We start from the raw sequence: 57,671 nt of genomic DNA, 5'->3' as shown, positions 1-57,671 counted from the left end.
CGGTCGGACCATCCTTCATCTTCGCCTTATTTACCCCTGATCTTGTACATGCATCCTCGATTTCTTCAGGAATGGCAACGATGACAACGTCCGGCGGCGGGTCGTTTCGGCGCTTCAAGATTTGCAACCGTTTGTCCATCTGATCCAGTAATATTCCGACGTTTTCACTTGGACTATCGTGCTGTGTAATGTGGTCCAAATCTCGTCTTGTGAACTCACTCTGATGACGATCCATCAACACAAATGAGGCTTCAAACGGTGAATTGGGGCCCATTGAGGGAAAAGGTGGTTGATGTCTCTTGACTTCCTCACTGTTCCTGGGAATTACCGTCTCCATCTCTTGGAGTAAGCCTTTCACCGCACTGATTGATCGGTTTGTACCAATGAGGCCAATTTTGATCTCATTATGACCCGATGACCCCGGTGTCCACGGTCCGAATTCCATCAGACCTGCTCTGGGATCCTTTGCTTCACCACTTTTGAATTTCAACGATGGCTCCTCAATGTATTCGGTTTCGAAATCCATTATTGGAAATCACCCAGTTGCTTCTGCTGCTGGCTAGTATCACGTTCTTCAACCTCCTGTCGGTCTTCAGGAGGGCGCTTGCCAACTGATAGTCTGCCAATTCTCTTTAGCCCAATCTCTTGCTCATCTGCGTCTGCAGATGCTGTCTTATCCATGCCTAGGATTTTTCTCCAGTGGCGATACTCGCTGAATGCTTGGCTATTTGTATAGTCGTTCTGATTAAATTTATCTGTCAACCGGTCACGGCTGGAGCCTCGTATCAACGTTCGCTTCCCACCACTCTCTGTGAAGTGATTCCGAACTAAAATAGAGAGGTAGAATTTCTCTGCGAAATCATGAACCTTGAGTTTCGCAGATCTATGTCTCACAAAAGTGTCTTCTTCATCGAAAACTTTTGTTATCAACTGGTCTTCAACATGTTGTGTCTCAACAGCCAGTGACGGATGCTTGAATAGTAAATAATAATCACCTCTGTATTTTACGCATTGACAGTAGTCATCTGACTCATAGTATTCCTCGCTAGCGTTCTTATTAAAGGTCGAAGAGAACTCTCTTGTTACAGTAGTTCGACATATTTCTTTCATTAAGAGTGTTTTCGCCCCCAATTTATTCTCAGGTTCCTGTGCCCAGGAATTGAACGGTTCCGCCGACACTGTATCCATCTCTGTGGTGCGCTCCACAGGCCTAGGGAACTCATCCGGTGGACGGAGCGAATAGACCCTATTATTTTCGAACCAGAAAGGGGCGGTTCTCGGTATTGTATTCTGGACGCTTGAATCGAACACACTAGAATCAAGAAATCCCACATACAGATTTGTTGGAAGCGGGTCTAACCTTCCAAAATTCGCGTTAAGTTGTGAGGCTTCGTTGAGTGGTTCTCGCTCCGAAATAAATCGATTAATCTGGTACTTGTCGGTGTTTTGAAGCCGGTCTGTGTCCATCTTGAGGACTTCATAACTGGCCTTATGTATCTTGGTAGAGGATACGAAATCAAGGAACTTCTCAAAGCGTGCTTCCTCGAAGTTTTGTTTTTCCTCTGGTTGAAAATTGGCGTCTTCTCTGATTCTCTCGTAAAATTCACGTACTGCGCTATCCCGTTGAATACCCGGATCGAAGATCTTCCTCCATGCGCTGATATTGCTTAGATCTCTGGCAAAAACATGAAATTCAAAAGGGCCGTCTGATAGATATCTGAAAAAGTATCTTCCTACTTCGGTAAGGAAGCCATCGTTAGTTCGGCTTACCTTGGAATACTTTGCTTCAACGTAGACATCTTCATCACCGTGTTCATGAGTCTTCCTGAAGACCAAATCAGCAGTGTCATTATCATCAACAGAATCCTCAACTAAATCATATCCCCGAGCTTCCCAGTAGAGTTTGATCTGATCTTTATAATCCTCTGAATGCTGAAAATTAACTTCCCTCCCTCCTTCGTGATTCTGAAACATCTGGTTGATTATATTATTCTACCAGTATATCATACAGGCAACCCAGCAACAATTGCCTGTAGACCACCGAAAAATGCTTTTACTTCTATACTTGAGAATTAGTTAACATGGTAACTTCTGAGTCTGTTGATTTAGACGACATCGTTCCCGTACTATATGAGGAACGAAGCTATTCCACACCTTTGCGGACCAAAGCCTTTCACAAACTCATCTACTTTATTCATAAAGAACTCTCTGCGGAGCCAGAGATTGAATCAAATATTGGGCTGTTTTGGTACAAGTACGGGACCTGTGCCCAAACTTCCCAGAGTCCTCTTTTAGAAGTCGTTGAGACAGGCGGTGGTCATGAGACCAAGCTAAATGAATCGGGAGTTAGCACCGATCTCTCTACTTCTGCTGAATGGACTGTTAGAGATGCAGTAAAAAGGGCTCTGGAAAGATACTACGAGAGAGGGTTAGAAGGAATCACTGATTTGCAGTACGAGGATGCACCGTATCAACTCCAACGAAACTACCGTCAGTTGGACAAACGGATTGGGTCAATCAAATCTTCCGGAGACGTAAACACAACGGAGTTTGACCGCGTTGGGTTTCGCAGGCTATTGAATGACTTCGTTCAGGTGTATCCAACTGAGGCATTTCCTGAACACGAAAATGAACTGTACCACTGTTATAGCATTCTAAGCGAGCGAATAGACAATCCTGAAGCAACGATAGGTCATCTTGAGCGAGTTCTTGATACCTTCTGGTCTCTGTTCTGTGTGGATTTAGCGGAGTCAACTGCTACGAATGCCTCATCGATGAGTGTACTATCTGACTTGGGAATTGATGAGCCACATGAGGCGAAAGAGGAACTTCGGGAACAGATTCATGAGTATGATGAAGACTATTTGACTGTGAAGGGGACCTCAGAGGTTGCTGATGAAGCCGCTGAAGCGGTTATGCTTTCCCGGCTGAGGGCGGACTGAAACATGGCAAGCTACTGTGTCGACTCAAATGTTCTGCTCGGCTATTCGTTCCTCCAGAACCGATGGAATGACCACACAGATCGGCTGATATCGACTGACAACTCTCTTTTCCTCTCCGATCAGGTAATATACGAGTACTGCTGTAAAAAAGGAAAACCGCGTGCCGAAACAGAACTTAAATGGTCCAAGGATTACGGGAAGTTCGATGACGAGAAAGCACGCCTCAGGAAAGACGCAAGGATGTGCGAATTGGAAGTTGATTCACGTCAGGAGTCTGAGTTGGGGCCAGAAACTGTTTCAGAGATATTTATTGAAGAACACGATGTTGAGACCCAAGTCCAAGGGAAGATTCGAAAATACTTCGAAAAAACATTGACCAAGGACTGTACCCACTTGGATGTTAGAGACGCAATGCGGGATCTCGTTGAGCGGATTACAACCCAAGCTGATTCCAGAAAAGAAGCTCTCTCAGAACGAATCGATTATATTTCTGTGGAAGGTGAGCGAGATGAAGATCTTCGAGTTCGCCTTGCCGAAATGATTTCACATGGCTCTCAGACTGAGCATCCAGATGCAGAAGTGGTAGCAGATAGCTATGCCCTGCAAAATCTTGGTATTGCAGGCCGGCTCGTGACGGGTGACAAGGGTGATATCTATTCCAACAGAAAAGAAATTAATGCAATGACCGGACTATCAGTCCTCTATCTAAAAGACGAGTTTGCCGGTCACTCGTTCTTATAATGGTTGCTAATATAGCGGGATACATCTAGAACGAATTTCCGACCGTTGTTTGTTGTTCTATCGCCCATCTGAAACAGCTACTCGGTAATCTGGCGAAGTCAGTACTGCGAGTTATATCAGTAGCAGGTGTAATTCTGTTAGGCCTGCTGACAGCGCCCCCCTGATAACGAACCTAATAACGACATAGAGGTAGCCAGACTCAGACGCTAACGTACTGTTCCCGGGGGGTGAATAGTCATCTTCTGGAGGCTGACTCTGTCACGATATCGGAGACTGTACGCCGAGTAGCTGTGATGATGATACCCACGATAGAACTTCCTGCAAAATTCGGCCGGATGTGATTGCATCCACAGTCAGAGGTTCGATGAACAGGCGAATTCCAGCCACAACCAAGATGAGTATGGCAAGACTAATCGCCGGCGAGAGAGCGGGCCCAATGACAGGCACGTCGGTTGTTTCTGGGTAGTAGTCGGCGTCCCGGTGTCGGAACCAGATTACTCCTGCAACCACCACTGAAGTTGTTGCGATAAGAAATTGTCCCGAAGAACGCGAGTAGCCGAGAATCGAGATTATCGCTAATCCTCCCCAGACGATGATCAGGAGCCAAAACGCTAGTTGAAGCTTCTTGACAGCCCACTTTCGACGCTTTTCGGCGTAATTGACGTAGCTTCCTCGACGGTCATCGAAGCGACTGAAGTCGAATAGATGACCCGAGAATTCTTGAATCGTCTCAGAGTATACTTTGAAATCATCATTACTCTCGCTTATCAAATCATCCAGTTCATCGATTCGTGTTTGGATTGTGGGGAAGTAGAACAGAAGAACACCAGAAATGACGAATATCGAGAAGGGGAGAACCATGTCTACGTTCGACCACCGGACCACAAGAAATAGATTTGCAAATACTGCCCCAAGGAGTGCCAGTACCACTTTCTGGATCTCTGAGGTCAGGCTCCGTGTCGTCTCTGAAACAGTACTCGTAACGTCGGCGGTGAATACATGGGCGTCTTGGATGGCATCATTGAGGTCATCGAAATTCTTCTCGATAGCCTCCTCTTCTAAGAACGTGTAGAATTCTCGGATCTGTGCTGTTTTTCGAGGGAGGTCCTCAAACGAATCACACTCCTCGACGATGCTACGGTGCCAAAAGTCCCGATAGGTATCTCGTGTTCCCTTCTCCACGAACGACTCATAGAACTCGTAGAGCGCCGTTAGTTCGTCTACTGTATACTGCTGAACGGCATTAGTAAATGCCTCTCCGTCGATTTTGTTACTGATGGTTTTGCGTCGTGTTTTAATTTCGAGTTCCAAGACATCCTCAGTTAATCTCACCCTCTTTGCGACTCCGGCGAAGACGCTGTACACAAATACCGACGCGAAGTGCTCTCTCGCCTTGGGCGTGCTAAAGAGCGATGGAGACACTACCGACAGTTCAGGTCCTGCTTGGAGCACATCGCGGTCTCGGTCCATAAGCGTCCGATACTGGCTCACATCGAAATCGTGGTCTGCCGGCTCTAAATTGAGCAAGGATTTAACCGAGTGGAACTGAAGCACTGATTGGTACTCCGGTTCGATTTCTTGATAGAATACAAAGACGGGGAGGTTTCGTTCTTGAAAGAACAGGTCAGCGACTGTTGCGTAATCTGAGATATGCTGGTCCAACCAACTTTGAAACTGCTTCTCCTCTGTCCAGAAGAATACTGAAAAAGAAGAGGAACCCTCTAACTCAGCTTTGAGGAGGTCACCAATTTCTGACTTGTCTACGATACAATCTATGTGTAAGGATATCGAGGCTGTCCCAGACCATTCAAGTAGAAACTCAGCTAATCTCTCAACTTCGTCATCATGGAGAACGTCACTGACAATTTTACGCCAGTCTTGGATAGCTACGTCTTCGGTATCGTACGCCCTTCGAAGGGTGTCGAAACCAGGGTCATGTACTCGAAGGCTCCCACCAGATTGGAGAATCGGCTGTTCCCCGGCTCTATCCGTATGAAATGTCACTTCAAAATCATCGAAATAATTTCCCTCTTCGTGGGCTAACTGAAGTATTCCACTAAGATCGTTCTTTGACAAATCCGAGACAGGACTATCGATATCTATTATCCGGGGCTCTTCTGTAATCTCCCGGCCTTTCCACAGTGAGGAGAGCTGAGAGAGGTGGCCTTCTATTTCGGACATTACTGAATGTCATCAAACGAATTGTACTCGGAAAGATTGTCTAAGATCTCTTTCCGATATTCACCACCGTTATGTCCTGTGACCGCGACATTAGGTTCATTTCCGGGGATGACGACATAGTAGGACCCATCGTTGACGAGGAATATATTACGCTCTAAGACATCTCGAAGGCGCACACGAATATCGATACCCGAGATTGTGATAGTGACCTGGCCGTCCAGTTTCTCGTCGTCGAGGTCACGCTTGATTTCATCGAAATCATCGACACTCTGAGCTTCAGACAGGGGGTTCTCATCGTCACCTTCCTCGATGTCTTCGACTATCCATTCGTTCAGGACTTCATTATTCGTCTTAGTGTCTTTGAGTCCGAGGAATTTCCACCAGTGCTGCGCGTAGTAGTTCTTCTGATAGACACCAGTCTCTTCCGGACGTGCTTCATCAAGCGAATAGTTGACTCTTGGATAGATGACCCCCTTCTTGAGTTCGTCTTCGATGATCTCGCTGATCTGGGAAAGCCCCACCTCATCATCCGGTTCGTAGACATCCTCATAAGGTGCTTTGATTATCGCAACCAGTTCATGTCCTTTATGCGAGAATTGGACCGCAATGAGAATTCCTGGCTCCGAGTTAGCTGTTTTCAAATACTGTTCTGCCAGATCGTTCAGGCCCGATTCAAAATTGTCGCCGTCCTTGAGTTTTGTCAACAGCGATTTAGCTTGATGTTCATCATCGCCGGCAACGTCGCTATAATCAAACTCATGAAGCCGAGCAGTTGGCTTATTTGCTGAGAAGTTCTTTTCTGCGAGGGATCCGAGCATATTCTGTGTAGCCTCTGTAGCATCCTCAAAGTCCTCGTCATCCATGTCGGACTGACTGATATTCGAGAGGATATTGTAATCATCGTCATTCATACATTGAACGACACCAATTCGGGCAGCGTCTACCATGTTGCATGTAACCACTCAATTAGAGATACAAATGTATTCATATTACAAACGTAATCTGACAACATTTGAGATGGCAATATAGCAAAGTGTTTTTGCACTGGGTGGTACGCATACGTGACGACTACTTTCGTCGCGTAACCCGCTAGTTTAAACACATTGAGGCCGCTTGGAATGGCTTTCCGTGGTGCATGTCTGGGTGAGATATCCTGACGATGACATGGCGGATTTGGATTAGGCCTATTCAGGAAATCTAGGACCTTCTGGTCAGAGATGAGTCTGATGGAGGCGAGAATCGCAATTGGATGAGATTTCTCTTCTTGATCAAAATCACAATCCTACCCCACTGATGTGTTAACCAAATACAATCAGTTATATTATAAAACGCCGACGTACTGCGTTTCCACTTCCACCCCGGTCACGATAGATTTATAATCCTATACTAAGTTTCCCTATATGTTTGCACCTTATAATATGAAATATATAAATATTTTGCTTTCCTCGAAGCAACTATCTTAGGCGTCTTGGAGCCTCTCTAGTCAATTTGTTCCGCCAGTGGAAGAGATAAGCCGATTATGACTGAATTCAGACAGTGCCCGAAACGCTTTTTAATGGGCATAGCTATGTTGGAGCAAGGAGACAAGCAAAGCTATTGAACATTGACCGCAGGTGAACCGATGACCCGGAACCCGTGGCAGCGGGTGCCGGGTCACCCCGGCAATCCGAGCCAACGATTCGACAATGCTAATTGCAATTGCCACTCAATGTCGTATCTAGTTAAAGATTGGCCTGTCGGGTGAGTTAGCCGCAGTCTTCAAACCAGAGTAAATGGACTACAGCGAACTCATCGAGACAGTCCGAACAGAACACGATCATCAACCAAGCGTCGAAGATCAAGTCAGGGTTATCGCAATTGTCGCTCACAACGGCTTTGCGGAGTCCCAGTCACTCTCCCAAGCCGATATTGAGGCACACGCAGAAGACGATGATGTCGAATTCGATTGCGCTGATGCCCGTCCAGCACTTGACAATCTTGTTGATATCGGCATCTTGCAGCGCTCCAACCCCGGTGGCGACCGGACGTACGTCATTAGCGAGCGACTCGATGACATCGTCAATGGGGAGTTCGAGGAGACACTCCGGACTGACCGCGAAGCGCTCATTGAACACATCAAAGACGATGACCCACCGGAGGAACCCGAAGACGTGGCCGTCGCTGACGGCGGGGTCACTGTCAGACAAGTCGTAGCTGAGGCGCTTGAGGTCGTGTCAGAAGGGGTTGAAGCCCGGCTACGTGCTGGTGACGCTACAGACCAGCGGGAGCCACTGAACACCGCTGTCGATGCGATTGCTGACGATGAGGATATCGTAAAACGCGATACGTATGGGAAGATCCTGCTCCGCAAAAGTGGGTATCAGTACCGGTTCAGCGAATCGGCTCGTGCGGTCATCACTTCGGAGGGTGACAAGTACGACCAGACTCACTCAGAAATGCCCTCAGGGAACAACCAAGATTCTAGGAGGCAGCACTGATGAGCTACGAAACAGGGGCCGTGAAGTGGATGGCAGGCATGTTACTGAGCGCTCAGGGGTTTGTAGCGTTGTATATTTTCGGTAACGGAATCTGGAATACCGTGTCTCACTTCCAGGCTCTGCTAACAGCGTTATCGAGCGAAACGCTTGCAGGACTTATTCAGGGGCTAATAGCAATCTATGTCCCCACACCGGACTCTGTTGTCTCGTCGCTTATATTGTATCCAGTAGTTGGCGGGGCTGTGGGGGCCTTGCTCTGGTACAGAGGCTCAAAATTCTGAATATCTGAACTGATTTGGTTTATTCCGGCGGTAATGAATAAGTCAGTGTCTCATCGGCTTGTGGTTTCGTACGAGGTGTTGAGGCATGAGCTGCACTGTGGAAGAGCGCAAGCGAGTGCGACGTGCTGATCGGGCGATTCAAGCGGAGGTTCCGACCGGGTCCGTCGACGTGCTTGCACCAACTGCAAAGGGCTCCGACGTAGTCGTTGCCTAGTAAGATTTTCAGAATAGCCACGAGGATGGAGGCAGAGGCAGCAGGTGAGCCATAGAGCCGCTAATCAATTTCCTGCATTTTCCAGTTGGTTATAAACCGATCTTCCTCTATGTCAATGTCGTATATTTTAAACAACTCAACCGAATGCCATCGGTGTGAGACTGTAAACTTCGCGGGCAGGGCCTGAATCTAAATCAAGATGTCCAATAGAATCGAGCACTGCACGTCCTCCATCAGTTAATTCATCGGCAAAGTACTGATCTGAGTCGCACACAGTCTTGTACCAGTCTGAGACAAGAGTAGATGCTAACCCGTTTCCTCTATACTTCTCACGGATGTACAGTTGAGATTGTATGGCCCCTCTATCATGTTCTTCCCAAGAAAGGTATCCTATCATCTCCCCGTCTTGGATATAGCAAAATGCGTGTTGATATTCATGCTTGTACGTGCTGATGATTTCGCTCGAACGGTTTCCAATATGTGATAAAGTAAGGACAGCGTCTTGAGTTCTGACTGAACCATTCGGTGGATGGTGAATAGCAAAGATATCTTGCTGACCAACCTCAATAATTGAATTTACGTCTAAGTCTCCTCCAAGGAGCCAATCAGCCGAAAAAAGCTTGTTCAGTGATGCTTTTTTGCCTTCTCGATATCGACCATATATTTTGAAACACTCCTTACAGGAAACAAATCGAAATTCATGTTCATCAAAATATTCGCTAAGTTCCATATTTTCATCTTCTACTAATACCTTGTTTGAGGAGATTCGACTACAACCACAATCATCTGGATTTACAGCAGGCTCTCGGCCACTCGTTTCAAGAACATCCATAAAATACGAAAGACCCGTTTCATGTTCAATCTCAGAGATATATTCTGATTTCAGTTCTGAGACATGTTTTCCGTCCGGTGCCGGAATAAATACCGAATATAATTCTCCATCTTGGTGCTGAGCGAACGGTGTCGAGGACAACTCATATTCAGCGAATTGAGTCCAAGAGCCACCGGTCAGGTACAAGAAAATCACTCTGTTCTCGCTCACGACTACGCTACCAATACGATTTGACCCAAACTGTTCTCGATGTTCCACAGGAACTTCGGCGATTTGGGCTTCATCATCTTTCAATATATCCTCAGCTGTCGACATAGTGATATAAGCAAAGAGCGAGGTTATAATATTCCTGTTTCCGGAATATCTTATTCTACTATATTCAACATATTAGATAGCTTTAGATATATTTCATAAATATTCAAAAAGTAAAATACTGCACTCAGCTTAGCAATCAATTGGCAGTATTTTGTATAACTCTCTCTCGACCACGTCATCAACGTCGCCACTGGCTGCCGACACGGCTGTGAATTCTGCTACGTGCCAACCACACCGGCTATCGATAGCCGTGACGGGATGCTTGCCGAGCAAGCCGACGTTGATGATCCACAAACCGACTGGGGGAGCTACCTGCTGTACCGGGACGACCTCCCGGAGCGACTGGGCAACATCCTGGAGGAACGTGATCCCAGCGAGCGCAAACAGACTGAGCGCGGTCGCGGCGTCGTGATGCTGTCCAGTGGCACTGACTGTTATCAGGACCGCCGGACGGCGCAGATTACCCGTGGCGCTGTCGCCGAACTCATCACCCACGACATTCCCGTCCGTATCCTCACACGCAGCCCCGGTGTGACTCTGGATCTCGATCTCTTCCAGGCTGCCGGTGACAGGATTACTGTCGGCTCGTCGATTCTATCCTTCAACGCCACGCTCGTCAGGGCGATGGAACCGAACGCCCCGCCACCGATGACTCGCTGGCAGGCGCTAGATACACTCCAGCAGGCCGGTGTGTCGGTGTTCGTCTCGATGTCACCCACACGACGATGGACGAAGAGGACTTTCACGAGCTACTGAGCTACTTCAGAGCACTCGGTGAGGTCGTTGTCTTCCACGAGCCGATCAATCCCCGTGGCGCGAACTTCCAGCAGTGTCTCGATGCCGCCAAAGAAGCCGGCTACGATGACGTTGTTACGGAACTCCAGCAGATGCAGGATAGCCACCAGTACTGGGTTGAATACGCGCTTGCACAGTTGAATACCGTCCAACAGGTCGCGACACGTTTCGATGGACTCGAAGTGCATTCCTGGCCTGATGATGAGCTGGTGCGGTCGACGAGCGGTCAGCTTCGGTCGAAGCTAAAAGCGATGCAACAGGCTGTGTCACCGGAGGCGTTCTCCGGGCAAGATTCAGACGGTTCACCGGAGCAGGTTGGATTAGGACGGACTCAATAGACCACCTCATAGTAGATATCCGAAACTATGATAATCAGCCTATAACTCCCCTGAACATTATACACCGATTTAGTTATAGGAATTAACCTGCAGAACCGCCAATGTTAAATCCAATTATTCAGATTGTGTTATCGTATGTCTGAGTTGAAAATTGGGGCCGAACCTCGTATCTTCTCGCATCGGAACAACGCCGACCTTCCGAAGTCAACTCTGGATGACCTCACGGAGCGTGGGATTGGTGTCGGTGACTGGGGAATGGGCTTGTCATGGGACTACGCCCAAGTAAAGGAAGATAATCAGGCTGCTGCAAAAACCTTCACAGAAAATCTTCTGACAATTAACGAGCACGGGGGATATGGAGTGATTCATACTAAAGAATACGAAAAAACGGTTATCGGGCGCATTAGTCCACCGTGTGTCAGATTCATGACTCTCGAAGGCACTAGCGGAACCGAGAGGATGTTCAAAGCCTTCGAGTTTGAAGAATTCGCATCAGTAAATCTACGCAAAGATTACCCAGAGTTGCATGATAGGCTTGCTAATATTGCTCACCTTGGGACAACCTCAGAGGTTGGAGATGGGTTTGAGGAATTAGTGACAGACGCGTTCGTTGATTTAGAGTCTAGTGGCGTTATCCGCTAGCCTGATATAATCCGTAGTAATATGAAATTAACTTAGAGCTAACAATGAGTTATTTATAATTTAGCTTCCCGAATCATATTAAATCCAGTATATTCTTGAGGAAAACGGCATGCGCTTCTACATGAACTGATTGCCTCAAGTTCGGATCAATCCTTGCTTGTCAAGAATATCGATCACGCAAAGAATCAGCGTAGTACAGTGTAAACTGTCACCGGACTTTATGCATGGTCTATACTCCGTCGTTGACGTCAAGTTCAGATTAAATTCAAGAAATCAATCTACCCCTCTTAGGATGAACTGCTATGTTCATCCGTGTCGATTTCTATTATTTTGTAACCCCCGAACGGGGATTTGACCTGTCATAGCGTTTGTGCGTTTAGAAGGAAACAGCCTGATTACAATCTGGTTCCGATATTTTCTTCGAGATGATAGTCCGCTTTCTCTGTGAACTCGTCAATGGTCATCTCGATTGAACCTGTCCCAATGCTGGACGAGAGCGCTTTCTTGAATATCTGCGCTCCAGACGGAAACTGCCCATCATCTGGAGCCATTTGTTCGAGTTCAACAGCTACTCGGACATAGTAGTCCACTAAAAAGCTCTGTGGCTCATAGTACTCCAGTTCGCTTTCAGCAATTGCAACTGCTCGATCGGTAGAGAACGCCATCCAACGCTCAAGCAGATCTGTTTCGTGCTGATGTGCGTGAAATATCTTCGCTGTCGCTGCTGCCCAGAATTTGAACACAATTTCGTCGCGCTGCTGTTCTTGGGAATCTGCGTCTACTTCAGAGAGAATACCATATTTTGCCTGTCCGGTAGACGAGTCAGTCACTTCTCCGAGTAGCACTTGTTCTAATCCGTCAATCTCGTCTGTATCATTGTTCGGGTCGCCATATGTCGCAGAGCGTACCGCTTGCCCGAAGACATTTTTCCAGAATTCGATCGGAGACGGACCAGTTCCCTCCTGTTTTCCAATCTCGATCAGTCCCATCGTTGCATCGGTGATGTCATCCTGATCAGTATCACCCACCGCAGATGGATTACGATACCACGACAGGAACAACTGCCCGAGATTGTTGGCAGCGACCTTACTTCCAGTGGGGGCGAACTGTGGGTTGAAATTGCCTTCCGTAGCGTACCGTTCGTAGCCCTCCATCAGTTCAGGAACCTGGTCTGTGAATACTGCTGGCGAAACCGGTAGCCGATGCCGTGCACAGATATCGATTGCACCTGCAATAGCGCCCCATTCCTGCTTGGTGGCTGCCGACCGCTTGGCCGCTTGAATCCACTGACTGATGAACTCAACTGCAGGCTCCGTGATGTCTTCTTCGGCCCCACGCTCGCGAGCAGCAGTGGCGACCATGACAAACTCCCGTACCACCTGCTCAACACTGTGGCGAAGTTCGCTGTGCTCCTCTGGGAGTGAACTGAGTTCTGTCCGGCGCTGGTCGTCGGCAAGCACACGTCGGATCAATACGCGTGAAAGGAGTGATGACCGAAGTGCAACTTCGCCTTCGTGTTCGTCTCGTATAACAAGCTCTTCAACCTCAGAAAGCACTCGTATATCGTTTCGCGGCAAATCGGCGATGTCTGCATAGGTTTCGAAGTTGATGTTGCCAGTGATAGCTAGCACCTCCAGCGGGCCAAGAAAGTCTCCCGTTCCATCATCACGCTGAATGTGCGTTTCAATCAGATTCTCATCGATTGTCTTGGTAACGTCAACACTGTCCGTAGACCAGTCAGTATCAAACGATAACCGCGCTGCAGCGAGTGTTAGCACTGGCAACTGGCCACCACGTTCAACAATCGTAGAAACAAGATCCGAACCAGCCTCTTGCTCTGGGACTGAGAGGGTACGTTTAGCCAACTGCTCTGCAACACTTTGCCTAGAGGCCGCTTGGAAGTCGATCATACAAACACGCTCAGAGTCAAGGAGCGACGGCCATTCTTTCCGGATATCTGGAATAAGCCCTTTAGCGAGTTCTGCTCGGTATTCAAGTACCAGAGTTTTGTTTTGGTTGTTAAGGCTGGACCGTACCCCTCTGAGTACGATGTCCTTCGCGGCTCCTTCGCCTTCCCCGGTGAGATAGCTTAAGTACGTGATTTCATTTTCCCCGGCAGCACTGATGTTGCCCAGTGCGGGAATTGATACTGTATATTCCTGTTCAGAAAGTGTAGAGAGTGCCTGATATGCAGCAGTTGTTTTCCCGGTTCCTTGTGCTCCGACAAGGATTACGATATCGTGGGTTGGGACCGCATCCGTTATCCGCTGAACATATGACTTATGCTCGGGAAGCAAGGTAGTATCCTCAGGTGAATTTATTGAACGGGTTTCGCCGAACAAGAAGTCCTGTTTCTTTTGCAGGTGATATTTGAGATTCTCTAGATCAGTCATCGTTTATTTAATTCTACTATAGTAATTAACTTTTTACGATTAGATGACTACTAAACCTAATGACTTGATAACAAGTGTCTGTCTGTTCTCTCAGTACTTTCTAACTATCTAACAGTGAACTCAGATGCCCTATCTCCCAGACTCCTTCCACAACTGCGTAGTCCCAAAGATCAGGTACTGAACTCCAAAATACCAGCCAGAGATGCCACCTGAGCGGCTTCGGAGTTTCGTCCCAATGTTCGGTGGCGCAACAAGCTACGTCAAGACACTCAATGCAAGCCTCGAGTCAACAGCCGACACCCAATGAACTCATCGACCGGCACCGGTGCCACTTCGAGCGAGCCTTGAATCGGGGCTCGGTCCAGTGCCGGATCAACTATCTCGAAGATGTCCGCTTTTTTCAGCAAGCCGATCAATTGGCGGCTCGAGCCAAAAGGCACCACCTACGTCGCTGACCAAACGACCGAAACGCTCCTCGAAATCATGTGTCGCCGAGACGTTGGACTCCGGAACTACTGCCTCACTCGTCCCCGCTCCGATGACAATCGAAGAAATCGGCCACCAGCAACTCAAGATCCATAGAAATCTGGTCTGGGACCCAGCCAACACGGACACGGCCACACAACGACATCTGAATAGACCGATAGATCACACAGTAACCGTATGACTGTCTTTTCATGCGGAGTCTCTGTACATATGGTGCAGCATCACCGTCTCGAAAGTGTCATCGACCAGCCAGTAATGCAGTTTTTTGAATCGACACCCCTCGCCGATGCCGAATTAACCAACACGGAGATGTCCGGCCTTAGTGTGTTGGTTAACCAGCAGTGAAACTCTTGCCTCCAACGGACGTATGCCCAGTCATGACCCACAACACACCAGATGGGACCCACGAGCGACGGTTGTGGTGTGACTACTGCCAGCTCAGCGTGGTGCCGTCAACAGATGGTGACGAACCCACCTGTCCGGCTTGTGATGGAAAGTTCTGACCGGTCGAACCCCGAGTAGCTCACTGTCTAACTGCCAATCCTGACGTGTTTCGATGAGCTCGAAGGGATTCTTAGCCAGATGACAAGCTAATGCGCTCAACGAGCGGCCAACTACGGTCCAAGCTCAACGTGATGTAGTAAGCTGTGTCACCAGAGTCAAACTCAGAGGGAGATCCAGATGGCTCCCCCAGCAATTACCTCGTCGGTTGGCGAGACCTCCCGGCGACAAGCATAGCAATCACATCGTTAGTGCGTTCAATTGCCGACTCCAACTCATCTACTCGTTTAGCTAACGTGATCTAACAACCGATCAAAGCTGCACACGCTGACAATCATGCCAGAGTCGAACCTTCGCACAGAGTTCCAGAAGTGGTTGTCTGTGGGACTGGCTAAATGGCAGTTCCATGGTGTTGTTTTCACCCTCTAACTTAACGCTGGCTGCTTCGGTGCTGGCTGGAGAGACTACATAACACAATTCGCACAGCTTTGAATCGATTTGTTTGGACCACTCTTCTGTAGTTGCAGAATCGATGCACTCGAGTACATAACAGATATCCATTGCAAACTCCGTCAGTGATGTCGCGATACTCGTGCCAGCTGGTGATCTAAGTTTATTCTCCCCTGTTCCGCTGTAGCTTCGAATAATCAATTCACCGTTCTCAGATGATGTCACACCAACGCTGAGTTCGAACGTATCCCCATCGTCTCGGGTAAACCGATGTGAGAAGTATGTGGTACGCGCTTCCGATTCGACTATGTCCCGGCGGTCTTCGAGGGTTCCTCGATGTGACTTGATCTCATGTTGGATCTTTCCCTCAAGCCACGCTCGATGTACTGCCTGAACACCAGGACAGTCCACTGAAAGGCTAAGTCGCAATGCTTTCTCTCGACTCCACTCCGGTAGCGGGTCGGCTTCTTCCTCCTCTTCAGGCGTAGCAGGGAAATCAGTCAGCGTTACCTGTCCATCGACATGGTTTGGCAGCGCTTCTATCAGTTCACTTTCTGTCACACCAAGGTAGTCTGGGATTGGCGTGTCGGGCGATTCTGGCTCACCGTGGGGAACACCGAACGGCCACACAGGCAATGGTTCGGGTAACTCGACATCTTCGTAGTCTGGGTGTGTACCGACATAGTTCTCCTCAAACAACCAGATAACACTGCATCCGCCATCAAGATAGCTGGCGGTCGTCTCGACGAAGTCTTTCTGTTCGTTTTGATACTGGACCTCAACTGCGATGCCACTACCAAGTGGTCGCTTCGGGTGCTCGAACTCCACAAAGACATCCGCACGTCGGGGTACTTCGTCGGTTACAAATTCCACGTGAACGGTCGCATCTGGGTACTCCTTTTGAACTTTGTCGACTGCGATTGATTTCATCCGAAGATGGAGCGGCGACTCTCCTGAGCAGTCTGAGTCCGGTGGGTGATAGAAATGCCGGGCAATACTGGGTCCGTCCCGGACGCGGAGGGCGTCTTGACAAACAGGGCACTGGACCCCCTCATCATCACCAACACCGACTGGAATCCGGGGTCGGTTGTCAACAGGGTCAACCGCGATGAAGGGCATTGTTCACTGCAACGACATCCCACAGTAAATGCGTTTCATGTATGCCTCATGACGCTACAGTCACTAAGTCGACAGGAGGTCATGTAACCCTGAACCTCATGTTCGACGTGACCTGTGCTTGTCTACTCTTTCAAGTATCGCGTGTAGTCTTCGGCGTCCAGAATTTCCGTCACAAGTCGGGAGACCGGTTCTGAGTCTTCTAATGCGAACTGAAGGCTTTGATAGTACCCGTTCTCATCACCAGGCTGGTACTCATATACGAATCGAGCTAACTTCTTTTGCGACCGGCCTGGAGAGACATCTAATTCCTCCCAGCGTGGGTTCTCAGCCGGCTGAATTGCAGTTTCAATTTGGGCGAGAATATCGCTTCGAAATTGCTGGTACCGTTCGCCGCTGTCGTTGTCCATTGTTGAGCGGTCTGGCTCCTCCAGTTCAAGTATGAACCGAAGCTGCCCCTTCGTGAAGTCGTCCTCTGTAGGTTTGTGCTCCCAGTGAATATCGAGTTCCTCTGAACCGGATTTGGCCGACACCCAGCGAGGGGTGCGAACTTGACCGTATCCCTTTCCGATGGCGCCGTACTGCCACTCTATTTCTTGATCGTTGCCTGGCTTGTACGCTCCCTCTAGTGCCTGTCGCCAATTCTGCTGTAAAGTACTCTTTACGAACGTTTCGATGGCATTCTCGGCTTCGGTGATTTCGTCGCGGTACTCGAAGTAGAGGTCTTTGCGCTGTCGTGTATCTTCGTCTATTTCTGTCATGGATAGCTGAGAATCGATGAGCGTCGAGAAGTCTGAGAGCTGTGCGATTGTTCGTGCCGGGGCGTATTCGGTCATATTTGCCAGCGTATCCTGAACGACCGATTGGACTTCCCCCCAAGCGAGGTCCGAAAATGACGCTGAAGCCGGAGGTGTAGCTTCTCTCGGTTTAATATAAATGAAATCCCCGTCCTCATAGGCTGAAACCCCATCAGGAACGATGTGTTCGTCGTTGGCATACCGGATGGTCTGGGGCTGGTCTCCTCTTCCTTCTGAGGCATGCACTTTCAGTTCGATACAAAGGAACCACTCGGAGCCACTTGTGATGATGAGATCAGGCCGATTGTCGTCTGAAGATTGACGCTCCGCTGTGACCTCAATACCTTGGTCTGGCCGGAGGCCTGCCTCTGGAGGTGAAAACGACATCACCTCGTTGTTACTGAGAAGACTGAAGAACCGCCTCAGAAATTCCCCTCCAAATTGATGTGTTTGGTCTGGGGTCAAAAAGTACTGGAGATATGACTGCCAAGCGTCTTCGTACTGCCCCACCCCCAATAGTTCAAATGCAGTTTTCGGGTGTTCAGCATCTGTGGACAGCCTCTGTATCTCACTGGCAAATTCTTCCAATCGGGAGTCTAAGTCCTCCACAAAGCGAGTAGTTGACGACCAAGGACTTGTAGCTACGTGCTACTCCGACATTTGTAGGAAATTCATTCCAAGCGCATGGAACTGTAGCGATGCTAGCCTGACGGCAGTATTAGGACCAATTTTGTGACCCCCTGCCGGGTGAGAGGTTTTCCGATCATGAGCACTGACCAGCAGTCCGTCGACGAACAGTCTTCAGATACCGAAGCCGACGACCAACCAGACGTTCGTGCCCAGCACCGACAGGCGCAGACCAGTGGTGAGGTCTTCCAAGGCCAACCACACGGCGGCAAATAGGTGCCCTGTCTCAACTGACGGCAGCCCCACCCAGTGGCTGCGAATATCCAAACGCTCTCACAGTGGCCGGTATATAAAAAGACCTCCCCCTAGCAGTTGAGCTTAAATTAAGTTACAGCCGATAAGAGGGGTATAGGACCGGGAAATGCAATCGAGGTGACATTCCCAGCCACAACTTATAATTCCACCTAATGATTCTATATCGTAATTAGATGGCAACAGACGACCAATCGCTCGTCGACACCACTTTCGAGTTAGAAGACTCCCCCGACATACTCGATAAGATCGGCACATCGACTGACGAAGATCTTTCAGACCATCTGCTTAATATCGAAGCAAACCGACTTTCAATCGCACAAAGCCAACAAGAGCTACAATCTCTCGAAGAGATTTCGGATCAAGTCCAGCTGCTGGAACATCAACTGGACGCCGCACATCGAGCTTTGTTCCAGATGGACGGAAAAGCACTATTTGCAGATGAGGTTGGGTTGGGAAAAACGATTGAAGTTGGGATGGTGCTGAAAGAGATGGTGTTTCGTGAGGCTCATGATACGTTCTTAATCCTCACACCAGCACAGCTCGCGACGCAATGGCAGAAAGAGATGCGTGAAAAGTTCGGACTTGAGTTTGTTTGTAACTATGATGATGGGTTCGAAGGTTTTAATGAGTATGATAAAATCGTGGCCAGCATTGACACTGCAAAGCGGGATTCCTATGCCAACGAGATTCAGAAGCGTTCATGGGACGCACTAATTGTCGACGAAGCACACTATCTGCGTAACCAAGACACCAACCGCTACGACTTCGTAGACGACATCGAATATCAATATGCCTTTTTCGCTACTGCAACACCCGTTCAGAACGACATTACAGACCTATATAATGTGACAAATCTAATTCAGCCCGGGCTGTTTGGCACCGAGAGTGAATTTGAACGGCGATATCTTCCGAACGACGATTCCGACGGGGTGCAAAATGCTGCCGAACTGAACCGCCAACTTCGGTCAGTGATGATTCGTCACAAGCGTGGGGACACCGCGATTGATTTCACCGATCGCCAAGTGCGGACAAAGACATTCAAACCCAGTCGGCAGGAGCAATCCCTGTACAGTGCTGTCACAGACTATGTAAAAAATCACTACTCAAAACAGGCCGGACAGCACCTCGTAATGCTGATGCTGCAGAAAGAGGTTGTGAGCTCACCGTGGGCGGTTCTCAGTACTGTTGAAAAATGGTTGGACGGTGATGGACGAGATGTGCGAGGTCAAGAGCGCGATGAGCTCCTCTCAATTGCAAAGCAGGCACGGCAAATCGACCGAACCACGAAGCAGGAGAAGCTCTTGGAAATTATCCGTAGTGTAAACCAGCGGATGGATACTGGTCGGACAATCGTATTTACCCAATTTCGCGCCACACAAGACGCTATCGTGGACGCGCTACATGCAGGCGCTGGCGGCAACGATGTCCCAGTACACCGTGTGAGCGGATCATTGTCAAGCGAAGAGAAAGACAACCAGATTCAGCGATTCAGGGAACGTGGGGGTGTCCTCGTCACCACCGACTCAATTAGCGAAGGTCGGAACATTCAGTTCTGCAACGTGATCATCAATTACGATCTCCCTTGGAACCCGATGAGCGTTGAGCAACGGATTGGACGCATCGATAGAATCGGTCAGGACCGAGACGTCTACGTATACAACCTCGCGTTGGAGGGGACGGTAGAAGACTACGTTCTGGAAAAGCTTTACGGGAAAATCGACGTTTTCCACCAAACTGTCGGGGGGCTAAAGGAAATTCTCTCTGAGCGAGAGCAGTCCAGTGGGCAGTTCGAACAGGAGGTCCTCCAACAACTCATTGAAGCCGGCTCAGAGCAAGAACTTGAGAATAACTTTGAAGACATGGCTGTTGACCTCAAAGAGGACAAAGAGGCCGCAAAGAAAGCTCAAGAGTTTAACGAAGAAGTGTTCGACGGCTTTGAGACAGGAGATAACAAGGCATGACCTCTAGATATCTCTACACAAATTATCTGCGGTCACAGATTCTGAACGCTGTGATGCGGAGGGACGTATGAACTCAGAAGTAGATACTTCAATCCTGAATAGCGTCAATATCAAGCGTTTCACAAAGACAGTACTGGAAAACTACGGTGCAGAGGTTGACGAATCTAACAGTGCAAAGTGGCAGGTCACATTCCCACGTGAACTCGCTAACCGATTGGACCGTGAAAACGGCACCCTTGTATTCGACCCCGCAGATCGCGAATTAGGCGCTGGTGACCTGCTCGTCCAACCAGGAACGCGTGTGTTTTCAGCGCTCCTGGATTTAGTGGAGCAACCGGGCACAGTTGGACAATTGCGTTTAACTGAAGACGAATTACAGGTCAAATCTCCATTAGTACTGCAAGAATCGTCGTTGAGTGTGAGCGTCACTGATTTCAGCAAACGAACATCCGACTTTGCGCTGGCGTTCCATTTCCAAGTGCAGTTCGAGACACCTTCATCGTTCCACACTGAGGAGATGTTTTCCGTGACGGTTGACCCAGAGAACGGGGCTCGGCTCCCAGACCTTACTGCCCGGCTCACGGCACATCTCCCGCAACTCCTCCAACAGAACAACGAACACACCGCACGCGATATCTCCCAGAGGAAGGTTCAACAGGCCTTTGAGGAAGCACAGCAGGCGGTAATTGACCGCTCGAGGCCTATCGTCTCCGATATTCGCGAAGAGGCTGATGAGACTGCGGGCGAACGGATAGCTGAAATTAGTGACTGGTACGAACAACGCCGGAGCGAGCTTGATAGCCAGATCAGTGAGCAAGAGAAAGAAATTCAAAAATGGAAGAAAAAGCGCCGAAAAGCGCGAAAGGATGAGACGCGTCGCAGGTACATCAAGAACCGAAAGGAAGCTGAACAAGAGTTAGAACAGCTCAAGGGGGAGGTACAGGAGAAAAAACGCGAATTAGATTCAGAGGAGAGTCAAGAAATTGATGAAGTAATCGAACGGAATGAGGTCGACATTGATGTGTCATTGCTCGGCGTCACCGAAGTCACGTATGCCCGTGGCACACTGGCACTGAAAATAAAATCGTCACACACTGAGCAGAACATTGAAGTGTCGTATCTCCCCGCTACCGATGACTTCCAAGGGTTGGATTGTGAAGTCTGCTCACAAGATCTCACCAATGGAGTCCTACCACAGTTGTGTGTGAATGGGCATCTCGTGGGTGATCCATGCGCGACAACCTGCCGTAGTTGCGGGTTATCGTACTGCGACGCCTGTGAAAGAGATTCTACATTCTCTGAGTGCGAAATTTGCTGGGAGCCCGTGTGCAGCGACTGTCGGCAGACATGCTCATCCTGTAACTCACCGATCTGTGCTGACCACAGTGAGGTATGTCAAGCCTGTGGCGGTACAGAGTGCCGGTTGTGTGGTGAAGCATGCGATACCTGTGGCGAATTCCACTGTGACACGCATCTAACGCACTGCACAGACTGCGATACCTATCATTGCGACACTCATACTGAGTCCTGTGACCATTGTGGATCCACTCGTTGTCAAGCGCACGTCAGACAGTGCAACGAATGTGGAGATAGCGTTTGTTCCGACCACGGTGATGCCTGTGTCACGTGCGGTGACACTCTCTGCGATACCCACATCGAGTACTGCACACCGTGTTCTGATGAGTTAGAGCAAACCGGCCGTGGTTTCTGCAGTACGCACGTAGTCCACTGCTCAGTCGGCAACGAAGCCTTATGCAGTGAACATCGCAACATGAAAATCGTCGGCTCCGGGCAGGTGTGTGAGTCCCATCGCAAGGTTTGCAGTTCCTGTGACATAGCTTACGCCAGCAACGAATTAGATGACGGATGGTGCTCTGCCTGTCGTTCAATAGGTGAGACAGACACTGAAAAGATTCCAAAAAATGTCGTCGAAGAGTTTCGCTCAGTGAAGGCTGGAAGGAACGAGAGGTACATGGTGATTCTTGGAAAGCAACTGCTTGGCCGCAACAAACTGATCGTATTTGATATCCAATCTGACGAAGAAGCTCATCGACACAGCGCAGGGATGCTAAAACAGCTTATTTGGGATTATTAATGACCGACCAGCACACTCTCAAGGACCAACTCCAAACTTCGGACTCACTTGCGGAATTCTTAGAGACGACTGACGCATCTGTCAACGCCCAAGCACAGGCGCTCATCGAAGACCGTTGGGACAGAGAGGTCCCTCATGGCCGCGCCGTCGCGATTGTGCGTGAAGAGCTTGAACGAGTTACTGCCTACGATAGCATTTCAAGGAATTCGTCTGCTCGTTCCCCCCGGTACATGGATCTCACCGATCTGGAACTTGTTTCTGGATACGAGTTCGAACACATTCTCGCCGAGATTCTTAGTCGAGTCGATGGTGAAGCCCAGGTCACCGAAGCTTCCGGTGACCAAGGCGTCGACGTCGTCTGGTTTCGTGAATCGGAGACAGTCGGCATTCAAGCAAAAGCTTACGATAAACAGAACCCGGTTGGTAACAGCGCAGTTCAAGAAATATACACCGGTGCCACAGTGCGGAACCCAGAATACGAATTCGATACTGCCGCTGTAGTCACCACCTCACAATACACCAACAGCGCTAGAGAAGCCGCCGACAACTCAGACGTCACTCTCTACGGACGAAAGCAGCTACAAAAATGGCTCGACGATGCCGAGCTAGATGCCGACGGTATGGGTAAGATTCTTGCTGAAATACGGTAGTTTAGTCTCTAGATAGCATTCCCACTCTACTATTCGATGATTTAACCTATCTTTGGGCGTCAGCCTCGACAGCAGTGATTGCTTATCGAAGTTCACAGAGGCTTTCGACATAGTCATTCAGTGCCTGAGAACTGGGTGGGCTCTCTGAGGATTAGATACTTTGGTCCGATCGCTGGACTAAACGGTGCTTAGACAATCCAGACTTTTCCAGCCAATTCATTGGCCTCACTCACCGACTCAAGCTCGATAGCGACGTTAACTCGATCACCAGATTCGTAGGTCCAAATCTGGTCCACGATGATGACTTATGAGAGCGTTTTCGGCTAGTCTGATCGTCGCCATCCCTTCTGTTTAGTACTCCCCGACGCAGAAGACGCCCACATTGAGACCCCGACCACGCTTAGAGACGCAAGGGACACGACTGCACTGCGCTGGCAGTTGACCACTTGCAGCGTGGGGCAGACAGCCGGGCGAAACAGACGGACGGCTGGTGGATAACAGCGTTGGGCTGGCAGGGCGGCTGAGAACGCGAGAGACGAGCGTGTGTCAGCGTGGGACTGACGGGCCGGGCAGGAACGGATGGCTGGCTGGTGTGCGCTCTGCCCCCGGGCAGCCGCCACTGGGCGGCACTCTCGCTCTTTCCGAAGCCGGAACGGAGAAGGGACGAAACGGGTCCAGATTGGAAGGATCGCGTGTATGGCGGGGGAAGGGTTCTGGCATTGCTATGTCTGGAGTCGAGTGGTGTGGCACTCGTGACGGTCTAGGGGGAGGCAACAGTACAGACAGTAGTAATCACGGCACTGCTAGCGGCGGAACTCGTAGCACTAACTTCGGAGGTACTACTGACTGCTATGAGACTGCTGGGGCATGCTGGACTGGAACCACTGCAAACAGTATCGCGACGACGAGTGCGGTGTCGGACCAGCACACCTTGAAAGCCCCACGCCGCTGGCGGTCGCTCAGCGACATATCCTCACTCCGTTCGGATAGGGGCCGCTGAACCGACTCCAACAAGCGCCAGCGGCGTGCCCCTTTCAGTCCCACCCGACTACTGCAGCACAGCAGTAGTCGACGCACGCGTCAGAGTCGCGCGCGGTCTGGATGAGGAACCCTCGCGGCCGGCGCTCCCTCGCCGGAACGAGGACGGTCGCTGCGCTCCCTGTGTTCCGGGCTGCTCACTCCGTTGCGCTGCCGGGCTTTCACCCATCCGGCACTCGCTTGGCCGCGCGGGATGCTGGCTCACCGCAACCGCACACGATGGGACCGCCTGCCGGGGTGTCAAACCCACACCGCTCTTTATATACCAATTTCCCTCAAAGACGAAAACTCAATACACCGCTTAGAAACCATTCAGACACCCGAATATTGCACTTGAAACAATCCATTTTGTCCGTTAGCTTTAGGTTAAATGCACCCGTGTCATTAAGTACGGAAAGGCACGACGCACGCGGCGCTCACGAAGCAGTTTCACGCCGCAGAAATCGGGTGTTACAGCACCCGACAAGTGTCTTTCCGTGGTGCCAGAAAGACAATGTACGCTACCAATTCCAGCGGTAAGAAAGCATCGGCAAGCAACCAGACGGTTACCCTTTCGGCCCACGTTGAGGGCGGTCCCGAGCAACTTCTAGAGCAGGTCGCAGAGACCGAGAACGGCGACGAACTCGATTTCCGGATGAACAAAGGGAGCGATAGCCGTGGCAACTACTACGCCCGTCAGGAGGAGGCATACGACTGGACCCGCTCGACCGAGGTGGGGCCGGACCGATACTTTGGCGAAACTCTGGAACAGCAAGAGGAGCGCCACGCACGCGAGGCCGAGCAAGCCCGACATTCCGAGGTCGCACGCGCTCACGTCGACGGTCCCGACCGCGAAGCCTCGGCTCGCCAGCTCACCGAAGCCGAGACGGAACGTGCCGACGGGTTCCGCTCGCCGGCTGACCCCCGGCAGTGGATGGACCGCGACACGCTGGCCCGAGTCAACCAGCAGGCCGCAACGCTCGCAGACAAGACCAGTCTGTCGCAGGCCGCGGCGGGCCGCCGACTCGCGGCCCTAGTCTCGGGCCAGATGGGCGACTGCAACGACCTGTATGAGGCGTCCTTTACCGTGCTTGCGGAAGCCCGCGACGAACTGGAATCACCCACGCCAATCGCGGATGTCTCGCCCTACGGCTACGAGTGTACCGTTGAAGGCGAAGTCACCCACATCATCGAGGAGCCAGACGCCCGCAATCAGTACCAAGTGCTGTACCTCGAAGACGACGAGGGTACGAGCGCGAAGGTCACGGTCTGGGGCAAGTCCATGCACGGCGGCGAAATGGTCCGCACCCTCCACGAAGGCGACCGGGTGCGAATCTCCGGGGGCAAGCCAGACGAGTATAACGGCATGGCGACGGTGGCAGTCACGAGCGACACGCTCATGTGCATCATCGAGCGCGGCGACGGTCCCGCGCCCACCGGACACGCTGGCTGTGCTTTTGGCACCTCCGGCGAAAGCCGAACGGCGGCGTCGTGGGAAGCAGAGTCGGACACCCACCAGTGGGCCAACGAGCGGGACACTGACCGCGCGGTCGCCGTGACTCTCGGGAAGGCTCGCTGTCCCGAGTGTTCGGACCTCTTCGACACTGAGCATGGGGTTGCCACCCATCGCGGTATCGCCCACTCCGCAGACTGACGCCCGATAGCGCGGGCGTCACCCCATCGAGCGGGGGCTTCCTCGGGCGGTGCGACGGTGCTCGCGCACGCGGCCTCGCCGCCGCCACCGGCGAGCCGGGCGGCGGCGAGACGGCCGCGCGCACGGACTGGAGCGCCACCGCAACGGCGCGTCGACGTGGGTCAGTCTGGCGGTGGCTACGGGACCGCTGATGTTCTGGTGTGTGCGTAAGCGTGGGCCAGCCGGCCCGGGAGCTACTGGACTAGATGGCAGGTGGAGCGTACCAGCGCGCGACGCCACCGCCAGACTCGCGATGCTCGTCTGTCGTGTCCTCGTTCGCTAGCGCTCACTCAGACGACGGGGCGCTGCGCTCGGCGCTATCGCGCGTCTCGCTTCGGTCCATCGTGCCTGCAGTAGCGGGCGCGATCCCGGCCTACCACCGGGATGGGGGCGGGAACCACTCTTTCGCCAGTCTGTCGCTTGTCTATGCGTTGGCCTGCGAAAAATCGGCTTGCACGGCACTTTATGACTTCTCGTTTACATGTAGAGGGCATAATGTCAGCTAACAAGCCGGCTGAAAATCCAATCGAGCAGCTGACCGCAGATGAAGAAGTCGAACGAATCCCTCACCCAGAGTCGAACCAGTACGCTGCTGCGTTTCGCCTTGACGTCCAAGAGACAGCCTACAAGCTCGTTACCCACGATGGCAGTGCCATCCAGGCATCGTGGGCTTCCGCGGAATGCAGTGCCTGCAACGAAAATGAAGATTACTCTCCGGAAATGGGTACGCCAAGTAGGACGGCGCAGAAAAGGCGGAAACGCGCTAACTGCGAGCACGCACAGTTCGCAGCGGACGCCTTCTCTCTTGACTCAGAGGGGGCTTGCGGCGACTGTGGCGCGTGGGCGATCTCTCAGAACGCCCTCCCACATCCAACGGTTTCTGGAGCCATCGCATTAGTCGAGGAGTACTGTGCAGAGTGTGGTCTCCTTCGAGCGACGTGACCAACTGCCGGTTTCTTCGCTGTTCTAACCAACAGAACCGGTGAAATCCCGGACGGTGTTGGTTAGTCGGTGTCTGGGCCCGGTATCCCAGACGGTACTCAGCTTCAATTTTGTGTGGCCGCAGCCAGGTGGCGGCCAACTCAGGGCCGCCGGGAGGTGGTATTTCAAATGGGAGAGGTTCAATGTCCGCGGTGTGAGGAGACGTTCAACACTCGGTACAATCCCGTGAGGTTTCGCGCGGGGTCCTTCTACGACTCAGAGCGAGATGAGGAGTACGATCAAGTCTGCGAGGGCTGTCATCGAGATCTGGTAGACAAGTAAGCCGAGTCGCCTACTCCGCAATTTTTTCGTCGACTGGGTCAGGGATTGTCCCGAGCTCCATCTTCAGTAGTCGTTCTGACTCATCAGTGTGGGTGTCTTCCTCGATCAGGAAGGCTTCGACGGTTTCCCGATCACTGTGATACTGGATTGCTGTCTCGTACCCATACCGGGTGTTCACACCCGGTGCAGTGCCGTGTTTAACACGAACCAAGAACTCGCGATCTTCCCATGTTTTAATGTTCACTGACCGCGGTGCATCGAGTTCTCGCCGGGCAATGTCGATCACTTCATCGACGACTGGCCCAATCGCTTCGATACTCGGAATTTGACGCTGGTTGGATGGCTGTTGCTCTGGGGAAAGGTGTGGCTGTGACATGAGAACAGTGCGATTCAGACTTGTCCGTCATCGCTCAAAAAGCTCCGGGTAGGTAGGGGGACCCAGCTGGCATCTGGGGAGAGCAGTCCCACGGACTCACGGCTATGTCGCAGGCGTGGGTCTGCCGGCCGGGGCGCAACTGAGGCTGGTAACTGGTGGGTCGTGGCAGCGCGCGACGCCACTGACAGACTCGCGATGCTCGTCTGTCGTGTCCTCGTTCGCGTGCGCTCACTCGGACGACGGGGCGCTGCGCTCGGCGCGTCGCGCGCCTCACGCCGGTCCAATCGTGCCTGCAGTAGCGGGCGCGATCCCTGCCGAGAACTGTCCGGGTCCCGGCTGAATACCGCTCTAAATTACGATAGCTGAATTCGACGAAAGCAACGTGAGTTTGAGCTGTTAGGATTCAGATACAAAGCTCCGGACAAGGTGGTGTGGACCTCAGTCAGTGAGTGGCGAGTTGTGCGCCATGAAGGCTCGGAGCGAGTGCAACTCGAGCGTGGGTCTGCCAGCTCTGGCTCAGTTCGGATGGGACCGTGACCGGCGTGGCGCTGGACATCGGTGAGTCGGTCACTCGCGTGACTCAGTGAGATCGGACGGCCTCATGTGAGGGCTGCCCACTGTGTCCAAGTCACGATGGGGGTCCCGGGTTGTGGGATACATATCCTTCTCCTAATAGGTTCTCTTGAAGGGGTGAGTCTGCCAATCTTCGCTCTGGTAGGATTCCGCGATCAACCACCTACTTCTATGTTCTATATCTTATGAATTTTTGCTTATGCTTCTCGCGCTCCCGCCGGGATATGCACGGCAAGGTAAAGAGTGTAGTCTGTGTCGGATTTTGCACGATTCATACCCACGCTGTCTTGCGATTTTGCGATAATTCACTGTAGAGTTTGAGTGATTCACCGTGATTCAGATCAGCAAATAACCGCCGCCGTCTTGCGATTTCGTATATAGATAGGTCGGAATAAAGTAACTTCAATTTCTCTGATATAATTGGAATACCGCAGTCTCGACAGTACCCAGTTACCAACTTGAAGAGTAGCACCACGACGTCACAGAAATAGAAATGTATAGAAATTCTTAGGTTTAGAAGGCGGGCTAATTGATATGGGTTACATGAACTCAGATGGTCTATGTCGCTCCTCTCTTGACTCAGTCTCGTCCCGATCTTCACTCTCGTCAGTATCACCCTCCATATCTGATTCATCGGGTGATTCACTCTCTTCTTTCTCAGCAGGCTCCGTCACGTCACTGTTGGGATCTGTGGTCGGATTGGGTGAGTCGTCCCCGTCGTTATCGGGCAACTGCTGGCCCTGATCTGAACCACTAGATAGATCCTCTGAATCTGATAATTCTGTGTGATCTTCGTCCGGAGACGTGACAGCAGTGTTTGTTGTTGTCTGGTCGAGTGGGTCGCTCGAATCGTCGTCGCCCAACCCATCTGTCGCGTCGACAGTTGGTTCGATGTCAGGGTCACGATCTGGCTCACTGTTGTTGGAGTCGTCGTCTTCAGTCTCATTGTCCGACTCACGAACCAATTCCCCGAGTTGCGACTGAGCGAGCGCGAGCCAGCTATCATGATCTTCCAGTTCGGTGTCGTCCTCGGAAGGTTCTGGTTCCGAACTGCCCGGTGACTCCGCACCCTGTTCCGGGAGACTATCGCGAATATCCGCCAGTTCGTAGGACTGGCCGTGGACCCACGTCGTCCGAGAGACGGCAACGCACTCGCCGGGCTGGAAGTCTCGTAGCAGACCAGAGGTGATCGGCGTCTTGTCCTTCTCTTTGTAGGTGTCCCGAGCCTGCGTCCGTGGGTTCTCTCCGCGCCCTTGGTGGCTCATCGAGACCATCTCCGAGCGGTCGTACTGCCGACTCTCGCCGAGTTCGTCGAGGATGAAGTCCGTCGACTCAGTGTCACCCGGACCGAAGTAGACTCCTTGCGGGCAGTTGCCGACAATCCCAGAGATGGTACTGTACGTATCCTTGAGCTGGCCGATGGTTTGGACGCCGACCAGTGCGCGGGCCTTGTGTTTCCGTCCCCGGGCCGTCAGGTTCGTTACCTGCGTGAGCGCCGGCAGCGCGTCAATCTCGTCGAGGATGTGGACCGTCGGATTCGAGGCGTTCATCGAGTAGCGGATCGACCAGTCTACGAGCAGTTGGTACATCGGCCCGAGCGTTTCCAGTTCCGTTGGGTTCGAGTCGATGATGAGGACTCGGCCTTCCGGGTTCTCGATGTACTCTTGCAGCGAGAACTCCCCGTACTCCCCGAAGTCGCCAGTGAAGACAGGGTCGACGTTCTCCTTGATCGTTTGGTAGACGTTCTGAGCACCTTTTCCCTTGTCAGGGTCGATGTGGCCCGAGTCCAACCGGTCAAACTCATCGAGGGCTTTTTTCAGGGCAATGTGGCCCTCGTTGAGCAAGGAGACGATATCGGCGTGGCAGAGCGCATGGCGGCGATTGTTCTTTTTCGCACTGAGATGGAGATACATCAGCATCTCTGCGAAGGTCTGTTTGGCGGGCCGGTGGAACGGGTCGTGGCCGTCGGCCTCACCGAAGATCGCGCCGGCGACCTCACGGAAGTCTGACTCCGAATCGGCGTCCTTGAAGAGATTCCAGACCACATCGCTATCTTCGTGGCGGATGCGCTGAACCTCGAAGCCCAGATCCTCGTAGAATGCTTGGAAGTCCTCACCAGTATCGTGGGCGATGACCGCCGTGTTACTGTAGTATGGGAACTGGTAGGCCAGCAGCTTCATCATCGACGTCTTCCCGCTCCCAGTCTCGCCAACGACGGCCGTTGAGACATCTTGATCGAGCGTGAACGGCATCTCAGCCTCGTTGTGTTCGTGAGACACCTCTTCCAGCGGGACGACGGACTCTCCGTCGTCGTGGTCCCACCGGTTCATCGCGAGCATTTCCGGCGAGGTCCGACGGAGCAGTTCCCCAGAGAACACGATGCCGATTGAGATAGCATACAGGATCACCGTCGTCGAGTACGAGAGCATCGGCAGCGACAATCCGGGCACGGTGAAGTCAGCGAACAGTGTCCCGACCGAAATCGCAGCCAGAACATGTGCGAACGGGAACAGCAGTGCGACGCTGGGGGTCTCGATAAGCACGTCATAGAAGAATGCCGCGCTAATCAGTCCGAACCCGAGGTAGATGTAGCGCCACGCCCAGAACCGCTTCGGGAGGATCTTGTCGCTATCGACGATCATCGGCGGGAACAGCAGCATGAACCCGGCCCAGACGAACCCAACGACGTTGTCGTACTTGAGACTATTCGGAACCTCTCCGGAGCGTTGTCCTGGTGGCGCAGAGGAACTCGAACTCACTGCCACCACCCACGCTCACGTTCGGGGGCGGCTTCGGGTTCGCGTTCAGGTTCCGGTTGCTCTTCTGGTCTCTCCCCAGCACGCTCTGAGAGTGGCTCAGTTTCTCTCTCAGTGCGCTCGTTCTCAGCCGTGGGCTGTCCGGCTTCCTTCTGCTGACTCTTCTCAGTCGCCCGCTTGAGCGCTTTTTCCGCTTCGGGATTCAGCGACAGTTCTTCCTCGTGGTATTGTTCCCGTGCTTCTTGATCCACAACCCGGCCAATGTCCTCCGGGGCGTCGCGAGCGGCAGCCGTTGGGTCGCGTGTTCGAGCGGGTTCTTCAAACGCGGTTTCCGCCCGTTCACTCATTTCCCGGATATCTTCTAAATTCATTTCCAGTTCTGCCTGCTTCCCAGTGGCTGCGACATGTGCGTGAGGAAAGTCTGTGTTCTGGTGGACAGCGTACACATAGTCGGTTGTCGGCTGGCGAGCAAACTCTTGATTCATTACCTCCCGAGTGTTGGCCTGAACCTCTTCTGGGGAATATTGCCCAGTGGGATCTGGTGAAACGATCAGGTGCCGCTGGAATCCGAACTCTCGACTCTTGTCGACAAATTGGTCCACCTCTGGGTCCGACAGTTCTCGTCCAGCTGGGTTCCGAAGATCGACTGTCGCACCCGCATCCTGTTCGCGATCACGCCGAATGTAGTCAACAAGGTTCCCTGCTCCGCTCTGCTGATAGTCCGTTTCTACAATCATGCGTCATCACCCGCTGAGTGGGCGGAACTCTGTCCATCTTCGACGCTACTACCCTCCCTCGCTGGAATCGCCTCAGACTCGGTGTCAAGCTCCTGTCCAGTGAACCTTTCAGCAAACTTCATCGCAAGTTGTTGCTCGGCAGTAGAGTAGTCGTCTTTAATCAGCTTCCAGATGGAGATAAGATACGCTGTCCGCACTCTCTGGATGTGCCGTATTTCTTCGAGTGTTTCGGACTCAAATTCGTCCAGAGTATCCTCCAGTTCCTTCTTCAGAGAGTCCAGAATGACTTCTATCTCGGTATCAGTTCCATACCGGTCGTACTGACGCTCCCCAGTCTCACGGTCAATATGCTCCTGAAAGATCTCACGACCATACTCCGAGACTGACTTGCCTTCCTCATCGGCAAGTTCTTTGAGCCATTCTTCCTTTTGTTCGGTCGTATAGACCTGAATGACAGTTCTATCAGTCATTCTTGACCCTCCTTGTTACGGACGTTTGCAACCTCTTCCTGTAGTTTATCCGCCGCTTCCTCCATCGCAATAGCACGCTCCTCTGAGGGGTAATCCGTCGACACCAAATCCCAGAGTGCCACTTCATAAGCCAACTCTTCAGTTGTCTCAATATCTGCGGCCTTGCTCACTTCCTCTGTCACACTCTCGGCGATCTGTTCCAACTCTGGCTGAACACCTAATTCAGTGGCACGCTGATCCTGCAGCTCACGGGCAATGCGCTGCTCCGTAGCTTTCAGGATATACTCCGATAGCCCTTCATCTACCTTCCGAGCCTGCCGTACTATCTGATCTCTCTCTTCTTCACTCAGCCGTAGCGAGATGACATCACTCATATGAATCACTCCGTACTGTCAAACTCCGAGTTCTCTTGCGACTCGATACCACCATCGGCGATAACTGCATCCGGCTCTGCCTGGTCAAGTGCTACAGACACCACGTCCACCAACTCGTCTTCGCTAAGATCATTGAGGACGTGTTCAGCCTTCTCAGGCGACAGTCCGTGATTCGTTAGCTCTTGCTCGACTGCTTTGGAATGGACGAACTCTTCGAAGTCAGCAACGTGGGGATCAACCTCGTGAGCAACAACGTCCAGCGCATCTTCCGCATCCGCGTCGAGGTCGATAATCTGCTTCTCTTCCCACGACGTCTTGATCGTCAACGGATAGTCGCCGTGTTCGTCGACACGGACTAGCGCTTGTGAATACCCCTGTCCGTCGCCCAGTGACTCTTTCCCGGCTTCCGCGTGCTGGATGTAGGACTGCTGTTCACTCGTTAGTCCAGCACTTTTCGCGGTCTCATCACCTAGCTCTGGCTCGCGGTGATGTACCTTGATCGGACACATCCCCGCAATTTCCTCAGCAGCGCCCTTGTCCTCGAACTCTGAGAGGGTCTGGGACAGCATCACCAGCCGCAGTCCGGCGTGGCGCTGATGGCGGGCAATCTGATTCAGCGACTCCAAGTTCGCGTCGTCGTTGAACAGATAGTGGGCCTCGTCGATGATGATTTCCACCTTCTGTTCCATGTTCTTCGCCTGCTGGTACAGCGTCGACAGCAGCAACTGCATGATGAACGACTGCTTGCCGAGGCCGCTACCCGAGCCTTCGACCTGCTGGAGATCCAGATAGACAGCCTTGCTACTGTCATCAATCAGCCGCAAGTCAGACTCTTTCGAGAGATTGCCGAACGTACTCCCCGGACGGAACGGATGCAGCGCAATCGAGAGTTCGTTTGCGTACTGCTGAATTTTCTCCTGAGAGGACTCCGTCGTTGCTCCGGGGAACATTCCCGGGTCCTCTTGAAGGCGGTCAACGACCTCCAAGAAGTCACTCAGGTCCGGCGAGTTCTCCGGCGTGTGCGTCGATGGGTCCGCTGGGTCGATATCGGACTCCGAGAATATCTTGTCGATCAGGAACGTGATCAGGCCGCTGTGCATCTCCAGATCGACATCCCGCGATTGCAGGAAGTTTTCGATGACCCCGTACACTTCGTCTTTCTTAGCTGAGACGGGCTGCATATCCGGAGACTGTTCGAGCACATGGTCCGGCGTCGGATGCATCTCACACGGGTTCAACGGCGTCTCGCCGCTGATTGTGATCGTCTTTGCATCCAGCATCTTCGCACTGCCGTGCATATCCCCGACCGGGTCGACGTAGATCTGCTTGACGTCCGACCGCTTTTTCAGCATCCGCATCGCCCGAGCCTGCGTACCGTGGGTTTTGCCGCCGCCGGGCATTCCGGTCACCAGCTCTGAGTGGCCGGTTTCCAGTTCCCACGGGTCGATCAGCAGCGAGGAGTCGTTGTGCCCGTGCAGTCCGTACTCAATGCCGTCGTCCATCCGCAGGTAGTTCGACGAGAACGGGAACAGCGACCCGAGCGCTTCCCCGGTCATCGACGAGAGCCGGTTCTGCCCGAGTTCGTTCGCCCCGATCGGCGAGACTGTCACCAGTCCTGCTTCCTGCCGGCGAGTCGTTCGTTTGACCCCGCAGTTCGACGGCGAGTCTCGCAGCAGCGTTTCGAGCCGGTTCGTTTGCTTTCGGAGTTCCTCTTCGGTCTCGGCAGTCAACCGGATGAACGCGCCGACACGGAACAGCGACGTGTGGTTCCGCCGGACCATCTGCCGGATGTACTTTGCCTGATTGACCTCCTGTTCGATATCTTCAGCCTCAAGTTCGCCCTTGTCGTTTTGCAGCATCTTCAGCGACGAGATCCACTCTTTCATCACCGACACTGCTGCATCCGAGTCATATGGATCAACGTAGATTGAGACATCCACCGCAAGGTCCGTATCCAGCAGCAGTTGCTCCAGCATCCCACTCGTCGGATGCTCCGGATACGTCTCGATCCAGAAGCAACGAGTGTAGGTCTCTTGGTCGATCAGGGCGTGCTCGGCTTCCCATTCGATATCTGTCGGCGCGACCAGCGACCGGTGGTTCTCTCCGGGCCGGTGTAGCTGGGACACGAAGTCCGTTTCATCGACCTCGTAGTCGGTCCCGCCAACGTCGTCAGTGTCCATGCCCTCCGCAGCGTCGTGGGCTGCAGCACCCTCGCCGTGCTTGATGAGTTCCCGTGCCGAATACGTCACCGGGGAGACGGAGGCCGCCTCTTCGTACTCACGTTCCGACCGGGTTTCACAGGCCCAGTAGTCCTCAGTCAGATGTGCCAGCTCGTGCGGGCTGACCGACCGACTGCGGCACCGGAACATGTTGTTGACTGATCTGTCGACAGTCTGGAGCCGGTCATGCAGTTTCTTGGCCTTGAATTCCTCTCGCTCGGCATCGGTGAGCGTGTCGCTGTCGAACCGGCCGAATAGTCGGCCAATGACCGGAATCCCAGCCAGATAATCCGTGACAGAGTCACCTTCCACTTGGAGGTCGTGGATATCGTCGTCGGTCACCCAGACGATGATGTAGTACTTGCGCTGGATCTCGGTTTCAGTCTCGACACTGCCGCTATCGTCGGTGTAGCGGTTGACGAACTCTGTCAACACCCCGCGGAAGATCGAGTGGCTCTTCGCGTCAGGGTCTTCGAGTCGGTCGATGTGTGCCTGGATGTGGGATTCGTTGTCGACCTCTGCCGTCGTGACGTGGAGTTTCGCTCGCCCAGTCAGCGACTCTGACAGGCGTGTGAGTGACTTGACGGCTTTGCGCCACTTCTCATCATCCTGCAGGGCCATATTCGCGGGCTCGACCTCAACTGCCCCGAGGTATGCTCCGTCGACGCGTTCAATCCCGTGGGGCATGATCCGCTCAAGTCGCGTAACCTGACGAGTGTCCTGATTGCCCTGCCCGTGAGTGTACTGGCGCTTTTTGACGAGCCAAAACAGTTTGACTCGTAACCACTCAGTCAGTCGGTAGTGGTCCGGACGGACTTTATGCAGGATGTACAGGAAGACCTCAACGACCGCGGCGAGAGCCAGTGCTGGGAAGAACAGCGCTGCTGGCACGAATGGCATCCCCATTGCGACGAGGAAGCCAAACGGCGGGATGAGGAACAGAATGAGTTCCCCCAGCGTGTAGTCCCCCCAGAAGTTGGTTGTATCTCCGAGAGATTCGTGAATGATGTTCGTGTTGTATTCGTCTTGTGCGTCAGTCATTAGTCGTCGTCCTCCCGGTGGGGCAGGCCGTCGCGGTACACATCCGGCCCTAATACATCGTCATCAGTCGCAAACACGTCCTGCAGCGAGTCATACGACTCAGATCCATCGGACCCACTGTCGGTGTCGGTCCCGGTTGCAGCACTGTCCTCGTCGGAGAATGGCGGGTTCGAGCCAGACTCGTAGACTCTGGTGTCGCCGGAGTTGACCTGTGTCTGGCGCTCGATCTTGGTCTGAGGCTCCAGTTCTGTTTGCCGCTCAACCTCTGTCTGGCGTTCCTCTATCGGGTCAGCGTCGCTATCGGAGTCTCCAGATGGAGCACTCCCATTGCTGGCATTGGTGAACCGGCTGTCAAGGGCACTTCCGGCAGACGCGCCATTGGACCCGCTGCCCCCACTGACGGGGGCAGTGGAGCCACCTGAACCGCCTGAACCACCGGACCCGCTGCTACCACTGCCCCCAGAGGGCGGGGCGGAACCGCCTGCGCCGCCACTGCTTCCGCCACCACCGGAGCCGTTGGTCCCGCTTCCACCGCTACCACCGCTCCCGGAGCCACTGCTACTGGAGCCGCTCTTCATGCCGGCTGGGTTGGCCGCCATCTGACGGTGGACCATTTGGGCACCCGTAGCAGCACTTCCAACGCGTCCTTTTGCGGCGCTTGAGGCGGCTCGAATCGTGCCACCCGTGGCCATCGCTGCGCCGGGTCCACCGACCGCTCCAGCGCCGGCTGTCGCCGCTGCGCCAGTGGCCGCCGCACCCACCTTGAGTGGCTTTTTGCCACCGGCAAGGGCCTGCTCGCTGAGTTGAATCGCAACGCGGCTACTGCGCTGGATGAGGACCTTCTGAGACTTTGCCGCCAGATATAGCGTCACGAGGCTGATAAACAGCGACAGGTCGGAGGCCAGTCCCCAGTTTGTCGCCTCGAAGCTCATCCGAATCAGGATTGCAGGCGGGATGCCCGCAGCGAGGACACCGGGGTACGCGCCGGCGATCTGCTTCGCCAGTCCCGAGAAGCGGTTCAACGGCCAGACTTCCACCGCCCAGAACGTCGCGACCAGCGGCATCGAGAGGGTCATCAGGAAGACCAGCAGCCACCGGGTGATGAAGATGAACGCCGCCTTCAGGTAGACGTACAGCCCTACCACGATGAGGACTATGAAGATCCCCAAGTTGAGTTCCGCAATTTGCTGGGCTGAGCTAATTAGGGCAACAGCCTCTGCCTCGGTATGTCCGGAAGCATAGATTTGACGACCGACTGCATCGAAGAACTGGGTTCCAAGAGAGGCTACTGGAAGCCAGAAGAACAGCGAAAGAAAGGCAACGCCGAGCCGACGCAGGAGCTTTTTCCGAATGACCGGGTTCATCGACCCGTATCTGAGCCCGATCATCGCCAAAACAGAGAACTGGAGACCAAGTGCTAACCCAGCAATGGCGTCGAAGTATATGTTCGAGATTAGTGAGTCCCAAGGGGCGTTAGTTGCAGATTCAAACGCAATGTCAACAGGGGCTGACGAGCTTGGTCCTTCTGGGGCGGGTGTTCCCACCATCGGATCAATGAGCCACTCAAAGAACCCCTCAAAATATTCGGTTATGTCCGTTCTGAGTTCATTGAGGAAGCCGCTGATACCCGATGTGATTGCCGACGAGAGTTCGCCAAGAACCCTCTCGACAATTTCCTCAACGATTTCCTCACCAATGCCTGACTGCATTGCTACGTCTCCGTCTCGGTTGAGGTTTCGGTGATTTCTTCAGGAGTACCAGCTAGGGATTTTTTGCACCCCTTTGAGTTATCATAGCTAATCGTTTGAGTGAGCACAACTGGAGCACTCCAGAGGAATTCAACAGTTAGTTTTTCATCTCGCTCAGTTGTTTTTTCAACCTTCACACAATTAGCCACTCGATCATTAAGCAGATATGTGAATTCGACAATACCGGTTTCGCCCGGCTCTATTGGTTCAAACGGATCGCTGTCTTTGTTTTCTCCGTTGAGGATTGTTCGAACCGCCGCACCAGTTCGCTGTCCCACATTCTGGACAACCACTCCTAAACTGTCGTCACGAATTTCTTCGTGGTCAGTTCCAGGAACAACTTCCTCGAGTTCAAATGTCGTGCCCAGTTGGAGTGGAATTTCAGTTTCGACGCCATCTCCACGGAGGTAGAGTTTGTGCTGGCCCCGTGGCAGTGGCTCATTCGAGTCCTCACCCTCTGTTAGTGAGAGGCGTGTCCGGGTTTCGCCGGAGCTGAAGTAGTCGCTGGAGAACTCTCGGCCAGACTCTGTGATGATGCTAACCGATGACGGCTCGATCTCATCGGTCACAGCCACTTCCAGAGCCAATTGGCGGCCGTTCTCGACAATCTCAATCGATGTTTCTTCGATGTAGTCGGACTGCTCTTCTGGCGGGCTGGCGCTTCCGCCGTCTCCGCCACTGTCATCAAACAGCCCGCCACTGCATCCTGCAAGCGTGGCAAGACCCCCGCTGAGGAGTCCAAGCACGGTTCTGCGGTCGATACTGCTATTTCGTGGTATATCTTGCTTTGTCATGGATTATACCAACCGATGAATTTGCCTCTCATCCAGACGTCGTAGCCATACAGTACCAGCACAGCCGGCAACAACGTCAGGAGCGTCACTACAGCGAGGTCGATGAACTCCGAAAGGTCTGGAAGATCCACCTCATACGCAACGCGTTCTTGCGTGTCCCGAACCGGGACAGCACGCCCTTGCTCCCACCAGATCTGAGTCGGACGATACGTGACTATCGCCGAGGAGACTTCACCCTGGTCGACGGTGACCGTAATCTCGTCATCGGCAGAGAGCGACCGTTCGACCCTGGACTGTCCCGTTGCGACAGTGACGTTCCCTGCCGCAATCGGGAAGCCAGCCTTCGGGTTGACCCTGACCAGCAGGTCCGTCGAGTTGTCGGTCGAATTGACGACCTCAGAGGTGATGTTAACCTCCCGGATTGGCGTCGGGTTCGTCGAGTCCGCTGGCTGTTCGATGCTGTTCCCACGGACGAGCCCACGGATCTCGAAGTTCTCTGTCCGGAGTTGTTCCGCACTCCGAATCGTGAACCGATCCGCAGTCGTGAACGACTCCGACCGGTTGACCCGAATCTCCGGTGGGAGCGTGGTCCTGTTGGTCGCGTTCGCCGTCGTATTTCCCGTCGCGTTCATCGGATACGTCGCTTCGAGCGACGGGATGAGCCGCCAGCCGTCGGAACTCTCGTTTTGGACGCGGTTGACCGTGACTTCTGGACCTTCCGTAGCCCGGACAGCGTGGGTTTCAAGCGGTCGTACGGGCGTCGTCGTGTTCGCTGACCAGTTTTCCCAGCCGGGCGGTGAACGAGTGTAGAACCGCCACTTGCTCCGGACCTCGTATCCGGCGTCGAACTGGACGCTCTGCCAGCTGCCGGGAATTACAGTCCCGATTCGATAGTCGTCGGTCGTGGCCCCTCTGCCGTTCGGAACGACGCCGGGCTCGACGACCATCTCCCGCTCGGAGAGATTCTCTACTTGGACCGTCCGTGAGTCCGTGACCGTCAGTTCGTACTCATCAATCTCGTCATCGTCAATCTCCGAGAGATTCATCGAGATCGTCGTCACCAACTGGAGTTCAGCCGTCCCGTTGATCTGGGTGTAGTTGAGCGTGGGCTGGGCGGCAGTGCTGTTGTCCATTGCAGTGCCGTTGGCATACAGCGTCGTACTCGTCGACGTGTTCACCACTCGGAAGTCGTCCTCGAAGAACTCCGAAATGTACACCCGGTAGTCGTGGATGGCACGAACGGTTCCGTTCGGACGGACCAGACGCGTTGTGCCAGACTCGCGATGGACAACCGTCGATGGTTCGACGCTAAAGAACGTAACATAGGCGTCACGAATCCAGAGTCCAGAGCGAGTATCCGTGACGTTCACTGGTTGCGAGGAGTTCTCGATACCAGTCCGGAACGAGTCGTGTTCGGGCCGGTTCCACAGCGTCGTGTTCGATGGCTCGCGAGAGAGCATATCTCCCGTGCATGAGGGCAGAACAGCCAGCGTGCCGTTCTCGGCCTCGGCCCGGTCAGCCCGTGTGAGGTCTGGATGATCGGGGTCGCCAGACCACAGCGCACGGAAGAACGTGTGATTGTGGTTGTACGACCGGTTCGGAGGCACGACGCCTGCCGTCGCGTTGTCCCCGACAGAGGCGTTTGCTGGTGGATTCGAGGCATTCTCGTAGCACGAAACTTTCGCGCTGAGGTTCTGCCTTGCTCCCATTTTGACGGACCTATTCACTTCTGTCTGGTTCGTTGCTGGCCCTCGGTCAATGGACTCGTTACCCTCGGTTTCGTTGGCTGCCGTTCCGTTGGCCGCTGGGCCTCGGGCACTGGACTCGTTGGTTTCAGTGTTGTTCGCTTCCGTTCCCTCTCCGCTGGAGCCATTCGGTGCGGTGGCGTTTTGTTGAAGTACCCCAACGCCACCGTGGCTCGAACCGGTGAGGGTGTGTCCCGTCGCCCGCTCAGTCTGGATCTGGGCCGGGCCGGTAGTCCCAGACGTAGGCCCCGCAGCTGCGGCTGTCGAAAGCAGCGAGCAAAGGGCCGCAATTACCAGCAATGAGCGGAGTGAGGGCATTGTGTGGCCTTAGAATGGCGTCACGCAGTCCGAGAAGCCGAAGCCAACGTTGTTCCCGAACTTCGTGATGAGTTCTGGAGCCACGATTGCCAGCACAACAACGCCCAAGCCGACGAGCGAGAGGATGAGATCCCGCCGGGCCTCGTTTTGCTGGTTTGGGTTGCCCGAAGCCCGCATGTATGAGAGCCCGCTGCGGCCGACGAAGACCATCGTCGCCGGCAGGCCAAGGCCAGCCAGAGCCCCAAAGACGACGTTGACACCGTCTTCGACAGCAGTGCCACAGTATATATTCCCGACGTCGGTCTGGCCCATCGCAGAGCCAGCAAACAGCGTGAGGATCAACAGCAACTGCGTTGCCGGTCGCACACCAGGAGTGAGCCACGCTGCAGCGAACTGGCGCTTTGCGCGAGCGTAGAGAGTTGATTGTGAGTTCGATTCGTTCGATGCGTTAGTTCGTGTTGACATGGATGTCTCTATCTGGGTGGTTTGGTTGTCCACTGATTCCCCACCGATGACCCGCTATCGTATATTATATTGAATTACATACATTTGAGGTGAATACCATACTGAATTCACCACCGTGTCCTGACAGTGGAATGAACAAATAACTTGTGCCTCAAATGGACATTACTACTGTATAATACTTCGTATTATACTGGGTTACCTACTCGTATGCTATTGGTTGATTTTTAATGCATACTCAGACTAGTCTGTAAGCCGTGATCGAGGCTAATTATTAGAAATCTTATACAGTAGCCCAATCTAGAACATAGACTATATAGTTGGTAATAAGCTCGAAACTACTGTCCAGTATCTGAAAGTAAATATCATCGACAGACGGAAGCAAAACTCTACGGCATTGACAGCCACGGTGGAGACATCCCGGTCAAGACGGACCAGTCAGCATGTCTGACGCAGACGATTACACATTGATAAAAGGGCAGATTGTTTTCCAATACTAATAATTTCAGACGTCTAAACAGCTCTAAAGAGGTATTTAGTAGTTCGTAATACTCGAGTTCTGTGCTGATGAGACGACGATATCGATGACATCGTCAAGACGGCTAATTGATTCAAGAACTTCGATAGTCGTCCCAGTATCAGTACTCATCTCCCAGTAGTACTTCTCGCCGCCTTGACCGTCGCCTGTGCGCTTCTTTCCGTCAATTATTCCAATCATGTCCAACTCAAGAAGGTGGTCCCGCATCCGGTCGAAAGCTAGCTTATTGACACCAATTTCCGAACAGAGATTTGAATACTCAGAGTACACGCGGCGCGTTCGGGCTGGTTCGTCGCCGTCAACGGCGACGGAAACCATGGCCGTGAGCGTCGCCTGATCCTGAATCGTAAGTCCATTGATGCTCTGAGTGATGTATCGTTTCTCAACGCGCTCTTCGGCCTCCCGGACATGATCGTCGACGATGAGATCATCCGAGTGATCAAGCGCAACCTCACCGGCTTCGTAGAGATAATCAATTGCCTGGCGAGCAGAACCCTTGTCCTGCGCAGCGAAGGCAGCACATAACGAGATAGCCGAGTCATCGACGGCCCCATCAACGAATGCACGGTCAGCACGTCGCGAAAGAATCTGCTGGAGTTCCTCCGAGTCATACGCGTCGAACTGGATTACTGAGTCATATAGTGAGGATTTGACTTTCGGGTCCAGATTCGAGAGAAATGTAGAATCGTTTGTGATCCCGATAATCCCGAGCTTAGTGTTTTTTACGTCGCCCTGTTTTCGGGCGCGAGGAATCGAGTAGAGAATGTCGTGCTTATCGCCGATTGAGTCAACTTCGTCGAGGACAACCACGACGATCTCTGCGAGGCTCTCAAACACATCGAACATCATCTCAAAGACCTTGTGCTGGCCGTGGCCATGCGGGTTCTCACCCATGTACTGTTCGACGATATCGCAGGCAACTTTATAGGAGGATTTGTGGTTAGCACACGAGACGTAGACCGTATCTACGTCGAGATTCTGTTGGTCAGCTCGCTGTTCAAACATTTCAAGAACGTGCTGTGCGGTCGCAGTTTTTCCTTGACCAGTCTTTCCCTGGAGAAACATGTTCTTTGGTGCTTCACCGCGGAAGGCCCGGCGAAGTCCTCGGATTATTTCATCTCGCTCGGAAGCTCGTTCAGGAACGGATTCCGGCGTCCAGTGTTCATGAAGAACCTCTTCATCATCGAAGATTTCTCCGGTGGCCCAGACATCGTCAAGATCGGACCCATCACTCATGTGCCTACGATTCGTGTGTAATTCGATAAATCTTACGTCGTGCATGTCGCGGACCACTCCCATGTCGTCAATGTCGCCGCACACACCCCCGTGTCGTCAACTCTGTTCAAGAGTATAATCGATGCGTAGAGGCCCACACACCCCCATGTCGTCAACTCTGATAGTCGGCAAAGCACGTCACGACCACTAATATCCAAACAGGTGAGAGTAGGGCAACGACATGAACAGACACACACCCCCGTGTCGTCAACTCTGGGATGTTGAGTGAGGGGAGGGGGTAAAGCTGAACTGAATATATGTATCGCCCAAGATGAGTGAATAGAGACCGTTGAGAGATAGTTCCCAAGAATAAGAGATAGAGTAGGAAACCCTACAGCCGCACAACCCATAGCTCTGTTAAAGGCGAAGCTTTATTACAGTTGTTTGTCAACCAAAACCGTAGGACAAGAATGTGGGGCAGACAGCTCGAATAATACAATGTCCTCGCAGTAGTAATTGAGACTGTGCCCTCTGTGCCCTACTTATCGGATAGGGACACTCTAATGGCTATATGAACTCTCTCATATCACCTTACCCAAGAGAGTCTTTCCTGACCGAGTTGACGACGGGGGGGTGTGGGTGTGTGATTTCGGACCGCTCGCTTGATGCATGTGTTAGGGGCCGGATCGAAAACCAGTATCGTTGAAAACGATGGATGTACTATAGTTGCTAAGTTGATTGAAGACGGTTGTACGGGATTTTATAAATGCTCATCAGTATCTATATGTAAATGGTTAGTACTTCTGACGATGCGTACTCACTCGCCGATGCGAAAGAAGAAATCGATATTCTCCGACGTGTTGAAGATGATGTCGTTGACGTCATCAAGAATGCAGAGAACGAGGACGTTCTCGAATACCTCATCGAGGAGGAGAAATTGGACACCCGTCATGACGGGCAGCGCGGACTTGGAGCGGTCCGACGTGCAGTTCTACAATCTCCAATCGCCTCTGACCGTCTCAAACGTGTGGTCAGTTTCCGCGGTGACGAAACGCCGGAAGAAATCCTTGTTCCGAAAGATGTGATGCGGAACGCGAAGGTGGCTCTTGAAGCAGGGAAGCCGGTCGTCCTCTATGGTCCAACGGGAACGGGCAAGACGACGTTTGCCAAGCAACTCGCGCGTGAGACTGGTATCGGATACGCGCTCCATACAGCTACTCCGTCGTGGACGCCGTCGGATATCATCGGGGGTATCAGCCCGGACTACACGGGCGATTCGCTGAGCTATCGGACTAAACTCGGCTGCGTCTCGGAAGCCGTCCAGCGGGCTCAGGAATTCAACGTCGAGTACGGTGTCATTCTGGACGAGATCACCAGAGCAGATATCTCCAAAATCTTTGGCCCGCTTTACACTGCTATCGAGAACCCCCACCAGACGATTTTTGAGACTGACGAAGGCGAAACCATCGAGCTTGACGAACGGGTGAACATCATCTGTACGATGAACATGTCCGATCGGACGGTCAACGAGTTGGACAACGCCATCACCCGCCGGTTTGCGATGATCGAACTCGACGAGTACGAGGAAGACAAGCGCCGGCAGTTATTCAAGAGCTGGATTACCACGCACATCAGCGAACAGACTGAGTTAGAGGATAGTGAGATTCTCCGACTGTTCGAGCGTGACTACGAAGGTATCAATCACGGTCACGAATCGACTTCACAGGGTTCGATCATGCGATTTGGACCGATGCACTACCGCGATGTCGCCGTGTTCCTCGGCGTTGCATGTCGAGAGGGCGGGGAGTACGAACACGACCAGACCGACGCTGTCGGGCAAGCGTTCCGTACGTATATTGTCCCGCGGCTCCTGAACGCGGCAGCATTCCCACAAATCGAGCGAATTGCGGAGCACTACCGCGCGCTGAATGGCGAGTTTGAAGAGTTCGACCTCGCCCCTGCTGCTGAGCTAGCCGAGCGGGAACTCGAGCAGGAACGAAGACAGATGGGCTCCTACGAGTCATGAGCACCGTCGACGAAGTGTACCAGTACGGGGAGGACACCTTCAACGTCCCCGAACGCGGGGAGATACGGATAGAGGGTTGTCCGTCGTCCATCGGGGACCAGCTTCGTCGCGCTTCGTTCACGCAGCAGAGTCCCGGCATCTTCACGAAGAGTCAGGCGGCACTCGATGGCGACCAGGAGTACGAGGTTGTCACGGTCACTGTAGACGGCGAGGAGAACGAGGTACACGTCGAAGCGACGGATATCATCGGCGTTGTAAGTCTCACACCGTCGTCGAAGGTGCAGGTTGATCCGAAGATCGACTGGGAGCATATCTTTGATATGCTGCTGGCAGTCTACGATCAGAACCGCTCCATTGAGTATCACGGGATCCCACTGCAGGATTTCCTCTCTGACGATATCCACCTCGATGACGTTTTCGTCGTACTGGCAATCAACTACCTCGACGGGCTAGAGACGATTCACCGGCAGGGGTATATCCGCGACTTGGTTATTCGACGGCTCAACAGTCTAAACGGGCGGGGAGAGATCGATGTCGAACAGACGCTGATGAACCACGCGCAGGGGACTCTGGAGCCACACTGGATCCGCAACGAGACTGAGTACGACAACGCCGCGAACTCATTGCTACATTTCGCTGGAAAGACGCTGCTTCGACTCTTTCGGCAAAACTCTCACGAGAACGATCACCCTGCGTACGACCGCATTTTCTCGGAGGTTCACCGAGAGGTGGAGCGTCTGGAGAATATGGGTGTCAGCAGCGGATTGGACCGGATGGACGCGTATCGACGCCTCTCGCTTAACGACCTTCCGAAACAACGAGGGTACTACCGGAAGGCGTTCGACGTCGCCAAGGCTGTGATGTCGTCTTCACTTGGTCAGCAACTCCGAGATGGCCCGCGAGAACTAGTCGTAGACTATGTTCTGAATATGGAGTCGCTGTTTGAGCAGTACTCTCAGGTTGTCATCGAGCGGGAGCTCTCATATGTCAAATCTTACGACCATCTTGGCAGTCTTGACGACGTGACGCCTGTTCGATCACCGTCTGTGAATCCGTTCGAGGGTGAGGGACAAATATACCATGAGCCGGACCACGTGCTACAGGAGGGTGAGAAGACACTAGCTGTGCTTGACTCGAAGTACTATGCAGAAGGGCACGACCCAGTGAAGGAATCCCCGTCTAGGTCACGGCTGTTCAGCTACGCCTACCTCCTTCACTCTGACCGGCTCGCGTTCCTGTGTCCGCTTCTCGAATCAAAACGCCGCCGTGTCGTGCAGACTGGAGCGGAACTGCAAATACTCTCACCCGACGAGTTCTCGCTCGATGCCTACGACGACGTTGTTCACGAGTATATCCACGAAGTTCTCGTGGGAGATGCTCCTGAACTGGAGGCGTTCCGAGCCGTGGCGGAGCATGAACTATGCCTCGACGGCGTCGACGAATCGGACCTCCACCTAGCGAAGCAAATGAGCGGTCCGTTCACGTTCAAGGATGTCAAGGACTTCTCGCTCCGCGTGCTTAAGTCAGCCGCCGATGAACACTCATACGACGTACGGAATCGATACGATCTGGAGCAGGAAGGCGACTGGACGCGTGAGCAAATCGAACTAAAGTGTAATGACCGGTACGAGCACGCCACAACGTGTGTGCCCGTCTTCTGTCGGGAAGACGGTGAAGAGTGGGTCGATCTCTACTTCTTGAATGGTTCTGGGGAAGTAGAGAAAGAGGGGCCGCTGAAATTGTTGTAGATGACGAAATTGTCGAATTAGCAGACTTGATCAAGAGGATGACCTACAGCCTCGATGAGTTACGTGACATAGCAATCTTATCGGTCACTCTCATGTCAACAGAAATTTACTATTTCACCCGGGATATCAGCGTATTCGTTTGTTCGATGGTGCAACTGATGCTCCCACTCAGCCTAGTGACTTTTGCTGTCCTACTGTTTCTTGGGGACGTTGAATTTGACTCTGTCAAAATGGAGCTACTAACCAGTCACCGCTTTCCTTCCGCTCCAGTTGCGGCCCAAAGACCTCTTGTAGCGAGTGAAGCTCGTCGCCGTCGCGGAGGTCATACGTCTTTCCATTCCGGTGGAATGACCCGTCGACAATGAATTGGATGGTCGGACTCTGATATTCTAGGTCGTTCGCTCGGCTATCCATCTCTTGGGCGAGATTCACGGCCAGGTCACCATCTTGGAACGCGGCGGCGAGTCCGACGACGCTCACTTTATTGGGGACATCGTCGTTTTTGAGTCGCTGGAGGAATTCCTCGACCGGTATCTGGTGGTCGAACGCATCGTACTCGCCCTTGATGATGAGATTATAACGGCCGGGGATTTGGCCTGGACCTGCCATTCTTGAATCGTACTCTCTCAGCAGCGCATTAAGTAATTATGCTGTCAGACAGTTCAGTATTCTATTGCCGACCGAATCTCCTCATTTATGCAGTAGCCAGCGAACCAAAGTACTATTCTGCAAGATGAACAAGATTAATATGAGCGCGAAGGTGCTGCGTGGAGCCTGTGTGACCATTCCCGCAAGCCCGGTGGCGCAAGCTAATGGGCGTCGAAGACGGCTGTGGGCACAAGAAAGGCACCTATTTCTAATAACGTGAAAAGAATCGGATATGATCCATAGCCTCACGGCAAACGCCTGACGCTCACTTTTTCGAGGCCTACAGAATCCAGATCAACACCGACGAAATCACGCTCGTTTGTGAGAATACGCGAGGTGATAGAATCGACATCAATCTCGTTGAGCAGCCGTTTCACGCGGAACTCTTCAGGATCGTTGGGAATCGCATCCTGTGAATGATTTGGTGGGTCATAGGCGTCAATAAACTCCGCGAGTCGGTATGCAGTGGCGAGAATCGGCGCATCCTTCGGTTGCATATCACACCGTGCTGCGAGCGCTCTCGTCGTCGCGTGGTGCCGAACTGCGTCGACATCAACTCGGAACCTATTGGGATGAGGAACGACTGCAGCGGGCGTATCGCTCAGCGTGATTAGATGCTCCCAAGCGAGGTCTTGACCAGGACTCCCGCGATTTCGCTCCATTACCTGATAGAACTCAGTAGCAACATACCGTGGAATGAAAACAATACGTTCGCCTGCGATAATTTCGTCGTGGATTTCGGTGGCCCATGGCTGTGCCTCATTGGCCATGTAGACAAGTAATTGCGTATCTATGATATCCAAATCGACCGGCATTCAGAAGATCCCTAACGCGATACAGTAGATTCGTAACGGTCGTCGTCGTCCGACATCGAATCTGATCCCTCAAATTGCGTCACTGCGACGTCTTGGGGCTCTGGAGCGGACTCCGGAAATCGGATAAATTTCTTTGGATCTTGGTTTGCCTGAGCATCGTATACTTCAAACGCCGTCTCCCAATCTATATCGAGTGCCGCGCCCTGCTTGCGTGCCTTTCGTGCACGCTCCGCTGTTTCGTCAGGGGCAGAGAGGTCGCGGTCAAACTGCTCGGCTAATTCCTTGCTCATGCTCAGACCTATTACAGTGATATATAGCCTATCGCTCGACAAAAAGCTTCGGGTGGCATCCCCGTCCGCTAAATCCTAAAATACTGTCGGGGAAGAGAACTTATATTATCATCTGACAATCTTCAACCATGCCAGATGCGTGGATTAGTCTATCCCTACCTTCCGTAATTTGGATTGTCTCCGCAATCATAGCCCTCGCATCGCTCAATACAGGGGCGTTTGGAATTATTGGAATCATTGCCTGGCTTGCATTCTTGGGAGGAATTGTCGCGTTCTTTGCGTATATTTTTGGCTGATAATCCCACATAGAGGCGCAACAGGCACAGCCACCAAAACCCATTCCAATTCTGACACGAAAACGCTGGTTTAGGTGACTGCAAAGCGTGTCGTGGAAACAGGAAGCCCTACCCTCAACGACCGAACGGCGTCAGCCGTGAGCGAGTAGGGTAGTTCACATAGAACCTTCAGCCGTCTATCCGCTTCAGTAGCTCGTGATATCCCGATCCCCAAGCACTCGCGTATACGTGTCGTCTCCGGTCACGTCCGCGAGCCGACCGGCGAGTTCACGCAGGTCGTCATCGATATCCCACTTTTCGACGTAGTTCTGGACCGCTTGCCCTTTCTCGTATCGATAGCGGAGGAACTGGAGCTTGTCGAGGTTTGAGAGATGGTCGCCGCCGTCGCCGTTGACGCGTTCCTGGATGTACGCCTGGCGCTTCTCGTTGTCCCAAGTACCGAGTTCGAAGCCGTCATCTTGGTTGTACAGGCACGTCTCCTTGAGATCCTCTGGTGTGGCGTTGGTTCCGCGGCAGAGCTTGTTGACGTCGTCGAACGAGGGGGTCGGCGTGTCGAGCAGGTCGATAAACACGTCCTCAACGCCGATGTCGCTGGCCTCCTGGATGATGCCGTAAATCTCTTTGACGACCTCTTTAGCGGACATAATCTCGCCGTCGCGTTGCACCTTCCCGTGGTGCTTAGAGTATTCATGAAAACACGCGCCCATCTCCATCACGCCGATGTCACCGCGAGAGAGATCGCGGTTTTCTTCAAGACCTCGACGAGTCTCCCGAGCAGTCCGATAGATTTCCCGTCGTAGGGAATTCCAAGAGGTAGGAGTTCGTTCATCGGCAGGCCGTGCAACTACGATAATGTCGAAGGTGACTGCCTCACCATCAGTGAATTTATTGATATCAGCAGTAATTGGATAAGTAGCAGTCACCTCAAATCCAACGTTACAGAGCGCTTCAAGAAGTTCTCCCCAAGATTCGGAATCACTATGATGGTAAGTGAATACAAGTGCCCCATCATTCTTCAACGTCTTTTTGATTTTCTTGAACGATTCCGCCAGCTCTGACTGGAATTCTTCAACTCCTTTATTTATCGCTGGATTTGATTCAATACTTTGGTTGTGAGGAGTACTTTCTTGATTGAAGCATTCATAGTTGTCTTTAAGAATAAGCTGAAGCCAAACATAGAAGTAATCCGCCAGCTCTGCATAGTGAACGTTATTGTAATAGGGGGGATCAGTTAGGACTAAGTCATATTCATTTTCTTTCAGTTCTAAATCCCTCAGGTCTCCTTGGTACAGTGAGTGATTACCACCCACTTTCTTCTGGAACCCTTCTATCTTCTGGGTTTCTCCATTTTCGACATACCGCTCAGAGGGGCTATTTGCATACTCTACACCGCTAACTACCAAGTCAAACATCTTACTAAATGAGCCTGTGCCGTATTCTGCCCCCCAGACATTACCTTCAATAGGTTTATTCACATTATCAAAGGAATTAGTCTTGAACATATCATGTATTTTATTATGGCTATGATTATATCCAATCATCATATTGTTATATCGAAGGGAGTCGCTGAGAGCCAACAAGAGATACTCTTTAATACGCTGATTTTCTATCTGGTCAATTTCTTCGAGTATTATTGACAGCCCATATAATTGCCTCTTATTAAACATATCCTTCCACTTGGTGATCCCGTATCCGGGGAGGTTCCCATTACCAGACATACTCCCCTCAAATTGAGTTGCATCTGTAGACCATCCCGGGCGGATCTCAGCAGATGGAATATATTCCTTTATATCATCATTCTCGTCAAGCGACTTCCTGGCTTCTTCGTATAGGTCATGGTCGAACTGCTCAGCTTGTTTATACCCTTTGTAAACCGATTTATTTTCCCCAGTTGCATCACAATGTGAACAATAGTACTCAACAGCATATAGACTGAGTCCGAAGTCTCCTTGCTCAGGAATAGCATCCGTAATCCCGTACTTTTGTCCACACTCTCTACATGAATAACCAGACCGGTCTACAGTACCTTCAGAGGGATTAAAACTGGTTCCACAACTGGGGCAAGGCCCGTCTGACTGCCAATCATCAACTGAAACTACTTTTTCACAAGACGGACAGAATACATTATATTTGTCATCACTTTCATATCTTCCCTTTGCAACTCGGTAGTCATTAAACAGCTGAACTGTATTATCGCAAGAGACGCAATCTAGTTCCTTGACCCAAAAATAATACATAGCTTCTGCTTTATGATCACCGTTAGGACACGGGGTCTTGTACACTTGCTTCACTCTGTCAGCAGCCCCTTGCTTTACTTGAGTGAATGCTTCCTGTAATTCATCTACTGAAGTATCTCCGCCCTCTAACTCTTTTTTTGTAACGAACCAAGCCACAGGATTCAGGTCATTTCCGGTCAGCTCTGCACCGAAGCGCGATGCCTCGACAAGCGATGTGCCGCCGCCCATGAACGGGTCGAGGACCTTCTTGTCCTCGACCCGGACATCCTTAGGATAGAGCTCCCAGAGACTCTCCGGGTCGGTCATGTCCACGCGTTCGAGCAGCGACGCAACATCGAGGTCGGATTCACCGTCGGCGTCGTCATCATAGGATGCCAGCGTGCTCCCCTCGTGGCCGGGCTCGAACACGGAGACCTTCTCCGGGTCGTCCAGCAGCGTGTAGAGCGAGATGGCACGGAAGACGCAACCCAGCCGTCGAGCCCACCACTTGTGCATCGTGTAGATGGGGCGGTAGTACATTTTCGCCCGGCCCTCTTTGGCGGCGATCTCGTTCACGCGCTCGATGGGGAACCCGCGTTCGATGGGAAGCTCCGTCCGCTTCTGCCGGCCCTGTGAAGATCCAGATTGCTCAGACATTATTCAGTATATAGAAGCGATTATGCAGGAACCTCATAAGTGTGCGTTCTCTCGCCCGAGGGGAACCACAGTATGTAGAGACGCGTCGGTAATCTTCATACACCAATCACTACACTCAGAGAATATGAGTGACGAAACAGACACCGAAAGGTCACGTGATGAGAGTACAGACGAGAGTTTGGAGAGTGCCTCAGAGAATAGGGAGGGATCTGGGCCACCGGGTCTCCCCTATCCGGTCGCCTATCGGAATACGGTGTGGACGCTCCCCTCGAACCAGATGGTGATTCGTCGTTATACCGGGTTGGAGTGGTTCGAGAAAACGCTTGAAGAAGGCGAACTATACTTCGGTCCAGCAGAGAGCTACGCGGACGATGACCCCGACGAGGGTCAGGTAACTGAAGCAGTTCGCTCCAGAGAGCGAGCGCAATCGGCAGGCGAGCAGCCCACATTACAGGACGGGAGCGAGATGAATCTCTCAGCCGGTATGGAGAGGTTCCGTCAGAACACTCAATCGCAGTATTTCCTCTCGTGTTGGCGGCTCGGAACCGATGAAACTCCCAACCACTGGGAGAAGTTCGGGACGGGGAAATTGGGCGTTGCTATGGAGACTACAGTCGGTCAGCTCTGGCGACATCTCCACTCTGATGCAGAAGTGCACATGGGAATGGTCCGGTATATCGACAGAGAGCGGGACACGATTCCAAACTCCCCGCCGGAGACGTACTTCTTCAAAGGTTTGGACTATTCGTGGGAAAATGAATTTCGCTTAGCCCTTGTTGGAGGTGGAAACCCAATCGTAGACATCCGAGACGACCCGGATGAGGAATTCCCTGTACCCGATTACGATGAGAAGGAGTTCGCGTCGTTCGAATCGGATGCAGTCATCAACAGGGTTCTGGTAGAGCCAGGTGCATCAGACGCCGAGATGCGGCAGGTGGAGGAAATCCTCACGGACCACTCAATTGAAGCCGATGTTGAGCGCTCTCGGTTAGAGAAGGATGCCGAGTGGTGCCCAAGCAAAATTGTCTATGGAAATCAGAACCTCCGTACATCCGAAGAGGAGCTTGATCAACGGCTAAAGAGTGAAATCGAGTCTACGGACTGGTCAACGTACAGTACGGTGGATTGGGTGCAAATAGTTCCTCTCTGGGCGAAAGATGGAGATGAGATTGTCGGATCGCATTTCGAAGTCCATCGGTATCAATCCGATGAGGATATTCCGGATCCCGAGGAGTACGGACACACTCGCCTGCGTCAGTTTCGGAGGGTATCTCGGTTTGAAGATGGAGAACACGTCCTGACGTGGGATTTTGACTCAGAAGAAAAATAGATCCCGTAACGACTACTGACTGCGCTGAAACAGTAGTGAGAGTTCAGAATAACGAAGAACTGGCTCGTGATTACTTCTGGAAGCTAATCTCGATCTTCAGACTCGACGCCTCCTCCGGCATACGCTCGAAGAGATCCTGTACCTTCGTGTAGTCCTGCTCGGACCGCAACGTCAAGCTGACCTGTGTCCGCTCGACGTCGGCGGTTCCCTGAAGAGCACCGGGAACACCCTCCCTCTCCGGCAGCATGAACGTGACGTCACCGTACTCCACGCTTCCTGTTTGGTGGTTGTTCCGCCACTTGCTCCGCATCGCAGCGACGTCGTCGCCGTTATACTCGAAGCGCCACGTAGGAATCTCCGTATCCGCTTTCCGGAACGGATAGCCGGGCACCCAGTCGGTGGCCTTGTCCGACCCGGTTGTGTTGACCACGTACTCCGGTTCCTCGTCCTTCCCGATGTTCTCCAGCAGGAACGTCCGCACCATATACTCGGTGACACTGTCGTCGAAGCGGTCGGTTACCTTGTTGACCGTGAACTGGTCACCCGGTTCTAAGTCCTCGATGTACGCCAGAATCTGGTCACCGATTCGGTCGGATACCGTTGGGACAATCTTGACTGTCGTCGGCTCCCGGTCGCCGAGCGAGCCGAGATACCGACCGCCAGCCTCTAGCACGTAGTCGTCGACGAGGAACTCGTTGACTGCCTCACGAGCAACCGATTCGGTCTCGTCCGGCGGCAGGAATACTGCTTCATCTGACCGAATCTCTCCGATGATCGTGTCGAGATTTGCGTACCCGTCGTCGTTGATCTGCCCCTCGATACGGTCCACGAGGGACGACGCACCGACGACCTCCGCACCGCCGACGTCGCGGAGCGTCGCATCGGACTGTGGCTTGTCGAGAATCTCGTTCCCTTTCACGATTACGTACTGGTCCTCACGGGCGAGCCGGCCGATAGCCCGCATCACAACGTCGTGGCTGTCGCCGTCGATCCAGATCTCGCCGTCTTCAACGAGTTCCAGCTCGAAGTCGCCGACATCGAGCGCAGTCGTCCCGCTCCCGAAGCGCTGGCGAAGCTCCTGCTCAGCGTCATCGACGCTCCACACGTCCACGTCATCCTGCTGAACGAGCACAGTGTCCAGCGAGCTTCCCGAAAGGTCGTCACGGAACCCACCAGTATCACGGGCGAGTACCGGCTTGCCGTCAAGCGCTTCAACAGTTGCGTTCAACACGTCGTTGGCACTGCCAGGAATCGGGAGCTCTGGGTCACGGAGGAACTGCTCGTAGATGTCCTCGACTGAGATCTCCCCACGTCGCTCCAGAAGGTCCTCGGCGATGTCCCAGACGTGCGACTGGAGGTCAAAGGGGTCAGCTGCCGCAGAGTCCGCAATGTTCGAGGCGTCGAGTTCCGCCTCGTCGAGGACAAAGACATCGAGGTCCATTGGCTCCACTTTAGCCCACTCGTCGCCGTCCATCAGATTATCCCCGTCGATCACATCGCCGTACAGGAGTTGCAGTTCTTCACGGAGTTCGTTCTCTTCTTGCTCCTTCATCCCGCGAATGGCTTCACGGATCTCGTCGTCCAACGACTCGTCAGCGAGCACCTGCCGCGCGCCCTCAATGTACCGTGCTTTGTCGATGTACCGGGTCCCAGACTCGATGGCCTTATCGCCCGATGGTTGAACGAACACGAGGGTGTTGCGCCATTCACGTCCCCGTCCGTCGTTCGTAATGACCTGCTCGACTTCGTCTTGGGCCCACTGTTCGTCCTTCACGACGACTTTGACCTCCCGGTCGTCAGGGATATCCCGTATGTCGTTCGTCCGGAAGCCGACAGGGTGGGCGTTCGACCCGAAGATGTCGGTGATGAAGTCAGCTACCTCGGCCTTTGCGGCCGTCTCGGAGACATCGACGGCGGCGTTCCGTATCAGCGCGTTCGGATTCTGCCGGTCGCGGATGGCGTACTTCCCGTTGAGCTTGTGGAGGTGCCACGCGACGCCGTGGAGCCGTTCGAGATTAAGCACAACGTCGGAGATGAGGTCGCCGGTCTGATACGCTCCCATCACGATCTCCGACACTTCGGCTCCTTCACCTTCGCTCGGTTTTAACGAGTAGAGCAGAATCGTGTTGAGGATGCGTCGACCGTGGGGGACTTCGTCGGCATCAATACGACTCTTGATGTCGCCCATCGCGGCGTTGAGCCGTTCGTAGTTGATTTTCGCCAGTTCGTTCTCGAACTCGATGGCGTCGATGTCGCCATGGGTGATGAGGTCTGTCTGGTCCTGCATCTCCAGCAGGACCTTCGAGAAGAGGTAGATCATCCCCCGCGTGTTCTGGTTGTCCTCGTCGGCATAATAGCGCGTTTCAAGAGCGTCGAGAAGCACAGGGTGGAACGGGTACAGATCGTGCATCTCCGACAGTAGGTCGTCGGGCAGGGAGACGTGGTCGGACTGGTCGTAGGCGTCGAAATACCCGTTGACGATCTCACGGGCTGCGTTCTCCTCGACGGAATCGATTAGGCGGTGACGGAGGACCTCACGCTTGTCGACTTGGTTGTTCATGTTGACCTCAACCGCCTGCTCTCGGTTCAGAATATCGTGGACCTCGGAGCCTTCACGGAGCACGGAAACGATAGTGTAGAGTTCGAGGTCCGAGAGCGCCGTTGATTCGAGCAACGATTGGAGGAAGGCCTTATTCGCGCTCTTGCGGTCGCCTTGGAGGGTATCGAACCAGTCCTCAAGCTCGTCAACAAAGAACGCCACTGTTTCGTCGCCGACGGCGTCCTGGATCGTCTGCATATCGGGGTAGCCGCCGGATTCGAACGTCCCAGGATCGTGGTCCAGCGCTTCGAAGAACGGCTCCCAAAGGTGCTCGTACTGCTCGTTGTGCATCGCCACAGTGATGGGGATCGCGGAATCCGGAAGTGCGTCCTCGAACCCGTCAATAGAATCATCGGCCCATGTCCCGGCTGCGGCGGGGTCGTCGAAGCAATGGTACAGCGCCACCATTTGGTGGGATTTCCCGCTCCCGTACGGCCCATAGAGGATGTGCGTCCCGCGTGGGTCCTCGCCAGTCAGCGAATCGCGGAGGATTGACAGGGCCTCTCTCAGCCCCTGTGTCATCAGCGTTCGTTCAAAGAAGAGATCGGCGTCCGACTCAAATTCTTCATCGTCGTCAACATTATAGAGTTTTACTTGCCCGTCGATCTGCCCTTCTTCTCGCAATTCCCGGCTCAGGGTGACCGTGTCCGCGAGAGTCTGCGACAGCGCCGTTGTTTCTGCCATCTTAATATTCAAACACACATCAGTATGACGCAATAAACACTATGGTCCCAATGTCGTCCGGTGATACTGGTCGAATAGTAGGCAGTATGACTAAGCGCCAACGAGAGAGCCGGATAATCCCTCTAAACAGCAGTCGAACAGGCATGACTGCTACCTATAGCTTGGGAGCAAGAAACACGTGTGACCACGGCGTACCTCTTTTTGACAACTGCTATACACTGTAATTACAACCGGCACAAAACGTATTTCACAATCACTGGACTTTGAGTGACTATGGATGGCTACGACCTCGTTGATGTTGAGGTCACCCACAAGTCTGCAGACGATATCCTCGATAGCTTGTCAAACGACGCAGATGATCATATACAGAGCGTCAAAGCTACTCGCCTCCAGGGAGGGCAACCGGACTCCGAGCTACGCTCGCTGAAGCAACTTGACGAGAACTCGGTAAAGATGCTTGAACATCAAGTAGATGCGGCGTATCGAGCACTCTTCGAGATGGACGGGAAAGCCCTGCTTGCCGACGAAGTCGGGTTGGGCAAGACCATTGAGGTTGGGATGATCCTCAAAGAGATGCATTTCCGGGAAACGAACGATTCGGTCCTCATTCTGACACCCGCACAACTGGCTAAACAATGGCAGGCAGAACTACTGGAGAAATTTGGACTTAATTTTGTCTGCAACTACGACGACGAGTTCAGCGGCTTCGATGACCACGACTACATCATCGCCAGCATCGATACCGCAAAGAGTGATCGTCATCGTACGACAGTTCTCAAGCGTGACTGGGACGTGCTCGTCCTAGATGAAGCGCACTATGTGAAGAACGAGGAAACGGACCGCTATGACCTCATTGACCGCCTCTCCTACAACTATGCCTTCTTCTTGACAGCAACACCGATTCAGAACGAGCTGACAGACCTCTACAATGTTGTCTCGCTTCTCCGTCCCGGTCTCTTCGGGACACGCGATGTGTTTCATCAGTACTTCGTGAACAACAATCAAGAAACCCTCGTCAACCGCGACGAACTACAGGAACGACTGCATAAGGTGATGATTCGGAATCGACGCGCAGATACAGATATCGATTTCACCGACCGGACTATCGATACGCGAAAGTTCGATCCCTCTGCTGAAGAACGCGAACTCTACCAAGCTGTGTCTGATTACGTCAAAGGTGCTTACAGCCAAGACCAAGGGCAGAAGTTGGTACTGATGCTCCTACAGAAGGAGGTGGTCAGCAGCCCTGCCGCGCTCAAAGCAACCATCGAGAAGCGGTTAGACGAGCAGTCAGAACTCACGCACGCAGACGAACTGGAGTCGATTCTTGAGTTGATCGAAGGCATCGACACAGTTACGAAACAAGAGCGACTGCTGGATATTGTCGAAGAAGCCCGTGAAAACGTCGAGAAAGGGCGTGTAATCGTTTTCACACAGTTTCGAGCGACGCAACGGCAAGTACTCGAACGGCTTGCCACTGAGGGCTATACCGTCCACTCGTTCCACGGCGGCCACTCCAGTCAAGAAAAAGAGCAGATTGTCAGAGACTTCGAGGAAGAGGGCGGCGTCCTCGTTTCGACCGATGCGATGAGTGAGGGTCGCAACCTTCAGTTCTGTAATATCCTCGTGAACTACGACCTCCCGTGGAACCCGATGCGCGTCGAACAGCGGATTGGTCGGATTCATCGAATTGGTCAGAAGCGGAGTGTCTTCATTTTCAATATGGCGCTGAAAGATACCGTCGAGGAGTACGTTCTGGAGCGTCTCTATCACAAAATCGATCTGTTCCAACAGAGCGTCGGTGAGCTGAGTTCGATATTGAGTCGGCTTGAGGAATCTGGAACGAGCTTCGAAGACGAAATCTTCGAACGGTT

General features: G+C 52.8%; 41 protein-coding genes and 1 pseudogene (2 of these 42 running past the window's edge). 17 read left to right on the top strand and 25 right to left on the bottom strand.

Annotated features, from left to right (window positions below; all coding sequences use genetic code 11):
• A protein-coding gene (locus IEY38_RS20070) for an argonaute/piwi family protein (RefSeq protein ID WP_229775398.1) crosses the window boundary here: on the bottom strand, window positions 1-526 show its 5' portion. It extends 884 nt beyond the left edge of the window; 526 of the gene's 1,410 nt are visible here — the first part of the coding sequence; its start codon is at window positions 524-526; the stop codon falls past the left edge of the window.
• Entirely contained in the window at window positions 526-1,974 is a 1,449-nt protein-coding gene (locus tag IEY38_RS20065) for a hypothetical protein (RefSeq protein ID WP_188980630.1), read from the bottom strand. Before IEY38_RS20065 ends, IEY38_RS20070 begins: the two co-directional genes overlap by 1 nt.
• A 107-nt stretch (window positions 1,975-2,081) precedes the next feature.
• Here IEY38_RS20065 and IEY38_RS20060 point away from each other — a divergent pair, with 107 nt between their 5' ends.
• Together IEY38_RS20060 and IEY38_RS20055 are read left to right on the top strand one after the other, a co-directional pair.
• Window positions 2,082-2,942 (top strand): hypothetical protein, encoded by an 861-nt coding sequence (locus IEY38_RS20060; protein WP_188980628.1) that lies wholly within the window; start codon window positions 2,082-2,084, stop codon window positions 2,940-2,942.
• Between the two features lie 3 nt (window positions 2,943-2,945).
• Entirely contained in the window at window positions 2,946-3,683 is a 738-nt protein-coding gene (locus IEY38_RS20055) for a hypothetical protein (protein WP_188980626.1), read from the top strand.
• Window positions 3,684-3,941: 258 nt separating this feature from the next.
• On the opposite strand, the gene IEY38_RS20050 is transcribed toward IEY38_RS20055, so the two are convergent.
• Both IEY38_RS20050 and IEY38_RS20045 read right to left on the bottom strand, forming a co-directional pair.
• Window positions 3,942-5,864 (bottom strand): hypothetical protein, encoded by a 1,923-nt coding sequence (locus IEY38_RS20050; RefSeq protein ID WP_188980624.1) that lies wholly within the window; start codon window positions 5,862-5,864, stop codon window positions 3,942-3,944.
• A complete protein-coding gene (locus IEY38_RS20045; RefSeq protein WP_188980621.1) occupies window positions 5,864-6,811 on the bottom strand; it encodes a hypothetical protein in 948 nt (315 codons plus the stop codon). The genes IEY38_RS20050 and IEY38_RS20045 overlap by 1 nt, the downstream gene beginning before the upstream one ends.
• 825 nt (window positions 6,812-7,636) lie before the next feature.
• On the opposite strand from IEY38_RS20045, the gene IEY38_RS20040 reads away from it, so the two are divergent.
• The 3 genes from IEY38_RS20040 (at window position 7,637) to IEY38_RS21720 (ending at window position 8,836) form a co-directional block, all read left to right on the top strand.
• Window positions 7,637-8,341 carry a hypothetical protein gene (locus tag IEY38_RS20040; RefSeq protein ID WP_188980619.1) on the top strand — a complete coding sequence of 235 codons (705 nt, stop codon included), beginning with the start codon at window positions 7,637-7,639 and terminating at the stop codon, window positions 8,339-8,341.
• On the top strand, window positions 8,341-8,622 hold the full coding sequence (locus IEY38_RS20035; RefSeq protein WP_188980617.1) for a hypothetical protein: 282 nt from the start codon (window positions 8,341-8,343) through the stop codon (window positions 8,620-8,622). Before IEY38_RS20040 ends, IEY38_RS20035 begins: the two co-directional genes overlap by 1 nt.
• 85 nt (window positions 8,623-8,707) lie before the next feature.
• Complete coding sequence (locus tag IEY38_RS21720) at window positions 8,708-8,836, top strand: hypothetical protein (protein ID WP_268238782.1); 129 nt, start codon at window positions 8,708-8,710, stop codon at window positions 8,834-8,836.
• Between the two features lie 136 nt (window positions 8,837-8,972).
• Here IEY38_RS21720 and IEY38_RS20030 read toward each other — a convergent pair whose 3' ends face one another.
• Complete coding sequence (locus tag IEY38_RS20030) at window positions 8,973-9,983, bottom strand: GNAT family N-acetyltransferase (RefSeq protein WP_188980615.1); 1,011 nt, start codon at window positions 9,981-9,983, stop codon at window positions 8,973-8,975.
• Between the two features lie 222 nt (window positions 9,984-10,205).
• Between IEY38_RS20030 and IEY38_RS21795 the strand changes: the two are divergent.
• Window positions 10,206-11,116, top strand: a pseudogene (locus IEY38_RS21795) (SPL family radical SAM protein).
• A 135-nt stretch (window positions 11,117-11,251) separates the two neighbouring features.
• Window positions 11,252-11,758 (top strand): hypothetical protein, encoded by a 507-nt coding sequence (locus tag IEY38_RS20015; RefSeq protein WP_188980610.1) that lies wholly within the window; start codon window positions 11,252-11,254, stop codon window positions 11,756-11,758.
• Between the two features lie 395 nt (window positions 11,759-12,153).
• Here IEY38_RS20015 and IEY38_RS20010 read toward each other — a convergent pair whose 3' ends face one another.
• From IEY38_RS20010 to IEY38_RS20000, 3 genes are all read right to left on the bottom strand, one after another.
• Window positions 12,154-14,151 carry a hypothetical protein gene (locus IEY38_RS20010; RefSeq protein WP_188980608.1) on the bottom strand — a complete coding sequence of 666 codons (1,998 nt, stop codon included), beginning with the start codon at window positions 14,149-14,151 and terminating at the stop codon, window positions 12,154-12,156.
• Window positions 14,152-15,450: 1,299 nt separating this feature from the next.
• On the bottom strand, window positions 15,451-16,707 hold the full coding sequence (locus IEY38_RS20005; RefSeq protein WP_188980606.1) for a competence protein CoiA family protein: 1,257 nt from the start codon (window positions 16,705-16,707) through the stop codon (window positions 15,451-15,453).
• A 122-nt stretch (window positions 16,708-16,829) separates the two neighbouring features.
• Window positions 16,830-18,110: a PD-(D/E)XK nuclease family protein gene (locus tag IEY38_RS20000; RefSeq protein WP_188980604.1), complete on the bottom strand. Its 1,281-nt coding sequence runs from the start codon at window positions 18,108-18,110 to the stop codon at window positions 16,830-16,832.
• A 156-nt stretch (window positions 18,111-18,266) separates the two neighbouring features.
• On the opposite strand from IEY38_RS20000, the gene IEY38_RS19995 reads away from it, so the two are divergent.
• The 6 genes from IEY38_RS19995 (at window position 18,267) to IEY38_RS19970 (ending at window position 26,801) form a co-directional block, all read left to right on the top strand.
• Window positions 18,267-18,404 carry a hypothetical protein gene (locus IEY38_RS19995; protein WP_188980602.1) on the top strand — a complete coding sequence of 46 codons (138 nt, stop codon included), beginning with the start codon at window positions 18,267-18,269 and terminating at the stop codon, window positions 18,402-18,404.
• A 212-nt stretch (window positions 18,405-18,616) separates the two neighbouring features.
• On the top strand, window positions 18,617-20,404 hold the full coding sequence (locus tag IEY38_RS19990) for a DEAD/DEAH box helicase (protein WP_188980600.1): 1,788 nt from the start codon (window positions 18,617-18,619) through the stop codon (window positions 20,402-20,404).
• Window positions 20,405-20,471: 67 nt separating this feature from the next.
• Window positions 20,472-22,499, top strand: a complete 2,028-nt coding sequence (locus tag IEY38_RS19985; RefSeq protein ID WP_188980598.1) for a hypothetical protein — start codon at window positions 20,472-20,474, stop codon at window positions 22,497-22,499.
• Complete coding sequence (locus IEY38_RS19980; protein WP_188980596.1) at window positions 22,499-23,149, top strand: restriction endonuclease; 651 nt, start codon at window positions 22,499-22,501, stop codon at window positions 23,147-23,149. The genes IEY38_RS19985 and IEY38_RS19980 overlap by 1 nt, the downstream gene beginning before the upstream one ends.
• A gap of 1,531 nt (window positions 23,150-24,680) precedes the next feature.
• Entirely contained in the window at window positions 24,681-25,820 is a 1,140-nt protein-coding gene (locus IEY38_RS19975; protein WP_188980594.1) for a single stranded DNA-binding domain-containing protein, read from the top strand.
• Window positions 25,821-26,354: 534 nt separating this feature from the next.
• A complete protein-coding gene (locus tag IEY38_RS19970; protein ID WP_188980592.1) occupies window positions 26,355-26,801 on the top strand; it encodes a hypothetical protein in 447 nt (148 codons plus the stop codon).
• 331 nt (window positions 26,802-27,132) lie between these two features.
• Here IEY38_RS19970 and IEY38_RS19965 read toward each other — a convergent pair whose 3' ends face one another.
• The 11 genes from IEY38_RS19965 to IEY38_RS19915 all read right to left on the bottom strand — a co-directional run bounded on the left by IEY38_RS19965 (window position 27,133) and on the right by IEY38_RS19915 (window position 42,509).
• Complete coding sequence (locus tag IEY38_RS19965; protein WP_188980590.1) at window positions 27,133-27,498, bottom strand: hypothetical protein; 366 nt, start codon at window positions 27,496-27,498, stop codon at window positions 27,133-27,135.
• A 1,112-nt stretch (window positions 27,499-28,610) separates the two neighbouring features.
• Window positions 28,611-30,830 (bottom strand): type IV secretory system conjugative DNA transfer family protein, encoded by a 2,220-nt coding sequence (locus IEY38_RS19960; RefSeq protein WP_188980588.1) that lies wholly within the window; start codon window positions 30,828-30,830, stop codon window positions 28,611-28,613.
• Complete coding sequence (locus IEY38_RS19955; protein WP_188980586.1) at window positions 30,827-31,564, bottom strand: relaxase/mobilization nuclease domain-containing protein; 738 nt, start codon at window positions 31,562-31,564, stop codon at window positions 30,827-30,829. Before IEY38_RS19955 ends, IEY38_RS19960 begins: the two co-directional genes overlap by 4 nt.
• Window positions 31,561-32,034, bottom strand: a complete 474-nt coding sequence (locus IEY38_RS19950; RefSeq protein ID WP_188980584.1) for a hypothetical protein — start codon at window positions 32,032-32,034, stop codon at window positions 31,561-31,563. The genes IEY38_RS19955 and IEY38_RS19950 overlap by 4 nt, the downstream gene beginning before the upstream one ends.
• A complete protein-coding gene (locus IEY38_RS19945; protein WP_188980582.1) occupies window positions 32,031-32,408 on the bottom strand; it encodes a hypothetical protein in 378 nt (125 codons plus the stop codon). The genes IEY38_RS19950 and IEY38_RS19945 overlap by 4 nt, the downstream gene beginning before the upstream one ends.
• Window positions 32,409-32,413: 5 nt before the next feature.
• Window positions 32,414-35,668 (bottom strand): VirB4 family type IV secretion system protein, encoded by a 3,255-nt coding sequence (locus IEY38_RS19940; RefSeq protein ID WP_188980580.1) that lies wholly within the window; start codon window positions 35,666-35,668, stop codon window positions 32,414-32,416.
• Window positions 35,668-37,377, bottom strand: coding sequence for a hypothetical protein (locus IEY38_RS19935; protein WP_188980578.1), 1,710 nt, complete (start codon window positions 37,375-37,377; stop codon window positions 35,668-35,670). Before IEY38_RS19935 ends, IEY38_RS19940 begins: the two co-directional genes overlap by 1 nt.
• Window positions 37,378-37,379: 2 nt before the next feature.
• On the bottom strand, window positions 37,380-38,210 hold the full coding sequence (locus tag IEY38_RS19930) for a hypothetical protein (protein WP_188980576.1): 831 nt from the start codon (window positions 38,208-38,210) through the stop codon (window positions 37,380-37,382).
• Window positions 38,207-40,273 (bottom strand): hypothetical protein, encoded by a 2,067-nt coding sequence (locus tag IEY38_RS19925; protein WP_188980574.1) that lies wholly within the window; start codon window positions 40,271-40,273, stop codon window positions 38,207-38,209. The genes IEY38_RS19930 and IEY38_RS19925 overlap by 4 nt, the downstream gene beginning before the upstream one ends.
• Window positions 40,274-40,282: 9 nt before the next feature.
• Window positions 40,283-40,738: a pilin gene (locus IEY38_RS19920; protein ID WP_188980572.1), complete on the bottom strand. Its 456-nt coding sequence runs from the start codon at window positions 40,736-40,738 to the stop codon at window positions 40,283-40,285.
• A gap of 532 nt (window positions 40,739-41,270) precedes the next feature.
• Window positions 41,271-42,509, bottom strand: coding sequence for a Cdc6/Cdc18 family protein (locus IEY38_RS19915; RefSeq protein ID WP_188980570.1), 1,239 nt, complete (start codon window positions 42,507-42,509; stop codon window positions 41,271-41,273).
• 769 nt (window positions 42,510-43,278) lie between these two features.
• Here IEY38_RS19915 and IEY38_RS19910 point away from each other — a divergent pair.
• On the top strand, window positions 43,279-44,514 hold the full coding sequence (locus IEY38_RS19910) for an AAA family ATPase (protein WP_188980568.1): 1,236 nt from the start codon (window positions 43,279-43,281) through the stop codon (window positions 44,512-44,514).
• Window positions 44,511-46,262, top strand: coding sequence for a 5-methylcytosine restriction system specificity protein McrC (locus tag IEY38_RS19905; RefSeq protein WP_188980566.1), 1,752 nt, complete (start codon window positions 44,511-44,513; stop codon window positions 46,260-46,262). The genes IEY38_RS19910 and IEY38_RS19905 overlap by 4 nt, the downstream gene beginning before the upstream one ends.
• A gap of 225 nt (window positions 46,263-46,487) precedes the next feature.
• On the opposite strand, the gene IEY38_RS19900 is transcribed toward IEY38_RS19905, so the two are convergent.
• The 5 genes from IEY38_RS19900 to IEY38_RS19880 form a co-directional block, all read right to left on the bottom strand.
• Window positions 46,488-46,871 carry a hypothetical protein gene (locus IEY38_RS19900; RefSeq protein WP_188980564.1) on the bottom strand — a complete coding sequence of 128 codons (384 nt, stop codon included), beginning with the start codon at window positions 46,869-46,871 and terminating at the stop codon, window positions 46,488-46,490.
• Between the two features lie 284 nt (window positions 46,872-47,155).
• The gene (locus IEY38_RS19895) at window positions 47,156-47,725 is read right to left on the bottom strand and encodes a hypothetical protein (protein WP_229775396.1); all 570 of its coding nucleotides are present in this window, start codon (window positions 47,723-47,725) and stop codon (window positions 47,156-47,158) included.
• Between the two features lie 11 nt (window positions 47,726-47,736).
• The gene (locus tag IEY38_RS19890) at window positions 47,737-48,015 is read right to left on the bottom strand and encodes a hypothetical protein (RefSeq protein WP_188980560.1); all 279 of its coding nucleotides are present in this window, start codon (window positions 48,013-48,015) and stop codon (window positions 47,737-47,739) included.
• A 100-nt stretch (window positions 48,016-48,115) separates the two neighbouring features.
• Window positions 48,116-48,322, bottom strand: coding sequence for a hypothetical protein (locus IEY38_RS19885; RefSeq protein WP_188980558.1), 207 nt, complete (start codon window positions 48,320-48,322; stop codon window positions 48,116-48,118).
• Window positions 48,323-48,496: 174 nt separating this feature from the next.
• Window positions 48,497-51,184 (bottom strand): DUF1156 domain-containing protein, encoded by a 2,688-nt coding sequence (locus tag IEY38_RS19880; RefSeq protein ID WP_188980556.1) that lies wholly within the window; start codon window positions 51,182-51,184, stop codon window positions 48,497-48,499.
• Window positions 51,185-51,308: 124 nt separating this feature from the next.
• Here IEY38_RS19880 and IEY38_RS19875 point away from each other — a divergent pair, with 124 nt between their 5' ends.
• Window positions 51,309-52,514, top strand: coding sequence for a hypothetical protein (locus tag IEY38_RS19875; protein ID WP_188980554.1), 1,206 nt, complete (start codon window positions 51,309-51,311; stop codon window positions 52,512-52,514).
• A gap of 70 nt (window positions 52,515-52,584) precedes the next feature.
• Here the strand turns inward: IEY38_RS19875 and IEY38_RS19870 are convergent, their stop codons facing one another.
• Entirely contained in the window at window positions 52,585-55,797 is a 3,213-nt protein-coding gene (locus IEY38_RS19870; RefSeq protein ID WP_188980552.1) for a DUF499 domain-containing protein, read from the bottom strand.
• A gap of 273 nt (window positions 55,798-56,070) precedes the next feature.
• Here IEY38_RS19870 and IEY38_RS19865 point away from each other — a divergent pair, with 273 nt between their 5' ends.
• On the top strand, window positions 56,071-57,671 hold the 5' portion of the coding sequence (locus tag IEY38_RS19865; protein WP_188980550.1) for a DEAD/DEAH box helicase. The gene runs 148 nt beyond the window's last position; 1,601 of the gene's 1,749 nt are visible here — the first part of the coding sequence; its start codon is at window positions 56,071-56,073; the stop codon falls past the right edge of the window.

The sequence above is a fragment of the Haloarcula sebkhae genome, assembly GCF_014647415.1.
GTDB classification, from domain to species: Archaea; Halobacteriota; Halobacteria; order Halobacteriales; family Haloarculaceae; genus Haloarcula; species Haloarcula sebkhae.
The sequence above is the reverse complement of the archived record's forward strand: the minus strand, read 5'-3'. Positions and strand labels throughout refer to the sequence as shown.

What these genes read in the sequence shown, in the direction of transcription:
- IEY38_RS20065 (WP_188980630.1), bottom strand. Translation starts at nt 1,974, where the DNA reads ATGTTTCAGAATCACGAAGGAGGGAGGGAAGTTAATTTTCAGCATTCA.
- IEY38_RS20060 (WP_188980628.1), top strand. Translation starts at nt 2,082, where the DNA reads ATGGTAACTTCTGAGTCTGTTGATTTAGACGACATCGTTCCCGTACTA.
- IEY38_RS20055 (WP_188980626.1), top strand. Translation starts at nt 2,946, where the DNA reads ATGGCAAGCTACTGTGTCGACTCAAATGTTCTGCTCGGCTATTCGTTC.
- IEY38_RS20050 (WP_188980624.1), bottom strand. Translation starts at nt 5,864, where the DNA reads ATGTCCGAAATAGAAGGCCACCTCTCTCAGCTCTCCTCACTGTGGAAA.
- IEY38_RS20045 (WP_188980621.1), bottom strand. Translation starts at nt 6,811, where the DNA reads ATGGTAGACGCTGCCCGAATTGGTGTCGTTCAATGTATGAATGACGAT.
- IEY38_RS20040 (WP_188980619.1), top strand. Translation starts at nt 7,637, where the DNA reads ATGGACTACAGCGAACTCATCGAGACAGTCCGAACAGAACACGATCAT.
- IEY38_RS20035 (WP_188980617.1), top strand. Translation starts at nt 8,341, where the DNA reads ATGAGCTACGAAACAGGGGCCGTGAAGTGGATGGCAGGCATGTTACTG.
- IEY38_RS21720 (WP_268238782.1), top strand. Translation starts at nt 8,708, where the DNA reads ATGAGCTGCACTGTGGAAGAGCGCAAGCGAGTGCGACGTGCTGATCGG.
- IEY38_RS20030 (WP_188980615.1), bottom strand. Translation starts at nt 9,983, where the DNA reads ATGTCGACAGCTGAGGATATATTGAAAGATGATGAAGCCCAAATCGCC.
- IEY38_RS20015 (WP_188980610.1), top strand. Translation starts at nt 11,252, where the DNA reads ATGTCTGAGTTGAAAATTGGGGCCGAACCTCGTATCTTCTCGCATCGG.
- IEY38_RS20010 (WP_188980608.1), bottom strand. Translation starts at nt 14,151, where the DNA reads ATGACTGATCTAGAGAATCTCAAATATCACCTGCAAAAGAAACAGGAC.
- IEY38_RS20005 (WP_188980606.1), bottom strand. Translation starts at nt 16,707, where the DNA reads ATGCCCTTCATCGCGGTTGACCCTGTTGACAACCGACCCCGGATTCCA.
- IEY38_RS19995 (WP_188980602.1), top strand. Translation starts at nt 18,267, where the DNA reads ATGAGCACTGACCAGCAGTCCGTCGACGAACAGTCTTCAGATACCGAA.
- IEY38_RS19990 (WP_188980600.1), top strand. Translation starts at nt 18,617, where the DNA reads ATGGCAACAGACGACCAATCGCTCGTCGACACCACTTTCGAGTTAGAA.
- IEY38_RS19985 (WP_188980598.1), top strand. Translation starts at nt 20,472, where the DNA reads ATGAACTCAGAAGTAGATACTTCAATCCTGAATAGCGTCAATATCAAG.
- IEY38_RS19980 (WP_188980596.1), top strand. Translation starts at nt 22,499, where the DNA reads ATGACCGACCAGCACACTCTCAAGGACCAACTCCAAACTTCGGACTCA.
- IEY38_RS19975 (WP_188980594.1), top strand. Translation starts at nt 24,681, where the DNA reads ATGTACGCTACCAATTCCAGCGGTAAGAAAGCATCGGCAAGCAACCAG.
- IEY38_RS19970 (WP_188980592.1), top strand. Translation starts at nt 26,355, where the DNA reads ATGTCAGCTAACAAGCCGGCTGAAAATCCAATCGAGCAGCTGACCGCA.
- IEY38_RS19965 (WP_188980590.1), bottom strand. Translation starts at nt 27,498, where the DNA reads ATGTCACAGCCACACCTTTCCCCAGAGCAACAGCCATCCAACCAGCGT.
- IEY38_RS19955 (WP_188980586.1), bottom strand. Translation starts at nt 31,564, where the DNA reads ATGATTGTAGAAACGGACTATCAGCAGAGCGGAGCAGGGAACCTTGTT.
- IEY38_RS19950 (WP_188980584.1), bottom strand. Translation starts at nt 32,034, where the DNA reads ATGACTGATAGAACTGTCATTCAGGTCTATACGACCGAACAAAAGGAA.
- IEY38_RS19945 (WP_188980582.1), bottom strand. Translation starts at nt 32,408, where the DNA reads ATGAGTGATGTCATCTCGCTACGGCTGAGTGAAGAAGAGAGAGATCAG.
- IEY38_RS19940 (WP_188980580.1), bottom strand. Translation starts at nt 35,668, where the DNA reads ATGACTGACGCACAAGACGAATACAACACGAACATCATTCACGAATCT.
- IEY38_RS19935 (WP_188980578.1), bottom strand. Translation starts at nt 37,377, where the DNA reads ATGCAGTCAGGCATTGGTGAGGAAATCGTTGAGGAAATTGTCGAGAGG.
- IEY38_RS19930 (WP_188980576.1), bottom strand. Translation starts at nt 38,210, where the DNA reads ATGACAAAGCAAGATATACCACGAAATAGCAGTATCGACCGCAGAACC.
- IEY38_RS19925 (WP_188980574.1), bottom strand. Translation starts at nt 40,273, where the DNA reads ATGCCCTCACTCCGCTCATTGCTGGTAATTGCGGCCCTTTGCTCGCTG.
- IEY38_RS19920 (WP_188980572.1), bottom strand. Translation starts at nt 40,738, where the DNA reads ATGTCAACACGAACTAACGCATCGAACGAATCGAACTCACAATCAACT.
- IEY38_RS19915 (WP_188980570.1), bottom strand. Translation starts at nt 42,509, where the DNA reads ATGAGTGATGGGTCCGATCTTGACGATGTCTGGGCCACCGGAGAAATC.
- IEY38_RS19910 (WP_188980568.1), top strand. Translation starts at nt 43,279, where the DNA reads ATGGTTAGTACTTCTGACGATGCGTACTCACTCGCCGATGCGAAAGAA.
- IEY38_RS19905 (WP_188980566.1), top strand. Translation starts at nt 44,511, where the DNA reads ATGAGCACCGTCGACGAAGTGTACCAGTACGGGGAGGACACCTTCAAC.
- IEY38_RS19900 (WP_188980564.1), bottom strand. Translation starts at nt 46,871, where the DNA reads ATGGCAGGTCCAGGCCAAATCCCCGGCCGTTATAATCTCATCATCAAG.
- IEY38_RS19895 (WP_229775396.1), bottom strand. Translation starts at nt 47,725, where the DNA reads ATGCCGGTCGATTTGGATATCATAGATACGCAATTACTTGTCTACATG.
- IEY38_RS19890 (WP_188980560.1), bottom strand. Translation starts at nt 48,015, where the DNA reads ATGAGCAAGGAATTAGCCGAGCAGTTTGACCGCGACCTCTCTGCCCCT.
- IEY38_RS19885 (WP_188980558.1), bottom strand. Translation starts at nt 48,322, where the DNA reads ATGTGGGATTATCAGCCAAAAATATACGCAAAGAACGCGACAATTCCT.
- IEY38_RS19880 (WP_188980556.1), bottom strand. Translation starts at nt 51,184, where the DNA reads ATGTCTGAGCAATCTGGATCTTCACAGGGCCGGCAGAAGCGGACGGAG.
- IEY38_RS19875 (WP_188980554.1), top strand. Translation starts at nt 51,309, where the DNA reads ATGAGTGACGAAACAGACACCGAAAGGTCACGTGATGAGAGTACAGAC.
- IEY38_RS19870 (WP_188980552.1), bottom strand. Translation starts at nt 55,797, where the DNA reads ATGGCAGAAACAACGGCGCTGTCGCAGACTCTCGCGGACACGGTCACC.